Source organism: Paenibacillus cisolokensis (assembly GCF_050481165.1).
Taxonomy (GTDB): domain Bacteria; phylum Bacillota; class Bacilli; order Paenibacillales; family Paenibacillaceae; genus Paenibacillus_AH; species Paenibacillus_AH cisolokensis.
In genome coordinates this window covers 1-57,671 of record NZ_JBCNFP010000058.1, presented here as the reverse complement: position 1 = coordinate 57,671, position 57,671 = coordinate 1, and the positions used below count along the sequence as shown (strand labels likewise).

At 54.6% G+C, this 57,671-nt stretch carries 51 protein-coding genes, 4 pseudogenes and 1 riboswitch (1 of these 56 running past the window's edge); of the genes and pseudogenes, 10 read left to right on the top strand and 45 right to left on the bottom strand.

All coding sequences use genetic code 11. From position 1 onward, the window contains the following. From ABEV74_RS10305 to ABEV74_RS10295, 3 genes are all read right to left on the bottom strand, one after another. On the bottom strand, window positions 1–733 hold the 5' portion of the coding sequence (locus tag ABEV74_RS10305; RefSeq protein ID WP_430145766.1) for a sulfite exporter TauE/SafE family protein. 29 nt of this gene lie to the left of the window's left edge; the window shows 733 of its 762 coding nt (coding positions 1–733); its start codon is at window positions 731–733; the stop codon falls past the left edge of the window. Between the two features lie 62 nt (window positions 734–795). Next, window positions 796–948 carry a hypothetical protein gene (locus ABEV74_RS10300; protein ID WP_430145763.1) on the bottom strand — a complete coding sequence of 51 codons (153 nt, stop codon included), beginning with the start codon at window positions 946–948 and terminating at the stop codon, window positions 796–798. A gap of 30 nt (window positions 949–978) precedes the next feature. After that, the gene (locus ABEV74_RS10295; RefSeq protein ID WP_430145760.1) at window positions 979–1,098 is read right to left on the bottom strand and encodes a MarR family transcriptional regulator; all 120 of its coding nucleotides are present in this window, start codon (window positions 1,096–1,098) and stop codon (window positions 979–981) included. A 177-nt stretch (window positions 1,099–1,275) separates the two neighbouring features. Between ABEV74_RS10295 and ABEV74_RS10290 the strand changes: the two genes are divergently transcribed. Then, window positions 1,276–1,422 (top strand): hypothetical protein, encoded by a 147-nt coding sequence (locus ABEV74_RS10290; RefSeq protein ID WP_430145757.1) that lies wholly within the window; start codon window positions 1,276–1,278, stop codon window positions 1,420–1,422. A gap of 15 nt (window positions 1,423–1,437) precedes the next feature. Here the strand turns inward: ABEV74_RS10290 and ABEV74_RS10285 are convergent, their stop codons facing one another. From ABEV74_RS10285 to ltrA, 10 genes are all read right to left on the bottom strand, one after another. Further along, window positions 1,438–2,739 (bottom strand): pyrimidine-nucleoside phosphorylase, encoded by a 1,302-nt coding sequence (locus tag ABEV74_RS10285; protein WP_430145754.1) that lies wholly within the window; start codon window positions 2,737–2,739, stop codon window positions 1,438–1,440. Between the two features lie 16 nt (window positions 2,740–2,755). Then, complete coding sequence (gene deoD / locus ABEV74_RS10280) at window positions 2,756–3,463, bottom strand: purine-nucleoside phosphorylase (RefSeq protein ID WP_062490691.1); 708 nt, start codon at window positions 3,461–3,463, stop codon at window positions 2,756–2,758. 25 nt (window positions 3,464–3,488) lie between these two features. Further along, window positions 3,489–4,697 carry a phosphopentomutase gene (deoB, locus tag ABEV74_RS10275; RefSeq protein WP_430145751.1) on the bottom strand — a complete coding sequence of 403 codons (1,209 nt, stop codon included), beginning with the start codon at window positions 4,695–4,697 and terminating at the stop codon, window positions 3,489–3,491. 148 nt (window positions 4,698–4,845) lie between these two features. Then, the gene (locus ABEV74_RS10270) at window positions 4,846–5,238 is read right to left on the bottom strand and encodes a cytidine deaminase (RefSeq protein WP_213527531.1); all 393 of its coding nucleotides are present in this window, start codon (window positions 5,236–5,238) and stop codon (window positions 4,846–4,848) included. Window positions 5,239–5,382: 144 nt separating this feature from the next. Continuing rightward, window positions 5,383–6,357 (bottom strand): glycoside hydrolase family 113, encoded by a 975-nt coding sequence (locus ABEV74_RS10265; RefSeq protein ID WP_430145748.1) that lies wholly within the window; start codon window positions 6,355–6,357, stop codon window positions 5,383–5,385. Between the two features lie 91 nt (window positions 6,358–6,448). After that, window positions 6,449–7,447: a carbohydrate ABC transporter permease gene (locus tag ABEV74_RS10260; RefSeq protein WP_430145746.1), complete on the bottom strand. Its 999-nt coding sequence runs from the start codon at window positions 7,445–7,447 to the stop codon at window positions 6,449–6,451. Window positions 7,448–7,479: 32 nt separating this feature from the next. Further along, window positions 7,480–8,379 (bottom strand): carbohydrate ABC transporter permease, encoded by a 900-nt coding sequence (locus ABEV74_RS10255; RefSeq protein WP_430145802.1) that lies wholly within the window; start codon window positions 8,377–8,379, stop codon window positions 7,480–7,482. Further along, the gene (locus ABEV74_RS10250; RefSeq protein ID WP_430145743.1) at window positions 8,379–9,608 is read right to left on the bottom strand and encodes a DUF5696 domain-containing protein; all 1,230 of its coding nucleotides are present in this window, start codon (window positions 9,606–9,608) and stop codon (window positions 8,379–8,381) included. Before ABEV74_RS10250 ends, ABEV74_RS10255 begins: the two co-directional genes overlap by 1 nt. Before the next feature lie 15 nt (window positions 9,609–9,623). Then, on the bottom strand, window positions 9,624–10,127 hold the full coding sequence (locus ABEV74_RS10245; protein ID WP_430145742.1) for a group II intron maturase-specific domain-containing protein: 504 nt from the start codon (window positions 10,125–10,127) through the stop codon (window positions 9,624–9,626). A 26-nt stretch (window positions 10,128–10,153) separates the two neighbouring features. Further along, window positions 10,154–10,909, bottom strand: coding sequence for a group II intron reverse transcriptase/maturase (gene ltrA / locus ABEV74_RS10240; RefSeq protein WP_430145799.1), 756 nt, complete (start codon window positions 10,907–10,909; stop codon window positions 10,154–10,156). A 668-nt stretch (window positions 10,910–11,577) separates the two neighbouring features. On the opposite strand from ltrA, the gene ABEV74_RS10235 reads away from it, so the two are divergent. Together ABEV74_RS10235 and abrB are read left to right on the top strand one after the other, a co-directional pair. Beyond that, a complete protein-coding gene (locus ABEV74_RS10235) occupies window positions 11,578–12,372 on the top strand; it encodes a stalk domain-containing protein (protein WP_430145740.1) in 795 nt (264 codons plus the stop codon). A gap of 16 nt (window positions 12,373–12,388) precedes the next feature. Beyond that, a pseudogene (gene abrB / locus ABEV74_RS10230) lies at window positions 12,389–12,499 on the top strand (transition state genes transcriptional regulator AbrB); the annotation flags it as partial. A 47-nt stretch (window positions 12,500–12,546) separates the two neighbouring features. Here abrB and ABEV74_RS10225 read toward each other — a convergent pair. Further along, window positions 12,547–13,488 (bottom strand): annotated as a pseudogene (locus tag ABEV74_RS10225) (LacI family DNA-binding transcriptional regulator); the annotation flags it as partial. Between the two features lie 1,039 nt (window positions 13,489–14,527). Then, window positions 14,528–14,611: riboswitch (cyclic di-GMP riboswitch) on the top strand. Window positions 14,612–14,670: 59 nt separating this feature from the next. On the opposite strand from ABEV74_RS10225, the gene ABEV74_RS10220 reads away from it, so the two are divergent. Further along, window positions 14,671–14,856, top strand: a complete 186-nt coding sequence (locus ABEV74_RS10220) for a hypothetical protein (RefSeq protein WP_430145737.1) — start codon at window positions 14,671–14,673, stop codon at window positions 14,854–14,856. 13 nt (window positions 14,857–14,869) lie between these two features. Here the strand turns inward: ABEV74_RS10220 and ABEV74_RS10215 are convergent, their stop codons facing one another. After that, entirely contained in the window at window positions 14,870–15,721 is an 852-nt protein-coding gene (locus ABEV74_RS10215) for a VOC family protein (RefSeq protein ID WP_430145735.1), read from the bottom strand. A 207-nt stretch (window positions 15,722–15,928) separates the two neighbouring features. On the opposite strand from ABEV74_RS10215, the gene ABEV74_RS10210 reads away from it, so the two are divergent. Further along, on the top strand, window positions 15,929–16,975 hold the full coding sequence (locus ABEV74_RS10210; RefSeq protein WP_430145733.1) for a hypothetical protein: 1,047 nt from the start codon (window positions 15,929–15,931) through the stop codon (window positions 16,973–16,975). A gap of 34 nt (window positions 16,976–17,009) precedes the next feature. Here the strand turns inward: ABEV74_RS10210 and ABEV74_RS10205 are convergent, their stop codons facing one another. After that, on the bottom strand, window positions 17,010–17,837 hold the full coding sequence (locus tag ABEV74_RS10205; protein WP_430145730.1) for an AraC family ligand binding domain-containing protein: 828 nt from the start codon (window positions 17,835–17,837) through the stop codon (window positions 17,010–17,012). 114 nt (window positions 17,838–17,951) lie between these two features. Between ABEV74_RS10205 and ABEV74_RS10200 the strand changes: the two genes are divergently transcribed. Next, entirely contained in the window at window positions 17,952–19,976 is a 2,025-nt protein-coding gene (locus ABEV74_RS10200; RefSeq protein ID WP_430145728.1) for a beta-galactosidase, read from the top strand. On the opposite strand, the gene ABEV74_RS10195 is transcribed toward ABEV74_RS10200, so the two are convergent. Beyond that, window positions 19,973–20,125, bottom strand: a complete 153-nt coding sequence (locus ABEV74_RS10195; RefSeq protein ID WP_430145725.1) for a hypothetical protein — start codon at window positions 20,123–20,125, stop codon at window positions 19,973–19,975. The two genes, ABEV74_RS10200 and ABEV74_RS10195, sit on opposite strands and share 4 nt — an antisense overlap. A 95-nt stretch (window positions 20,126–20,220) precedes the next feature. Between ABEV74_RS10195 and ABEV74_RS10190 the strand changes: the two genes are divergently transcribed. After that, window positions 20,221–20,472 (top strand): helix-turn-helix domain-containing protein, encoded by a 252-nt coding sequence (locus tag ABEV74_RS10190; protein ID WP_430145722.1) that lies wholly within the window; start codon window positions 20,221–20,223, stop codon window positions 20,470–20,472. Here ABEV74_RS10190 and ABEV74_RS10185 read toward each other — a convergent pair. The 20 genes and pseudogenes from ABEV74_RS10185 to ABEV74_RS10090 form a co-directional block, all read right to left on the bottom strand. Beyond that, window positions 20,469–21,338, bottom strand: coding sequence for a protein phosphatase 2C domain-containing protein (locus ABEV74_RS10185; RefSeq protein ID WP_062490643.1), 870 nt, complete (start codon window positions 21,336–21,338; stop codon window positions 20,469–20,471). The genes ABEV74_RS10190 and ABEV74_RS10185 overlap by 4 nt on opposite strands. A 207-nt stretch (window positions 21,339–21,545) precedes the next feature. Then, a pseudogene (locus ABEV74_RS10180) lies at window positions 21,546–23,132 on the bottom strand (response regulator). A gap of 88 nt (window positions 23,133–23,220) precedes the next feature. Further along, the gene (locus ABEV74_RS10175; RefSeq protein ID WP_430145719.1) at window positions 23,221–24,663 is read right to left on the bottom strand and encodes a glycoside hydrolase family 32 protein; all 1,443 of its coding nucleotides are present in this window, start codon (window positions 24,661–24,663) and stop codon (window positions 23,221–23,223) included. 7 nt (window positions 24,664–24,670) lie between these two features. Beyond that, window positions 24,671–25,501, bottom strand: a complete 831-nt coding sequence (locus ABEV74_RS10170) for a carbohydrate ABC transporter permease (RefSeq protein ID WP_062490637.1) — start codon at window positions 25,499–25,501, stop codon at window positions 24,671–24,673. A gap of 18 nt (window positions 25,502–25,519) precedes the next feature. Then, complete coding sequence (locus tag ABEV74_RS10165; RefSeq protein WP_244863222.1) at window positions 25,520–26,455, bottom strand: carbohydrate ABC transporter permease; 936 nt, start codon at window positions 26,453–26,455, stop codon at window positions 25,520–25,522. A gap of 79 nt (window positions 26,456–26,534) precedes the next feature. Next, window positions 26,535–27,854: an ABC transporter substrate-binding protein gene (locus tag ABEV74_RS10160; RefSeq protein ID WP_430145716.1), complete on the bottom strand. Its 1,320-nt coding sequence runs from the start codon at window positions 27,852–27,854 to the stop codon at window positions 26,535–26,537. A 110-nt stretch (window positions 27,855–27,964) separates the two neighbouring features. Beyond that, window positions 27,965–29,782: a cache domain-containing sensor histidine kinase gene (locus ABEV74_RS10155; protein ID WP_430145713.1), complete on the bottom strand. Its 1,818-nt coding sequence runs from the start codon at window positions 29,780–29,782 to the stop codon at window positions 27,965–27,967. A 295-nt stretch (window positions 29,783–30,077) separates the two neighbouring features. Further along, a complete protein-coding gene (locus ABEV74_RS10150; RefSeq protein WP_430145710.1) occupies window positions 30,078–30,608 on the bottom strand; it encodes a hypothetical protein in 531 nt (176 codons plus the stop codon). A gap of 505 nt (window positions 30,609–31,113) precedes the next feature. Continuing rightward, window positions 31,114–31,983, bottom strand: coding sequence for a putative RNA methyltransferase (locus tag ABEV74_RS10145; RefSeq protein ID WP_430145707.1), 870 nt, complete (start codon window positions 31,981–31,983; stop codon window positions 31,114–31,116). Between the two features lie 444 nt (window positions 31,984–32,427). Next, window positions 32,428–33,603, bottom strand: a complete 1,176-nt coding sequence (locus ABEV74_RS10140) for a sugar ABC transporter permease (protein ID WP_430145705.1) — start codon at window positions 33,601–33,603, stop codon at window positions 32,428–32,430. A 10-nt stretch (window positions 33,604–33,613) separates the two neighbouring features. Continuing rightward, entirely contained in the window at window positions 33,614–35,137 is a 1,524-nt protein-coding gene (locus ABEV74_RS10135) for an ATP-binding cassette domain-containing protein (protein ID WP_430145702.1), read from the bottom strand. A gap of 85 nt (window positions 35,138–35,222) precedes the next feature. Then, the gene (locus ABEV74_RS10130; protein WP_430145700.1) at window positions 35,223–36,329 is read right to left on the bottom strand and encodes a sugar ABC transporter substrate-binding protein; all 1,107 of its coding nucleotides are present in this window, start codon (window positions 36,327–36,329) and stop codon (window positions 35,223–35,225) included. Between the two features lie 115 nt (window positions 36,330–36,444). Further along, window positions 36,445–38,505, bottom strand: a complete 2,061-nt coding sequence (locus tag ABEV74_RS10125; protein ID WP_430145697.1) for a methyl-accepting chemotaxis protein — start codon at window positions 38,503–38,505, stop codon at window positions 36,445–36,447. A 206-nt stretch (window positions 38,506–38,711) separates the two neighbouring features. Further along, the gene (xylF, locus tag ABEV74_RS10120) at window positions 38,712–39,812 is read right to left on the bottom strand and encodes a D-xylose ABC transporter substrate-binding protein (protein WP_430145694.1); all 1,101 of its coding nucleotides are present in this window, start codon (window positions 39,810–39,812) and stop codon (window positions 38,712–38,714) included. Between the two features lie 31 nt (window positions 39,813–39,843). After that, complete coding sequence (locus ABEV74_RS10115) at window positions 39,844–41,388, bottom strand: response regulator (protein ID WP_430145691.1); 1,545 nt, start codon at window positions 41,386–41,388, stop codon at window positions 39,844–39,846. Beyond that, complete coding sequence (locus ABEV74_RS10110) at window positions 41,363–42,829, bottom strand: sensor histidine kinase (protein ID WP_430145688.1); 1,467 nt, start codon at window positions 42,827–42,829, stop codon at window positions 41,363–41,365. Before ABEV74_RS10110 ends, ABEV74_RS10115 begins: the two co-directional genes overlap by 26 nt. Further along, on the bottom strand, window positions 42,826–43,803 hold the full coding sequence (locus ABEV74_RS10105; protein ID WP_430145685.1) for a sugar ABC transporter substrate-binding protein: 978 nt from the start codon (window positions 43,801–43,803) through the stop codon (window positions 42,826–42,828). Before ABEV74_RS10105 ends, ABEV74_RS10110 begins: the two co-directional genes overlap by 4 nt. 218 nt (window positions 43,804–44,021) lie before the next feature. Then, a complete protein-coding gene (locus ABEV74_RS10100; RefSeq protein WP_062496494.1) occupies window positions 44,022–45,611 on the bottom strand; it encodes an extracellular solute-binding protein in 1,590 nt (529 codons plus the stop codon). Window positions 45,612–45,688: 77 nt separating this feature from the next. Continuing rightward, on the bottom strand, window positions 45,689–46,564 hold the full coding sequence (locus ABEV74_RS10095; RefSeq protein WP_062496493.1) for a carbohydrate ABC transporter permease: 876 nt from the start codon (window positions 46,562–46,564) through the stop codon (window positions 45,689–45,691). Window positions 46,565–46,601: 37 nt separating this feature from the next. Beyond that, window positions 46,602–47,465, bottom strand: coding sequence for an ABC transporter permease (locus tag ABEV74_RS10090; protein ID WP_430145682.1), 864 nt, complete (start codon window positions 47,463–47,465; stop codon window positions 46,602–46,604). 393 nt (window positions 47,466–47,858) lie between these two features. Here ABEV74_RS10090 and ABEV74_RS10085 point away from each other — a divergent pair, with 393 nt between their 5' ends. Next, the gene (locus ABEV74_RS10085) at window positions 47,859–49,607 is read left to right on the top strand and encodes a sensor histidine kinase (protein WP_430145680.1); all 1,749 of its coding nucleotides are present in this window, start codon (window positions 47,859–47,861) and stop codon (window positions 49,605–49,607) included. After that, entirely contained in the window at window positions 49,604–51,202 is a 1,599-nt protein-coding gene (locus ABEV74_RS10080; RefSeq protein ID WP_430145678.1) for a response regulator transcription factor, read from the top strand. Before ABEV74_RS10085 ends, ABEV74_RS10080 begins: the two co-directional genes overlap by 4 nt. Window positions 51,203–51,288: 86 nt before the next feature. On the opposite strand, the gene ABEV74_RS10075 is transcribed toward ABEV74_RS10080, so the two are convergent. Beyond that, complete coding sequence (locus ABEV74_RS10075; protein ID WP_062496491.1) at window positions 51,289–51,693, bottom strand: ClpX C4-type zinc finger protein; 405 nt, start codon at window positions 51,691–51,693, stop codon at window positions 51,289–51,291. Window positions 51,694–51,736: 43 nt separating this feature from the next. Then, a pseudogene (locus tag ABEV74_RS10070) lies at window positions 51,737–51,892 on the bottom strand (DUF3626 domain-containing protein); the annotation flags it as partial. Window positions 51,893–51,904: 12 nt separating this feature from the next. Between ABEV74_RS10070 and ABEV74_RS10065 the strand changes: the two are divergent. Then, window positions 51,905–52,153, top strand: coding sequence for a hypothetical protein (locus ABEV74_RS10065; RefSeq protein ID WP_430145805.1), 249 nt, complete (start codon window positions 51,905–51,907; stop codon window positions 52,151–52,153). On the opposite strand, the gene ABEV74_RS10060 is transcribed toward ABEV74_RS10065, so the two are convergent. The 6 genes from ABEV74_RS10060 to ABEV74_RS10035 form a co-directional block, all read right to left on the bottom strand. Beyond that, window positions 52,150–52,527, bottom strand: coding sequence for a winged helix-turn-helix transcriptional regulator (locus ABEV74_RS10060; protein WP_062490607.1), 378 nt, complete (start codon window positions 52,525–52,527; stop codon window positions 52,150–52,152). The genes ABEV74_RS10065 and ABEV74_RS10060 overlap by 4 nt on opposite strands. A gap of 137 nt (window positions 52,528–52,664) precedes the next feature. Further along, on the bottom strand, window positions 52,665–53,594 hold the full coding sequence (gene gnd, locus ABEV74_RS10055) for a phosphogluconate dehydrogenase (NAD(+)-dependent, decarboxylating) (protein WP_430145675.1): 930 nt from the start codon (window positions 53,592–53,594) through the stop codon (window positions 52,665–52,667). After that, window positions 53,591–55,099: a glucose-6-phosphate dehydrogenase gene (zwf, locus tag ABEV74_RS10050; protein WP_430145674.1), complete on the bottom strand. Its 1,509-nt coding sequence runs from the start codon at window positions 55,097–55,099 to the stop codon at window positions 53,591–53,593. The genes gnd and zwf overlap by 4 nt, the downstream gene beginning before the upstream one ends. A gap of 85 nt (window positions 55,100–55,184) precedes the next feature. Further along, complete coding sequence (gene hxlB, locus ABEV74_RS10045) at window positions 55,185–55,742, bottom strand: 6-phospho-3-hexuloisomerase (RefSeq protein WP_062490603.1); 558 nt, start codon at window positions 55,740–55,742, stop codon at window positions 55,185–55,187. Window positions 55,743–55,749: 7 nt separating this feature from the next. Next, on the bottom strand, window positions 55,750–56,382 hold the full coding sequence (gene hxlA / locus ABEV74_RS10040) for a 3-hexulose-6-phosphate synthase (protein WP_062490602.1): 633 nt from the start codon (window positions 56,380–56,382) through the stop codon (window positions 55,750–55,752). 245 nt (window positions 56,383–56,627) lie between these two features. Next, window positions 56,628–57,590 carry an SDR family oxidoreductase gene (locus tag ABEV74_RS10035; protein ID WP_430145670.1) on the bottom strand — a complete coding sequence of 321 codons (963 nt, stop codon included), beginning with the start codon at window positions 57,588–57,590 and terminating at the stop codon, window positions 56,628–56,630. Window positions 57,591–57,671: the final 81 nt, after the last annotated feature.

Here is a 57,671-nt window from a genome sequence, read left to right as displayed (position 1 = left end):
CAAGCAGCGCCGTGACGGCGATAAACAGCGGCCTGACATAGGATGCGCCTCTGCGAATGGCGAACCGGGAGCCGACATAGGCGCCGGCGATCATGGCGAGCCCGAGCGGCAAGCCGTAGCCGATATGAACGGTGCCGAACAGGAGGAAGGTGGCCAGGCTGGCGATATTGCTCGCGAAGTTGAGCACCTTCGCATTGCCCGACGCCGCGACGAAATCGTAGCCGATCAGCAAAAACATAAACAGCAGAAAGGATCCGGTACCGGGGCCGAAGAAGCCGTCGTAAAACCCGATGACGAAAGCGCCGGCGCCGATTAGCGTCCGGCGCATCGGTGAAAGCGTGACGACGCGGCCGGCTCCGCTCCAGCTTTTCTTCAGCACCGTATAAATCAAAATGACCGCCAGCATCCCGACGACCAGCGGCCGCATAAATGCCGACGGGATCAGATGCACCGTATACGTGCCGAGCACCGAGCCGGCGAAGGACAGCGGGAACAGCGCGAGCACCGGCCTGATGTCGATTTTTCCGGACGCGAGAAAGGCCGCGGTGCTCGTGAACGAGCAGAGCGTCCCTGCGAATTTGTTCGTTCCGAGCGCCATGCTGGGCGGAAGTCCGGTCATCAGCAGCGCAGGCACCGTGAGGAGCCCTCCCCCGCCGACGACCGAATCGACGAAGGCGGCCGCAAATCCGACCGCGGCAAGCAGAAGCATGATTTCGAGCGAAGGAATTTCCATTCCCTTTTATCCTTTCCTGCTAAAATTCCGGCAAACGGCTCCGTCATGCCGCAAACCTTGTTCTATTCCGCCGTCCCTTCCCTCAATTTTTTCGCTTCCGCCTGAAAAACGCCCGTACATTTCACCAGAAAGTCCGCCAGCATGACCGTCTCCTCCGGACTATATTCGGAGAAAAGCTTGCCCGTCGCGGCCCGGAACGAAGCCATCAGCGGCACGATTTCCGCTTCGACCTTCTCCTTGTCGGCTTACAGAATCGTTTTGCGGCGGTCCTGCGGAATCGGCTCGCGGCGGACGAACCCGGATTTTTCCAGCCGATCGATGACGGTTGTCGCCGCTCCGGAAGACAGCCCCGCAAGCGCGGCCAATTTCCCCGGCGTATATCATATATTATGCTATGGCGTCGAAGCGGCAGAAGCAGAATCCGTATGTCCCATATATCTCGAAAATCTAAATATTTGGTTTCCAAAACAATTTCATTCCGAAGGAGGCTGTTCGATGCTCCCCTCGCTGACGACCGTACTGAATGCCTTCGTGGTGTTCGGGTGGGCCGAGACGCGGTGCTGCACACCTTGCCCATGAAAGGGCTGCATCTTCCGTCCGCTCGAAATGCCGCCATCTATTTGGTCAAAAACGTTACGTTCATCCCGATTTGCCTCGTTTGCGTGCTGCGGCTCATCCGCTGGGTTTGAGGGCGGCGGCCGCCCTCATTCCGTCACGATGCCGCGTATGAGCGCCGGCGCCTCGGCCTGACCGGCAATCCGGATGCTGGCGTACAGCTTGTCCTTCACCTCGTCCACCGCTTCCCGGTTCGCGTGAATCGTCACGAGCGATTCACCCGCACGGACCGGGTCGCCGACCTTCTTGTTCAGCACCAGCCCGACGGCCAGATCGATCTGCGACTCCTTCGTCGCCCGGCCGGCGCCGAGCAGCATCGCCGCATGGCCGATTTCGTCGGCGGCCATCGCGGCGACGACGCCGTCTTCCCGCGCCGGCACCTCGATCCGGTAAGCGGCCTGCGGCAGCCTGTCCGGATCGTCGGCGACGGCGGGATCGCCGCCCTGGTTGGCGACGAACGTCTTGAATTTCTCCAGCGCCTTGCCCGCGGCGAGCGCTTCCTTCAGCTTCGCCTCCGCCTCCTCCAGCGATGCCGCCTTGCCCGCCAGATAGACCATCTGGCTGCCGAGCGCCAGGCACAGCTCCACCAGATCTTTCGGCCCCCGCCCCTGCAGCGTCTCGATCGCCTCCCGCACTTCCAATGCATTGCCGATCGCAAAGCCGAGCGGCTGGCTCATATCGGAAATGACGGCCATCGTCTTGCGGCCGAGCTTGTTGCCGATGCCGACCATGGCGCGGGCGAGCGCTTCGGCCTCCGCGGCCGTCTTCATGAACGCGCCCGCGCCGGTCTTCACGTCAAGCACGATGGCGTCGGCGCCGGCGGCGATCTTCTTGCTCATGATCGAGCTGGCGATGAGCGGTATCGATTCGACGGTCGCCGTTACGTCGCGCAGGGCATACAGCATCTTGTCGGCCGGCGTCAAATTGCCGGTCTGGCCGATGACGGCGATGCGATGCCGATTGACCAGCCGGACGAACTCCTCCTTGCCGATATCCGTATGGAAGCCTGAGATCGATTCCAGCTTGTCGATCGTGCCGCCGGTATGGCCAAGCCCGCGGCCAGACATCTTCGCCACCGGAACGCCGAGCGAAGCGACGAGCGGAGCCAGCACCAGCGTCGTCGTATCGCCGACTCCCCCGGTGGAATGCTTGTCGACCTTGACCCCTTCGATCGCCGACAGATCGACCGTCTCCCCGGAATGAACCATCGCCATCGTCAAGTCGGCCCGCTCCCGCTCACTCATGTCCCGGAAAAAAATCGCCATCGCCATGGCGCTCATCTGATAATCGGGAATATCGCCTTTCGTATATCCCTCGATCATGAACCGGATTTCGTCCGTCGTCAGCTCCAATCCGTCCCGTTTCTTCGCGATCAAATCCACCATCCGCATCGCCGGATCTCTCCTTTTACAACGAAATCGCCGTTTCCAGCGCCACTTCCATCATGTCGTGAAACGTCGTCTGCCGCTCCTCTGCCGTCGTCTCTTCGCCGGTCAGCAAATGATCGCTGACGGTCAGAATCGTCAGCGCGCTGGCGCCATGCTTCGCGGCGATCGTGTACAGGGCGGTCGTTTCCATCTCGACGCCGAGCACGCCGTACGCCATCAGCTTCTGGACGGCGGTCTTGTCGTCCCGGTAGAACGTATCCGTCGTCAGCACATTCCCGACATGCGGGTTCAGCCCTTTCGCCCTGCAGCGCTCGTAAGCGGCCAGCAGCAGCGGAAAACTGGCGATCGGCGCATAATCGAAGCCTCCGAAAATATGGCGGTTCATACCCGAATCGGTGCAGGCCGCCTGGGCGAGTATAATGTCCCGCACCTTGACATGCTGCTGCATGGCGCCGCATGTGCCGACGCGGATCAGCTGCCGGACCCCGTATTCGGCAATAAGCTCGTGAACGTAGATGCCGATTGACGGAATGCCCATCCCCGTTCCCTGCACGGACACGCGCTTGCCCCGGAATGTCCCCGTATAGCCGTACATTCCGCGCACTTCGTTGTAGCATTGAACATTCTGCAAATACGTTTCGGCGATATGTCTGGCCCGCAGCGGATCTCCCGGCAGCAGAATCGTTTCGGCAATGTCGCCGGGCTTCGCGCCGATGTGTACGCTCATACCGTTCCCTCCCTCTTTCGAATCGTTACCGCAATTCCGCCAAAAAACTGGTCCCGTGCTTCGGCATCGCCACGCCGAAATTGTCGGCCACCGTCGCGCCGACATCGGCGAACGTCTCGCGAATCGGAAGCTGCCGACCGCCGTCCGCAAAACGCGGTGAATAGACGAGCAGCGGCACGCGTTCACGCGTATGGTCCGTTCCTTTGAACGTCGGATCGTTGCCGTGATCGGCCGTGATAATGAGCAGATCGTCAGCGGTCAGCTTGGCGAATACTTCCGGCAGCCGGGCGTCGAATTGCTCCAGCGCTTGCCCGTAGCCTTTCGGATCGCGCCGGTGCCCGTACAGCGCATCGAAGTCGACGAGATTGATGAAGCTGAGCCCGGTGAACGGTTCGTCCAGCGTCCGCACCAGCTTATCCATCCCGTCCATGTTGGATGCGGTGCGGACCGCCTTCGTAATGCCTTCGCCGTCGTAGATGTCGGAAATTTTGCCGAGGGCGATGACGTCGTATCCCGCATCCTTCAGCTCGTTCATCACCGTCCGCCCGAACGGCTTCAGCGCATAGTCGTGACGATTGGCCGTACGCACGAAGTTGCCCGGTTCGCCGACGAACGGGCGGGCGATAATGCGGCCGAGCATGTACGGCTCGTCGAGCGTAATGTCCCGGCAAAACCGGCATATCGCGTACAGCTCGTCAAGCGGCACGACCTCTTCGTGGGCGGCAATCTGCAGTACCGAATCGGCGGAGGTGTACACGATCAAGGCGCCGGTCTTCAGATGCTCCTCTCCGAGCTCGGCGATAATTTCGGTGCCGCTGGCCGGCTTGTTGCCGATCACTTTGCGGCCGGTTTTCTTCTCGATCCGCTTGATCAGCTCGTCCGGGAATCCGTCCGGGAAGACGCGGAACGGCTTGTCGATGTACAACCCCATAATTTCCCAATGGCCGGTCATCGTATCTTTGCCCCGCGACGCTTCATGCATCTCCGTATAATAAGCGAGCGGACGTTCCGCCTGCGGCACCCCCGGAATCGGCCGGATGTTGGAAAGTCCGAGCTTCGCCATATTCGGCATATGAAGCCCGCCTGTTTCACGGGCGATGTGGCCGAGCGTATCGGCGCCGACATCGTCGAATTCGGCCGCATCCGGCGCCTCCCCGATGCCGACCGAATCCATGACGATGAGATGTACCCGTTTGAACGTTGCTTGATCTGCTCTGTCTGTCTGATCTGCCATTTTCACGCTTCCTTTCCGTTTGCATTCTCACCCGCGCCTGACGCGCCTATCGCATCAGTCACGCCGCCGCGCCTGTCACGCCCGCCGCGCCTGTCACGCCCGTCGCGCCTGCCGCACCTGTCGCGCTCGCAGCCGGCCGGCTCTTTCGTCACCCACCCATATCCGCCGCGCGGAAAGCGCCAGGAAGCAGCCGTCCGATCGTCCATTCCTCCGCTTCTCCGCGAATATTCGCCAAATAAACGACCGTCTCGCTATCGCAAAATTCGGCCAGCACCTGCCGGCACGCGCCGCACGGCGAGACCGGACCTTCCGTGTCCGCCACGACAGCGACCGCCTCGATTCGGCGCGCCCCTTCGGACACCGCCTTGAAGACGGCCGTCCGTTCCGCGCAGTTGGTCAGTCCGTAAGAGGCATTCTCGACGTTGCAGCCCCGGTACACCTTGCCGTCCGCCATCACCGCCGCGCCGACCTGGAACCCGGAATAGGGGGCGTACGCCCGCTTGCGCGCTTCGATCGCTTCCTGAATGAGCCGTTCCTTCACCCGTCATGGGCCTCCTTCCGCAATCTTCCATATGTTCAACGCGTTGCGCCAATAACCGCTTGCGCTTCCCCATAACTCTCTCCTCGATTTTACCATAAAGGAAAAGACCGGATCATCTTTACGACCCGGTCCTGCATGATTCGCTTATTTGGTCGTATACCACTCCTTCAGCAGTTGTCCCGCTTTCTTGCCGTATACGTCGAACCCTTTGTTCTGCTTCGCCGCTTCGATGCCGTACAGCTTGACGCTCCAATCCCACCAGAAGAAGCCGCCGAACCACGGTTCATGCCAGAATACTTTCAAGGCGGAGCTGTAAAAGTTCGCTTGCTCCTCTTCGCTGACAGGCAGTTCCGTATGCCGGAAATCCCAGGGCATCGTGGCGCAGCCTGCGGCGCTTCTGCATCCGATCTCCATAAAGAGGACCGGCTTGCCGTATTTCCGATGCAGCCGTTCCAGCTTCTCGCGGACGGGAAGCCAGCGGGCGATCATATTCTCTTCGGTATCGCCCGGTACGGCGCCGACCGGGTAATAAGCGCTCGTGCCGATATAATCCACCTGGTCGAACCACTCGACCCCTTCTTCGGTGCCGTGATTCGCGTTGTATACGATCGGCCCCGCATACGTCCCGCGTACGCGGGCGATCGTCATCGTCCAGCGCGCCGTCTGCGATTCCGTCCTGACCATCTCGCAGCCGACACAGAACATCTCGCACCCGAGTTCCTCTGCAAGTTCCGCGTAATGGACAAGGAAGTTCGTATAGGATTCGAACCAGCGGTCCCAGTACGGATACTTCGGGCTCTCTTCCTCGGGAAACCCGATATGCGCCCGCCAAATGCCGTCGCGCGAGTTGACGACCGGCTTCAAGCACACCTTGAGCCCGAGCCGCTTCGCCTCCCGGATCGCAAATTCCAGATCGCGGTCCGTCACCGTATAGCCGTAATCGAAAGGAATACTGGTGGAATGCACGTGATCCTGCAACGTATCGAACGACAATGCTACCCACTCGCAGCCGTTCTCCTTCAATTTCGTTAACGAATCGACGGCTTGCGGCGTCCGGTAGTCGCCCCGCCGGGAGTTCCAGCCCCACGTCATGCCTTTCATCAATATGCGATCTGCCATTGCGGCCTCCCTTATGGTCTCGTTCCGTATATTCCGTATAATAGAAAGTTCCGGCGGTTCTCCCTTCCGTCGGGCGGTTCCGATCGGACGGTCAGCCTACGACGCCCGTGCGCTCCACGCTTTCGACAAAATAACGCTGCACGAACAAGTACATCGCGATGAGCGGCGCGATCGCCAGCAATATGCCCGTATCGACGATCATCGCCACGTGATTCGGGTCCGCCTTCACATCCGCGTTCGTGCCGATCCCAAGCAAGGCAGGCAGGTATTGGTTCGCGTCGGCCGGCAAAGAATTGACCGACATGAGCGCGCTTTCGCTCATGAAAAGAGAAGCGTAGAACGTATCGTTGTATTGCCATACGAAAGCGAACAACATCACGGTCATCAGCGCCGGAACCGCGTTCGGCAGCATGATCCGGAAAAACGCCGAATAGCCCCCCGCGCCGTCGATGACCGCCGCTTCCTCGATCTCCTTCGGAAGACCGCGGAAGAACTGGCGGAAAATATAGATGTACAAGCCGGATTTCAGCCCGTTGGCCGTCGCCGACGTAATCATGGAAGGCCAGTACGTATTCAGCAAATTGACGCCGTCGCGACCGGTAAACAGCTTGATCAGCCCCATAAAATCCAGATTGCGAAAATGCAGATACATCGGCACCATCAGCGTGCTCATCGGGATCAGAATCGTCAGCACGACGCATGTGAACAGAATGTTGCTGCCCGGAAACGAAAATCTGGCGAATCCGTAGCCGGCAAGCGCGCAGGAGGCGGCCTGCAGCAGCGTCATCACGGCGGCGAACATAAGCGTATTGCCGAGCATCGGCCAATAGTCCAGCACCTTCATCGTCAGCTTGACGTTATCCAGCGTAAAATGAATCGGCACAATATAAATCGTAGGGTTATAAATATCGACGGGATCTTTGAACGCCATCGAAATCCGGCTGAATAGCGGATAAAGAATGACGAATGAAATGCCGATGACGAGAACGTAGAGCGACAGCATCCACAGCCATTCGAGCGACTTGTTCTTCGTCCGCTGCAACCGATAAACCATCGCTTCGTTCCGCGCGATTTTCGCCGTATTTTCCATATGCCCATCCCTCCTCCCGCTCGGCCTCAGTCTCAGTTATAATAAAACACTTTCCGCGAAATCAGCACGCCGATGACGACGAGAATGACGGCGACGACGAGCGTGTACAGCCACGACATCGCCGCGCTGAGCCCGAAATTTTGCGACCGGAACGCCGTCTCGTAGATCTTTTGCGTGACCGGACTGTCCGCGAACGAGTCGATGATCGTATAGATGACATTGGTCAGGATGAGCGGACTCACCATCGGAAACGTAATTTTCCAAAACGCCTCGTAAGCGGTCGCGCCCTCCATCTTGGCCACTTCGTACATCGCCGGCGGAACCGACTGAAGCGCCGCCAGGAAGATCAGAATCTGCACGCCGGAGCTGCGAATGATTTCATAAATGCGCATAACGGCATCCACGAGATACTGGATGAACCATTCCGGCATGCCGGCGCTGTCCAGCAGCAAGATAAAAGAAAGCGTGTCGAATCCGCTTTGCGTCTCGCCGAGTTCCTTGGCCACTTCCGAGCTGCCGGTCAAGCTGATCAGACCGGATGTCTCCGCGGCCGAGATGGCGCCGGAAGCCAGAATGACCGGGAGGAAGAAGACGGCCCGGGCTAACGCCCTTCCCTTGAATTTCTGATTCAGCATCGCCGCCGAGAACAGGCTGAAGAACAGGATGAGCGGGACGTTCCAGGCCATATCCGTCACCGATTCGGTCAGAATCCGGTTAAAATTCGCGTCGACAAACAGCGCTTCTTTAAAGTTCCGAAAACCCGCAAACTGCAATTCGTATCCGCCGGGCGCGACTTTCAGTTCGTTGAAGCTGAAGCTGATCGACTGGATCAGCGGCACCGCGAACAAGAAGACGAATCCGATCAGCCACGGCAGGATAAAGGTAAAGCCGAGCATCGCCCTCTTTTGCGTTAACGTCCATCTTCTCAGCATCATGGGCTCCCACCTCCCACCTCGAAGTCTCGGGGACCGACTCGCGTTCCGCCGACGGTAACCGCTTTGTCCGTATAATTGACGATGACGGAAGCGCCGTTCTCGTATTTCGTCTCCACGACGCCTTCCGCGTGGCGGATATGCGCCGACATTTTTACGGTGCGCAAGCCGGACAGCGCTTCGTTCACTTCCCGGTACATCTCCACCGCCCGGTCGTACCAGGATGCGTACTGGATGGAGAACATCGTGTCGTATGGCGTAAATTTCAGTTTCGACGACGGCTCTTCCGACCACAGGAAATGCGGCGCCGCGCCAAGCTCGACGGCGCGGAGCAGGTGCGTGCGCACATCCTGCTCGTCATCGAGATTGACCGGCTGTCCGGCATAATCGGCGTAGCCGTGAACGACCATCTGATAGAACGGCACCGCTTCGTCCGTAATGTTGAACAGGCTGGTGGAAGTCGGCACGTTCACAAGCTGATCGGCGTAAGCAAGCGCGTACGCGTTGCCGCCGGCGATCAGAAGGTCCGGGTAATGGTCCCGGATCTTGCCCAGCTGTTCCGTGACGACGTTCTTTGCGGTTTCACGGAAGATGACGCGGTTCACGCGGTAATCGGAATGCAGAAGATCGCCGAGATCGCGGAGCGCGACGGCGTCGCTGCCGACCGTTGCATACTCCCGGAGAAAGCGGTCGACATAATAAGGCAGCTTCGCCGGTGACAGCAGGTAATAGGAACCCAGTTCGCGGTCCATGTAATTCAGCGACCGGTTGAACGGCGCGCGAAGCGCCTCTTCGCGGGTTACAAAACGCGCGGCGTCGGAAGCCGGCGTGAAACGGCCTTCATCCTGATACACGCGCTGGAACGCGACATCCGGGTACAGCTTGCCGCCCATCGCCGCCAGCTTGCCGGCCAGCGATTCGAGGTCCGCCTTGCCGCCCAATATGCTGTCGACCTTCACCTTGTCCGGCGTCTCGTGATTCAAGCCTTTATTGAACCAGCCGAGATAGCGCATCCGAATATTGGCGACGCCGTCCGCCCGCAGCCGGTCGGCGATGGCGCCGGCCGCATCGAACGAAGTCATCGCAATCATGCCCTTGTACGGGACGCCGAGGAACGTCTTCCGCTTGTCGACGGCTCCCAGCACTAGAGGAAGGGCTGGGGAATCCAGCCCCTCCTCATCAAACCGTACGTGAGGTTTTCCCTCATACGGCTTTCCGATGTTCGTCATTCATGCGCATTCGATTTACAAAAGCGTCTTTAACCCACACATTTGGCTTAGCCGTTGTACTTCATGCCAGGAACTGCGCCAGTATCTGCGCTGGCTCTTCTTCGCGTACCATTTCATCAATCGCATCCGGATGTACCAATCCAGCTTGGCCATCCATTTTGCGCTGTACGGTGTCGCGTAGTAGTTCCTCCACCCTCGAATCTTCGGATTGAGCCATTCCACGTGTTCCTTAAAGGAAACGTGCCGCATGTTTGGCGGCGCAAGTCTCTCCTTCACCACTTCCCGAATATGCCCCTCCGCTTTCTTGCAGAGCCATTGCTGGGTTGTGTAGTACACGCGGTTTTGACTCGTTGCTGCCTTCGTCTTCCGGTGGTGCATGCCGAGAAAGTCAAACCCTTCCTCTCCCGTCCATAGCCCCACTATCCGCGTCTTCGTCGGATGCAAGGCAAGTTCCAGCCGCTCCATGATCGCCTGAATCAGTTTGTAGGCATGAAGCGCGTCTTTTCTCGTCTTGCACACCACGACAAGATCGTCTGCATACCGCGTTAGTTCTCCGACTTCCTTTCCATGCCTTTTTCCCACAGCATGTCAAAGTAGTTCAGGTAGATGTTCGCCAAAAGCGGTGAGATTACCCCTCCCTGCGGCGTTCCGAGGTCGGAACGCCTTACCGTTCCTTCTTCCATTACACCTGCTTTAAGCCATCCACGGATCAGTTTGAGCATGCGTCTGTCACTGACGCGCATTTCCACCAGTTTCATCAATTTCTCTTGGTTGATGTTGTCGAAGTAGCCTTGGATGTCGACGTCGACCACCCAATTGCCTTTGCGATTGCAGGCTTTGCGGATTCGTTCCAGCGCTTGTTTCGCGCTTCGTTTCGGTCGGAATCCGAAGGAGCATTCCTGAAAATCGGCTTCAAAAATCGGTTCCAGTATGAGTTTTACGGCCATTTGCACGACGCGGTCTTTTACCGTTGGGATGCCGAGCGGACGCATCCGTCCATCTTTCTTGGGGATGTATTGGCGTCGTACAGGTTGGGGACGGTATTTGCCCTTGCGCAGTCGTTCTTGGCATTCTGCGACGAATCGTTCTTCCCCCATCTTCTCGATGTCCGCCAGCGTCTCGCCGTCAATGTCTGACGCCCCTTTGTTCGCCCGTACCCTCCGCCATGCTTCCCATAGGACTTCCTCCCGGTACACCTTGTCGTACAAGGCATGGAATCTTCTGCTCTTGCTTGTCTTGGCAGCATGACCTAGCTTTCCTTGGAGTTGTTGAACTTTTTCCATTGGTGTCGTTAGCCGCATGGCATTCACTCACTCGTACCTCCTCGAAAAGCTTGAACAAAGCAGGGCCCCTTCCCTCCCGCAGGTTGTGTTGTCCTGCGTTCTGCGGTACTATTGGCCCCTCGGACTCCCTTCCTGCAGATGGCTCACTTCACCTTTTGGGCTTATAGAGCATCTTGTTACGAAACGTCTGTTCCGTGCAGGGGACGCGGCAGGATTCACTTCATGTTACGGCCTGACATGTTGCTCGCCCTGTCTCTGACAGGTTCTTCCGTCGATGCGCTTCTGCGCACAGGTTTCTCCGTACACAGGCATCCCAGCTACACGGGGGCTTGGCCCCTCCCGCGACCGGACTTCCACCGGCTAGAAGATGCGTGCTTTCTGGGCACGCCGTTCATTAAAAGTTCTTCAACCTGACTTTGTGAGGAAGGAACACCAAGAAAGAGTCAAAAGGAAACAAGAGGATTACATTTATAAGTAATTGAATTCTGGTAATTGACCCCCCAATTATGAGATGCTTCACTACACAAAAAAAACACATTGACATTACCACAAAAATGAAGTGAGTGTTCCCACTTCATTTTTCTGTAATTTTGTTGCATCTCCATGAACGGAATCGAATTGTAGACAGTGGTGGTAAATATTAGGTATAATGAAGGAGGGCATTAGTCTCAATAGGGGAGGACGCTATGCGAAAATCGACAATTGTATCGTTAATCTTTTTTACAGTGATTTCTGTTTTCTTCGTCCCTAGTAAAATTTTTGCTGACTCATCAGAGTATGTCTATTTGGCAAAAGTATACGATAGCGATTATGAAGCAATAATTGTTCGCAAAAATGGAGACGCTTACTTAATCGAATATGGTGTTGGAGTCATATCTATTTGGAGGTATGAAGGAGAGTTTGTTGTTATTAACTCACCGAGTTTGTTTGCAGGAGTTGGGTCAACCATTGTCTTGCCCGACGAGGATGAAGAAGCTACTATATGGGACGCTGAGTTTTTAGGTAATATTTATGAAACATCAACTAGTGTAACTTTACCTGAACAACCCGTTAAACAAGAGCCTAAACAACCAACCAAGACAACTAAGGCAACTAAGGCAGTTGTTAACGGAAACACTAATCAAGAAGTGAAGGTCTTTTTTAATGACCAGCCTGTTACTTTTAACGGGACGCAGCCTGCTGTCATAAATAATAGAGTGATGGTTCCGTATCGAACAATTGTTCAGTTGATTCCTGGTGCAAGTGTGGTATGGGATAAGAAAAATAAGCTAATCTCAATTTACAATTTAAAGGATGTCGTGAGACTTAAACTTGGAAGCAAGGTTGCTTGGATTAACGGCAAAAAGACGATGCTAGATACCGCTCCTGTAGTTATAAACGGAAGCACTCTTGTTCCTATAAGGTTTCTTGCCGAATCGCTTGTTGCAGAAGTGTATTGGGAGCAAAAGACGAAAACCGTTAATATTTTTTATATGAGATAGGAGAAATGACGGAGGAATGGAGGCAACTGGAATTGTAAGGAAAATAGACGAGCTTGGACGAGTAGTCATTCCAATGGAATTGCGGCGTACCCTTAGGGGTCTGGCATACTCCGACCTCACGACAATATCGACATGGATCAATTTGCGTTCGAATGCGTAATCCCGGTTCATGATTCGCCACAACAATTGATCCACCGCCCGCATGCCGAGCCATTCCTTTTTGACATTGACGGTGGCGAAAATGGGATGCGTTTCGTTGGTGTTGTCGAATCCGGTCACAATGCAGTTTTGCGGCACGTCCAATCCCCGCTTGCGAAGCTCGTCAATCAAAAAAGCGGCGTTCGAATCGTTCGCGCAGACGAACACTTCAGGCAGCTCGTCAAACGTTTCCTTCTGGAACAGCTTGTAAATGTCGTCCGCGTCCGGACCGTTCAAACGGGAATCCTGGTTCAGCGCAATGCCGTACTCTTCGAGCACCGTCTTGAAGGCCAGCCAGCGCTCGTAGAAGCTTTGCGCATATCGAATGTTGCCGACAAACTGAAACTTCCGGTAGCCTTTGCTTACAAGCTTGAGCATCATTTCCCGCATGCCGTTGAAATTGTCCGCAAACACGGTATCGCAGCGGAAGGCCGGATCGACATGATCGACCATGACGACCGGGATGTTCAGGCGGCCGATATCAAGCAAAATTTGCGTCGAGATGGTGCCGATCGTAATAATTCCCCGGATCGCTTCCGGATTGAGCACGGAAAACATGGGATCGCCGGAGGGCTCGGTCAAGGTCAGAATATCCATTCCCTCCTGGTTCAAACGGCTCGTAATCCCTTCGAAAACCGGCCCCCAATAAACCGAATCCTTGTTCTGGTATCGAATATTGGGAAACAGCACGACGATCGTACCGGCCAGCTTGCTGTCTTTAGGCGCCGGAGGCGGGTCATCGGCACCCCGTCTCGATTCGTTATTTTTGAAATAACCGAGCTGCCCCGCCGCCTTTAAAATCAGTTCCCTCGTCTGGGCGCTGACGCCGGGCTTTGAGCTCAACGCGCGGGACACGGCGAATTTGGAGACACCTACAAGATCCGCGATCTCTTGTATTGTCACTTTTTTTCCTTTCATGTCAGCTCATCCATTCATCCTTAGGTTTAGTTTGTCGGTTCTTTCCGTTTCCGGCTGCGTCCTCCTTATACAGCAATATCATAACAAAACGTTTGGTTGTAGAAAACAAAAAATCAAACCCGGAACAAGGAAGGCCGATTCTGCGGAAGCGGCTGCGCAATGGCCGTTCGTTTTGTTATGAAAACACCAAACCAAAAGATAAATTCGACTAAATCCGGCAAGCAGAAGCGATTCCGTCGTACTTGTCTGAGGACGATGCTGTCTCGCGGTGAATGCTTAAACAGGATGGCGGCCGGGCCTTATTCGCTCGCGCCCCCCGCTGGGCCCTTATTGCGACCCGCCAACGTCCTATTCGCTTGCGCCATTCCGGCCGGACACCTGATGCGAAGCTCCAGGCCATTCGCTCACGCCTACCCCGCTGGGCACCCCGCTACAAACCTTCAGAGCCCTTTTCGCTCGCGCCCCCCCGCTGAGCCCTTATTGCGACCCGCCAACGTCCTATTCGCTTGCGCCAATGCCAGCAATCCCGCTGCGAACTGCCCACTAATCCCGAAAATGCTTGCTTACTCCGGTTCCCCGGCGGCTGGTATCCGAAAGATAGAAACCCAATACAAGAGCAAAGTTGCAAAAATACAATTTTTTCGGGCGTAAAATAACCAAAACGCAAAAATTCCTGCGATTATACAATTTTTTTGCCCCGTTCAAGCCAGACAAGCGAAAATCGCCAAAAATTACTGTATTTTTGCAGAATTTTACACCCTAGTCGTCTATTTGGGCTAAAAATCCTGCATTTTTGCAGGATTTTCGCCAAAGAATCTGCCGGGAGAAGGGGGGGGGGCGCTGAAAGGGGGGGCGCTGAAAGAGCGGGACACCGACGTCCAGGGACAATTTGACGAATGGCAGAGTTGGTCAGCTGACAGGAGATAATTAGACGGTAAGACAAGGCACACCGACGCTCCAGCAAATGTTGATCTCATTCGACAAAATCATACAATTTTACACCCTTTTTCCCGGTATTGGGAAGAGCTATAATTGACCTATACATATAGGGAGCTGAGAAGCCAGTACTTACTTTGGGCACTTTGGACTGGTGGAGCTAGTAGTGCAACCGGCCTTCTTTCATCGCGAGAGGGTTTTTTTTATTTTCAGCTGACATCTTGTGTACAGAGGAGGAGTTCTGAAGTGAGACGTTCTCTCGACATAACCGAAATGGTGGAGCAGCTCGGGATTCCAGCCGGCCGTTACCATCTCTGGCTCGCACGGAATCTGGATTCTCGCGCCGCTCCGCTCACGGAAAACTTGGCGGAAGAAGAGACGTGCGTCTCCGAAAATGAAACCGCATTCGTTAAAACGGCATCCGGCCGCTAGCCCATCGTTCTCCTTATGACCGTTTCTTCATCTGCGCCACGACGATGCGGTTGCCGTCCGGATCGAGCAGCGCGAATTCCGACAGATCGTGAAAATGCCGGGGCTCGTCCGCAAGCCGGAAACGTTGGCGGCGGACATACGCCAGCGCGGCATCGAAATCCTCCGTCTCCAAATAAAAAAGCTCGGTGAACGTCTCCCCGTTCAAATGGCGGTTCCGGTCAAGAAGCAGCGCCGCTCCCCGGGCAACCGGGACGGAATAGATCGGCTGCTCCGCCCGGTGTTCGTCGAAAGGTTGTCCGAGCAGCCCGGTATACCAGCGCGCGGCCGTCCGCATGTCCTTCACATCCACGAATACGCCGCCGATCCGGGGCAGGATGGGGCTTTGCGCCGGCAGTTCGGCCTCCTCCGCGCTCGTCCCGGCGGTCCAGCAAGCCATCAGCGCATTGCCCTCCGGGTCGCGGAAATTGAAGCAGGCCATCGTGCCGTGGCGCTCGGGCTCGAAGAACGGCTCCGTCCGTTCCTCCACATAACGGTAAGCTTCGTCGATGTCCCGGGCGGGAAACATAAACCGGGGCATCATCTCCTCCCGCCATTCCGGGTTCTGCCTGTTGGCAGTGTTGGAATCGAGAATAAGATGCGTCCCCGGAAGGTCGAACCAGTACACCGGTCCGCCGTTCAGGCGCTCCTCGAGTATGGGAAGCCCCATCAGGCGGCTGTACCACTCCGCGGCTCGGCGCAAATCCGTCACATGAACGAATACGCTGGCGATCCGGTTTTCCAGCGGAATCGGCCGGAAGGTGCCGGGTGATGACACTGATCCGGGATTTTCCTCCATTTTTCGTTCTCTCCTTTTTTGAAATGCCATACCGTCCTCTTCCTGACCTTGGCATGGAAATATCCGTCTATACCTTGCGGATATAGGATTCGCTTTCGATGTTGGAAATCCTTCCTTAAAAATCCAATATACTGTTGGCGCCGGCCATCTTTTCAAGTATGATCGGAGACATGTAAAGCCATTTTCGCGGCAAGCTGTTCCAGCTGTGCCATTCTGAAGCACGGGGAGATGATTTCGATGAAAGTCGGAGAAGCAAGAACGGCAGCGGCGGAGTGGGTCAGGCAGCATGCCGCGCGGGAGAATTGGTTCCGGGGCGCCTATTTCAGCGGTTCGACGGTTGGGCTTCCCGATGAAGCGGAGCTTCCGGCGGCGTCCGATATCGACATCGTCGTCGTCACGGCGGAAGCCGAGCCGCCGCTCAAGCCGGGGAAACTCATCTACGAGGGCGCATTGCTGGAGATCACCTATCTGTCCTGGAACCTGCTCGCCTCGGCGGAGCAGGTGCTGACAAACTACCATCTGGCGCCCAGCTTTCGCATCGATACGATCTTCGCCGACCCGGCGGGGCATCTGCGCCGGCTGCAAACCGAGGTGGCCCGCCGTTATGCCGGGCGGACCTGGGTGCGCCGCCGCTGCCTGAACGTCCGGCAGAAGATCGAGGACGGGCTGCGGTCGATCGACGCGGACGCCCCCTTGCACGACCGGGTAACCGCCTGGCTGTTCCCGACCGGCATTACGACGCATCTGCTGCTCGTCGCGGCGCTTCGCAACCCTACGGTGCGGCTCCGTTACCTGGCCGCGCGCCGCGTCCTGGTGGAATACGGCCATGACGGCGTCTACCCCGAGCTGCTGGAGCTGCTCGGATGCGCCGGCATGTCTCCGCAGCGCGTCGAACATCATCTCGCCGGGCTCGCCCGCACGTTCGACGCCGCAGCGGACGCCGCCCGAACGCCGTTCTTCTTTAGCAGCGACATTACCGCCGCCGCGCGGCCGATCGTGATTGACGGAAGCCGCGAGCTTATTCGGGCAGGCCATCATCGCGAAGCGGTATTCTGGATCGCCGCGACCTATGCCCGCTGCCACAAAATTTTGGCCGCAGACGCTCCGCCGGAGGTGCGGCAGGCGCATGCTCCCGCCTTCGAAGCGCTGCTCGCCGATCTCGGCATTCCGTCTTACGGCGATCTCCGCCGCCGCGCCGAGGCCGTCATCCGCTTCCTCCCCGCGCTCTGGGAGACGGCCGAGGCCATCATGTCGGCGAATCCGGACATTACGGAGGAGCGGTGAGGCCGCTCCGGCGCATCCGGCCTAGAATTCCGGCCTAAAAAAGCTTTCGGAACCTCTCCGGCGACATGCCGACGATCCTGCGGAAGGTAGCGATAAAGTGGCTGGCATCCCGGAAGCCCGTCAGCCCGGCGACGGATTTGACGGTCAGCTTCCGGTTTCCGGTCAGCAGTTCCTTCCCTTTCCGGATTCTAAGGTGCAACAAATAGTTGTAAGGCGTAATGCCATATGTTTCACGAAACAGCATGTTCAGCATTCGCACCGACACGCCGAGGCATTCCGCCATTTCCGCCAGCCCGATGCCAGGATTTCCGTAATGGCGTTCCAACCAATCGGTCAATGGGCTCAGCTTGCCAAGATTGCGGGAGATGCCCGACGATTTGTGCTGTCGTCCGTATTTGCGAAGCATGATCAGAAAATGATAGGCTTTGGCCGAAGCATTCAGACCGAACCGGTCTTCCTCCCGCTCCAATTGCGCAAGCGTGTCCGGAAGCATCTGCGCGAACTCCGTTCCCGCCTCCCAGTAGTAAATCGCCGAGTTTGTCAACTCGAGGGAATTTACGATTTCCGCAGCCGCTTCCCCGCCAAACGTCAAATACATCGTCTCCCACCGTTCGGCCGTTCGCGTATAAGCATGCTCCTCGTTCGGAAACAGCAGGATGCCGCTATTCTCCGGCAGGCTTTCCCGCCTGCCGCCGATGACAATGCGGCCTTCTCCCTTGACGGTCTGAAGCCAATGAAACAGCGGGTACCCTTGCGGCCGGCTGACGGTTTCCTGGTCATGATTGTAGCCGATCGTCTCCACCTTGATCGGCAAAGGCTGATCATAGCTTGAAGGATAAACCATTCTTCTGTGGCGTGTCATACCGCACAAACCTTTGCAATATTTTTATATGTCCAAACATTTTTATTATATATATCGGCCTGTCTGTTGCGCGTTAAACTGATTATATTCTTACATTACAGGAAGGTGTAAGGGATGATCAACGAAAAGCTTGCGAAAATTTGGTATGGCGGAGATTACAACCCGGAGCAATGGGATACGGAGACGGTCAAGGAAGATATGCGAATGTTCAAACTGGCCGGAATCGACGTCGCGACCGTCAATGTCTTTTCCTGGGCTCTGAATCAGCCGAACGAAGACACCTATAATCTGGAATGGCTCGACGAAACGATCGACAGACTGTACCGGAACGGCATTTATGTATGTCTGGCAACCGGCACGGCCGCTCATCCGGCCTGGATGGCCAAAAAATATCCGGATGTGCTGAGAGTGGATTATCAGGGCCGCAAGCGCGCTTTTGGCGGAAGACACAATTCCTGCCCGAACAGCCCGACCTACCGGAAGTATGCCGAAAAAATGGCCGGGGTGCTCGCCGAACGCTACAAGGATCATCCGGCCTTGCTGATCTGGCACGTCTCGAACGAATACAGCGGATACTGTTATTGCGAACGTTGCGCGGCCGGCTTTCGCGAATGGCTGAAGGCCCGCTACTCGACGCTCGATCATCTGAACCAGGCATGGAATACCCGTTTCTGGGGACACACCTTCTACGATTGGGACGAAATCGTTCCTCCGAACGAACTGAGCGAGGAGTGGGGCGGCAACCGCACGAACTTCCAGGGCATCTCGCTCGATTACCGCCGCTTTATGTCCGACAGTTTGCTTGACTGCTACAAGCTGGAATATCGGGCCATCAAGGAAAAGACGCCGAATATTCCGGTTACGACGAACCTGATGGGCTTCTATCCGGAGCTGAACTACTTCGAATGGGCCAAATCTATGGATGTCGTCTCCTGGGACAACTATCCGGCCATCGATACGCCTGTCAGCTTTACGGCGATGACGCATGATTTGATGCGCGGCCTGAAAGGCGGACAGCCGTTCATGCTGATGGAGCAGACGCCGAGCCAGCAAAACTGGCAGCCGTACAATTCGTTGAAGCGTCCGGGAGTTATGCGTCTGTGGAGCTACCAGGCCGTCGCCCGCGGCGCGGATACCGTCATGTTCTTCCAGCTTCGCCGTTCGATCGGAGCATGCGAGAAATTCCACGGTGCCGTTATCGAGCATGTCGGACATGAGCATACCCGCGTATTCCGCGAAACCGCGGAGCTCGGCCGCGAGCTGCAGCAGCTGGGAGACAAGCTTCTCGATTCCCGCCTCGATGCCAGAGTCGCGATTGTGTACGACTGGGAAAACCGGTGGGCGATCGAGCTGTCCAGCGGCCCTTCCATCGCGCTGAATTATGTCAACGAGGTTCACAAGTACTATGACTCCCTGTTCAGAATGAACATTCAGACCGACATGATCGGCGTCGAGGAAAACCTGGACCAATACGACATTGTCATCGCGCCGGTCCTTTATATGGTGAAGCCGGGCTTCGCGCAAAAGCTGGAACGATTCGTCGCAGCCGGAGGCACGTTTGTGACCACGTTTTTCAGCGGCATCGTTAACGAGAAGGATCTGGTAACGATCGGCGGATATCCGGGAGAACTGCGCCCCTTGCTCGGCATCTGGGCCGAAGAGATCGATGCGCTGCTGCCGGATCAAACCAACCGGATCGTCATGAAGCAGGAGATTGGCGCGCTGAAGGGCAGCTATTCGTGCGGCATTCTGTGCGACCTGATCCACGCGGAAGGCGCAGAAGTATTGGCCGAATACGGCGCCGACTTCTATAAGGGCATGCCGGCGCTCACCCGGAACCGTTTCGGCAAAGGACAGGCTTACTACATCGCCTTCAGCCCGGAAAGCGCGTTCGTGGACGCTCTGCTTGCCAACTTGTGCGAAGAAAAAGGCGTCGCGCCGCTGGCCGACGCTCCGGCAGGGGTTGAGGTCACCCGCCGCTCCAAGGACGGCTCATCGTTTCTGTTCCTGCTCAACCACAACGCCGAGGAAGCAACGGTCAAGGTCGGTCCGGAATATACGCAGGATCTGTTAACGGGACAGGCGGTGTCCGGTGTCATCACGCTCGCGGGCAGAGGCGTAAGCATCTTGTCGAATTAACGATAAAACGACTTGAGCGGCACCATCGATTCTTCCGGCACATAATACTTGAATTTGTTGTCGCTGATTTCGCCAAGCAGCTGGCGTCGGATCGGACTTGCGTCTTTCAGCAGCCGTTCCGACGCCCTGTGGTAATCGATCGGCCGCATCCAGATCGGACTGTAGCCCAGGAACAGCTGCCTTCTTTCGGCGCGCCGCGGATCTGTTAAAACGGCATGCGTACGGCCCGGTTAGCATGAAGTCTTTGGCCGATACGCTCGGCCTCAGTCCGGTCCAGTTCACCCGCCGCTTCAAACGCGCCCACAACATGCCGCCGACCGACTATCTGACCCGCCTCCGTTTGCAAAAAGCCTGCTCCCTGCTGGTGACGACCGCGATGACTCTGGATCAAATCGCGGAACGGTGCGGTTACGAAAACGGCTTTTATCTGAGCAGGGTCTTCTCCAAAAAAATAGAAATGAGCCCTACGCAGTATCGCAGGACTCATCGGGTTTAGTTTGGTATTTCGCTCGCTTGAAAATCGATCCATATTCCGGTCTTGTCATCGGACACTTTAAACCTGGGATAGCGCTGGCATTCCGCGTCGCCGGTCTCCAGACGGATCAACCAGTCCGCATATCCGCTCAATCTTTTCTCTCTGATCTGCTTCACCAACTCTCCCCAATCCATGTTCTGCGGCTCCATGCTCGAACGCGGGAGAAACAATCCGTCGGTTACAAGGAGAAGCGAGCGGAGGCCGATCCGATTGATGCGGCCGTACTCGATGAAATCCGCCGCTTCAGGTTGGCCGCTAAGTACGGAATAGCCGCTCAGCGTATTCATTCTTTCTTTATTTTTTAAAATGACCGGCTTCACGAGCTCCCAAAGCTCATCCTTGCGACGGATGCCCCGACGAATGCCGTCCATCCAAATTTTCCGCGATTCGTAATCGACATGGTCCACGTGGTCTCTTGAAACGTTCCGAACCGAGCCGTCCTCATACAAGGCGGCGATCATACAGTCTCCCGCTTGCGCAAAATCGACATATTTTTCATGAATCCGGACCAAAGCCAGCGCGCTTGTCCATAACGACGATTTGTCGGACAGATCGATCCCGGATTCCCGCATCGCCTCCCGCAAAAGCGTGTTGGCCCGTAATACCAGCTCATTCAAAGGGGTTTCGGAGGCTTCTTCCCGATTCAACGCCTGAAAATAATCCTGTATGAGATGGGAAGCCAGATACCCTCCGGTCTCTCCGTTCGGCCCCCGAAACGGATGCAGGGAAGTGGCGCCGTCCAAAACGCCGTAAAGCCCGGCCTGCCCGTTGACAACGAGAGCGTCCTCGTTCCATTCTCCGGTCCCTTTAATGGATATCGTCTCCACTTGCATATCTCCTCTCCCCTACTCGAATCCTTTGATTTCAACGGCCACGACCGATACGGCCCACAGCTTCGCGTCTCATGCGAAAGGAACGAGGAAGGCTTCCCCCCTCGATGCCTTGCATATATTTCTATCATACTCCAAAAAATTCGGAATCTTCTATAATAAAAATAGGCGGAGATGAACCTCTGCCTATCTGCCGGGCAGCGATTACATAATTCGGCGATACTCTTCCGGCGTATAGCCGAATTTCCTTTTAAAGACGCGGTAGAAATATTTCTCGTCCACGAAGCCGACTTTGGACGCCACCTCGTAGACTCAGGCGTCGCTCTGTTTCAGCAGTTCCACCGCTTTCCTGATGCGCAAATCGGATAAGTATTTGCCGAACGTCATACCCGTATACTGCTTGAACAGCGTATTCAGATAGTTCGGGCTGAAGTGAAACGCCGTGGCGATCGTCTCCAGATGAAGCGCGTCCATGTAATGTTCGTCGACATATCGGATGCAGCGTTCCATAATCCGTTCATGCTTGTGCGACCTTGTCGCACGAATATGGTCCGCTATACGCTCCATCCCTCTCCGCAAGGCGTCCTTCAGCGCCGCGAGCGTATCCGCCCGCGCATGCTCGCGCTCAAGCGCGTCCAGCGTCTCGCGGTACTCCGCTTCGCTCGCGAACGGCGCCATGACGCCGGCAACTTTGAGCGCATAATGGGCAATGCGCGAACGGAGCGCTTCCGGGACGACACAGCCCTTCTGCAGCAGCCGTTCGAACACGGCTTCGACGATCGCCCCGATCCGGTCGGACAAGCCCTGACGCAACGCCTCTTCCATCGCCTCTTCTTCCTTGGCGAGGTCGACGTGAACGCCGGGCAGCAGCGCAGGCGCCTCCACAAAGCGAACGATCCGCGAAGCGCCAATGTAGAACGTGTACGCCGCGGCGAGCATGGCCTCCTCGCCCGCTTCCTTTCCATGCTCGTGCAGGGACGACCGCCACCTGCTAAGACCGGCGGAAGCGTTCATCGCCAAAGTTTTGGCCGCCGCGACGTCCATCTCGCCGAGTACCGCATCGAGCCGCTCATCCTGGAAATGCGAATCCGCCCTCAGCAGCACATACAGGATATGGTCGCGTTCGGCGTCCTGGAAGCAACCGGCGAAGCCGTAAGGCGCCAGACACCGCTCCGCCAATCGCATGATCGCATCCGGATCAGGCTGCCGCGACGTACGGTCCCGGTCGGCGAGATTTGTCCACGAAAGCGCCAGCACATACCCATGCTGCGGCAGTCCGGCTTGCTGCCACAGTCCGGACGCTTCCTCGCGGGTCAGGCCGCCCTTGATCCATTTGTTCAACTGATGTTCCCGATAAACGGGAAGCGCATACTTTAGCTGATATGCCAAGTCTTCCTTCTCACGGCGCTGCGCCTCCTCTTCGCGGATCGCCCGGTACGCGTCGTCCAGCATCTTGACGACATGGTCTTCCCTGACCGGCTTGACGAGATAATCGAACGCGCCGAAGCGCAGCGCGCGCTGCGCATATTCGAACTGCCGGTAGCCGCTTAAGATCACGACTTTGAGCGCCGGGTAGTCCCGATGAATTTCTTCGATAAAGCTCAAGCCGTCCATCATCGGCATCTTGATATCGGTGACGACGACATCTACGGGATGACAACGCACGGCTTCCAGAGCCAGCTTGCCGTTTGCGGCCTCGTAAACGGCAAGCGTCTCCGGATGCTTGCGCGCAATGTTCGCCAACACTCTGCGCTGAAACGGTTCATCGTCTACGATGAGGACATGATGCATACAGGCCACCCCTTCCAAAATAATCTTGCAAAAGTGAAGAAGGCCTCCGCAACCGGAAACTTCAATGCCATGGCAATGATGCGCCGACTTAACCGATCGGCTTCATCTCCCATGCCTGGAACCGTACAATGTCAACCGCTTGCTGTGCGAACAAATACAGGCCGCGGCTGTCTTCTCGAATCGGATAAATCCGCGCGGCAAGGCAGGATTCGCCGTTTACGAACACCTCGACCGCGCTTTGGTCGATCAAAAGACGCAGCGATACCGTCGGTTCATCCGAACGGTAGGTCTGGACAACGTCGGAGGCGTCCGTCCTGCCGCTTGCGCTCGAACGCTCGCGCACGATGCGGACCCGCTTGTTCGCCGGGTCGACTTCCACTGCCGTCTCCTCCAGACCGTCCGGCGAACGGAGAAATTTGACGCCGAACGTGCCTCCGGCTGTCGGTCGGAACGCCACCTCCACGTCGAGCGCGGTTCCTTCGATGCCCGTGTCGACGGTTTCCCCGCCAATCGAGAAGCCCTGCTTCACGGCCGACCGTCCGCGCAGCGTCTCCAGTTCCTTTGCCGGTTCGATCTTGAGGCCCCGCTCCTCCGACCAGCCGATGACGCGCGGCACGCTCTGGATGCCCGACCAGTCGAACGGCACGTCCAGTTCGCCTCTTGCCGCATCGTTGATCCAGCCCCACAGCAGCACGCGGCCATCGCCGTCGATTGAAATATTGGTCGCGTAATAGCCGGAATTCGGCCCGTCGAGATAGCCCTGCCGCTCAACGATAAGCCGTTTGTCCGGGGAGAGCGGACCATAGCAAAATTTCACCGCTCTCTCTTCAATGACCGAATAGATGAGCAGATACTTGTCTCCAAACTTCACGACGTTCGGGCATTCCAGAATGACATGATCTTCCGCGTACAGTTTGCCGAGCAGCTGCCAGTCCGACAGATCCGCGGACCGGTACAGCCAGATGCAGCCTTCGTGCTTGTGCGTACCGGCGAGCACCATATGCCAGCCGTCCTGCTCTTTCCAAATGAACGGGTCGCGCCAGTCGTCGACGACATCGTGGCCGCCGTGAATGGCGGTGCTGAGCGCCGGATTGCCTTCGATCTTCGACCAGGTTAACAGATCGTCGCTGCCGACGGCCATCCACTGCTGCGCGCCCATCCGGACCGGCTCGGCGTCCGGGCTCCCGCCTGAGCGGACCATCGTCTTCGAGCCCTCGAACTCCCCTACGCTTGTATAATAGATAACCGGCCGCTCGCCATCGATGACGCAGCATCCCGAGAAACAATGCCGTTCGCCGAGTTCAGGCGAAGGCGCAAGCGCGATCGGCAGCTCCTCCCAATGCACCAGATCCCGGCTTTTGGCATGTCCCCAATGCATATCGTCCCAGTAGGCCGCATTCGGGTTGTATTGATAGAACAGATGATGCTCGCCCTTATAATAAATCGTGCCGTTCGGATCGTTCATCCAGTTTTTGCGCGGCAAAAAATGATAACGGGGCCTGAGGCGCACGTTCAAATTTCCGGTTTCCACTTGAACCTCATCCTTTCACGCCGGTATGCGTAATGCCTTCTATATAGTACCGTTGCAGAAACAAAAACAGAATGACAATCGGCAGCGTCGTAAAGGTAAGCGTTGCCATAATCTGCCCGTAATAGACCGGAGGCAGCGTGAAGAACGTCTGAATGCCGAGCTGCACGGTCCGCAGTTTTTCGCCTGTCGTCACCAGTATGGGCCAGAGGAAATCGCCCCAATGCGTGATGAACGTCAGAATGAAGACCGTCGTGAAGACCGGTCCGGACAGCGGCACGACGATTCGCACGAACGTCTTCATCGGTGACGAGCCGTCAATTGCCGACGCTTCCAATATCTCATTCGGCACGTCCATAAAAAATTGGCGGAACATGAAAATGCTGAAGCAGTTGCCGACGAACGGCACAATCAGCGCCAGCCACGTGTCAACCCAACCCAATGTATTGACGATAAAATAAAGCGGCATGATGATGCTCTCGAACGGCACGATCATGAGCGCGATGACGCCCGACAGCAGCATGTCGCGTCCCTTGAATTGCAGCTTGGCGAGCGCGTAGCCGCAGAGGGAGTTGACGACAAGCCCGCTGATGCAAATAACGGTAACATAGAACAGGCTGTTGAACAAATATTTCATCATCGGAATCCGGTGAAACGCCTTGATATAGTTATCAAGCGTGACGGATGAAGGCAACAGCGCCTTGATCGAGTTCAAATCCGCGAAAATGTGCGTTTCCGGCTTCAACGACGATACGACCATCCATAAGAGCGGCGTAATAAACAGCAACGTCATAACAGCGTTGGCCGCATAGAGAAATGCTGCATATTTGCGATCTGACATGTGCTACCTCCGTGTGGATTATCGGTCCCGAAGCAGCTTCCGCAGCAGAAACGACAGCAGCACGACGATGATGAAGAAGACGACCGAAATGGCCGAAGCGTAGCCGGCGTTCCGGAATTGGAAGCCTTGCTGGTAGATGAACAGCGCGAGCGTACGCGTCGTATTCTCGGGACCGCCATTGGTCATAATGTACGGCTGCGTAAAGAGCTTGACCGCCTGTATCGTCGTTATCGTCAGCACGAACACGATCACGTTGTACAAGCTCGGGATCGTAATGTACCGAAGCTGCTGAAAGCGGTTCGCCCCGTCCATAGACGCCGCTTCGTACAGTTCCTTCGGAATACCCTGAAGACCGGCGAGAAAGATCATCATTTGATAGCCCGCCGCCTGCCATACCGACATCAGAATGATCGAATTCATCGCCTGGTCGGGACTGCGCAGGAAAGGCTGCTTCGGAATGCCGAGCGCATGCAAAAAGGAGTTGATCAATCCGTCGTTCGGATTATATAAATAAATCCATAAAATCGCGATGACGGTCATCGACGTGATAACCGGGCTGAAATAGGCGATCCGAAACAGGTTGGTCAGCCGCAGCTTCTGGTTGACCAGCAAAGCGAGCATCAATGCCAGCCCGCACTGCACCGGCACGACAATCGCCGTGAAATACAACGTATTGTACAACGAGCGATAGAACAACGGATCGGTAAACAAAAACAGATAGTTTTCCAGTCCTCTGAATTCGATCTGATCGGGCCGTAACAGATTAAAGCGGGTAAATCCGAAAACGAACGCCAATCCGAACGGCAAAATGAGGAACAGAGTAATAAGCAAGCCGGCCGGCAATAAGAACGAATATCCCATAATGGCCTCTTGCCGCTTCCGCTTGCGCAGCGACAACATTTTATGCGACCTTGGAGCGCTCGCCATCGCTTCGCCCTGCATTGTTCCGTTCACTTCCTTTCTCCCGCGGGACATAACGGCTGCGGCATTAGGCGGTTAATGGCCTAATGCCGCAGCGCAAGCCGCTTATGAATTATTCCGCGAAGTTGCGGGCATATTCCTGATCGTAAACTTTGGCGACATTATCCAGCGACGATTTCACGTCAGCTCCGACCATAATGTCGATCAGCGCCTCGGCAAACTTTTGCGTCAGCACCGGATAAGCGGGCGTGACAGGCCGCGCATGGGATACGGTTGTCACCTGTTCCTTGATGACGCGCATCGGCAATTCGTTGTACTCCGGTATGCTCTCGAAGGCCGATTTGCGGCTGGCCGGCACGTTGGTCGCCTTGGCCAATCGGGCGGAATTTTCCTTATTCGTCAACCATTTCACCACTTCGACCGCTTCCGCCACATGCTTGCTGTTCGAGCTGATGCCGACAGCCCAACTGCCGGAAGGAGACGTGACTTGGCCTTTCGGACTTCTCGGGAAATAGGTAATGCCCCATTCGAGATCCGGATAAGCTTCGAAGCCGGTAATGTTCCAGGTGCCGCCCAGTTTCGTCGCAGCCTTGCCTTCCTCAAATTCCGTCGGCGTCGGGTCGATGTTGAACAGCTTCTCGTCCGCCAGCTTCTTCAGGAAATTGGCCGCTTCGATACCTTGCTCGCTGTTGACGTAGCCTTCGGCCTTGGTACCGTCCTCGCTGACGATGTCGGTGCCGTTTGAAATCCAGAACTGCTCGAACGCATATGTCATCCATTCGCCTTTGTCATTGATCATGTTCGTTCCGAAAATTCCCCGGTCCGGATCGGCAGTCCGCTTCATTACATCGTACCACTCGTCCCACGTCCAGGCCTTGTCGATCTCCGTCGGCGGCACGATGCCGTGCTCGTCCATTATTTTCTTGTTATAGAACAGGACGACCGACGACTCATTCAGGCCTACCGCGTAAAACTTTCCATTGTACGTGCCTTGTTGAATAATCGAGGGTACGAAATCGTCCAGCTCCTCCTGCGTGAAATACTCGTCAAGCGGAATGATGATACCGGACGCGGCATAGTTGGCCACGTTCGGGCCGTCCAACGCTACGACGTCCGGCAGCGTGTTGGACGCCACCGCCGCATAGATCTTGTCTTCATAGGCGAACGAATTGCCCCTTGTAACCGTCTCCATTTTCAGCACGATCTTGCCTTCGTGCGCTTCGTTGAACGCTTTAACCGCTTCCTGGTAAAATTGATCTTCCGCTTCGTCGGCTTGCGGACGCCAGAATGTGATCTCTACCGGCTCCGCCGATCCGCCGGTCCCGCCCGACGCTTCCTGATTTTCGCTCGATCCGCTGCCGTTCGACGAACAACCGATAATGGTCACAGCCATAATGGCGGCAAGCAGGATCTTCATCCAACGCATGTTCATAGACACCCTCCCGGAAGTTATTTTTGTCTGCGTTTTCATTGTAGAAGGGATCCCGGCGGCGCGACTACTCGAAATACATGTCAAATGGTGGACTTTCTCACAGACTTCGTTCACGCCGGCAGCGTAATGGTCACCTTCGTGCCCGCACCCGGCTCCGAATGAATGACGACACCGTACGTTTCGCCGTACAGCAGCTTGATCCGCTTGTCCACGTTGTCGATGCCGATCGAGTCCTTCCGCTCCTTCTCATGCTGACCGTTCATCAGCCGGCCGATCGCCTCCCGGCTCATCCCGACGCCGTTGTCCTCGATGACGAATTGCCGGACGCCGTTCCGGATAAAGCCGGTTATCCGGATCTCCCCGCCCTCTTCGATGTCCTCGAAACCATGAATCAGCGCATTCTCGACGAACGGTTGAAGGAAAAACTTCGGCACCGAGTAACGGTACAACGCCTCGTCCAGTTCTGTATGCACCGTAAATTTGTCCACGAACCGTTTTTTCATAATGCCGATATAATTTTCAAGATAGTTCAAATCCTCGCCGAACGGCACCTCGTCGTGCTGATATTTCGCCGTATAGGCCAGCATTTCCGACAGCTCGACCAGCATCTCGCTAATCTCGTCCTGCTTGTTTTCGATCGCCATATAATTAATAATGTTCAGCGTATTGTACAGAAAATGCGGGTTGAACTGAAAGTTGAGCGCCCGCAGATCCGCCTCCATCTTCTTGAGGCGGATGCTGTAGTTTTCATCGATCAACTGTTTGATCCGGCCGTTCATATCGTTGAACTTGTGAATCAAATAGGGAATTTCGCCTTTGCCCGTTACCTCGATTTGATGCCCGAAGTTGCCCTCCCCGAGCTTGCGCATGCCGGCCAGCAGCCGTTTGAGCGGATAGGTGATGCGGCTTGCGATCATCGAAGCAATAATGATGGAGATTAAGCTGACGACCACCGTGATCAGCATCGTGTAAGAGAAAATATCCGGCACCGTCTTGACCAGTTCCGGGTAAGGCACGAATACGGCGGACAACCATCCATTCGCACGAATCGTGTCGTAGACAAGCAGCGTCTTCACCCCATCGATCTCCACATAGGTCGTACCGCTTTCATCCGGCAGATGGCTGCGAATCCATTCCTTCGCCCCCTCCGGAAGCCGCCGCTCCTTGTCCGAGGTCGAGATCGTCTGTCCGTCCCGCGTCAACACGTAATAATAGGATCCTGCCGTCTGTAAACTTTCCGTGAACGCCTGCTTCAGCATCTCCTCCTGAAAGTTCACGACAAGCACCGGCCGCTCGGCTTCCGGCGGCAAATGGTTCAGCATATTGTTGCGGATGAGCGACACATTGATCGAACGGGTCGCTGTGAAGACATACTGGGACTTGCGCTTGACCGCCTGCTCAGACAAATAAAACATCTCCAGCAGATTGTAGGTCGGAATCCAGCGGACGCCTTCCGTCGCTTTCAGCCCTTCCCGATAGACCTGCGTATCGGCAAAGTCCGTCTTCGGCAGCCAGAAATTCGGATTGCCGCCAAACATGTAGTTGTTCGCGAGCAAATTGACGGAGTACATATCCGACGAGGTCGGAAAATATTTCTGCAGAATGCGCGTAATGCGCCGGTCGTCCTCATGGGTGAAATTGCCGTCCTTCTGCGGCGCAATCGTATTGAAAAACTCGAACAACTCCTCGTCCAGATGCATGTTCACGGCGCTTTGCTCGATCCCGGAGAAGCGCGCGTCGAGCGCCTGGTTGGTCTGCTTCACCAGGCCGAGTATCGAATCCGCCGCATTGCCCAAAATGACCTCCGACGTTTTGTAATAGTAACCGTACCCCAGTAAAGTCATGGACATGACGATCAATAGAATAAACGATAAGGAAAGCTTCGAACGCAGTGTAAGGTTGTTGTATCGTTGCAGGATAATATTCAACGGCGATTCCCCCCGGACCAATATCGCAACAGTCAAAATCGATTTCTACAACTTTGGTTATCGATTCGATGCATCTGCACATTGGCAGAGCTCCGATTCAAGTGCTCTAGCGATCTTCTTCTGAAAGTAGAGTCGCGTCACTCTAGTAGAAATCATACCGTAGCTTTCTTGTCAAGAAGTCCGCGGACCGATGGCCTTTCTAACACTGCTCGCTTGAGAAAAAAGAATGCGCCGTCCATCCACTGGCAGCGCAGAATGAAAAAAGACAGCCTCGAACACGAGGCTGCCTTCCCGTTTATACGGATAAATAGCGAATCAAGCCAAGTACGGCATAGACGAACAATACCGTGCCTGCTCCGATGCCCACAATCGCGCTGTTGGCTACTTGCAGTTTCGGAGCAATCCATAATGAAAGAATTGAGATGGCAACGAGCAGCGCCGCCAGAAGATAGAGGCCGGGATCGTCAAAAACGTTTGTCAGGCCGATAAAATGGATACCGACGATAAAGGCGATCCAAGGGGCGACAACATTTTGGCGTTTTAATTTATACAGCACAAAAGCGCCTATGCCAGCCAAAATAAATTCGATATAGACCGTAATCAAATATTGGCGGAAAGCCGTTCCTTCCGACAAAGCGGAAGGCGCATCCCAATTTTTCACGCTCAGATAGACGCCAGCCAGACATACTAGCAGAGCCGCGGCGGACGCCAAACCGATACAGATTCGCCAGCTTGCTCTCGGTTTTTCTTGCGCCCAGCCGAACCAGACAAAACTGAACATGCCGAAAATGGCAGCGTACATCGTGTAATCCCGGACATACTCCATGAAACTCCTCCTTTAATGAGGGGCGGCTGCATTTCTTTCCCATTGTAACACGTTTTTGGATTTCCGATCACTTCATTAATCCGGTTAAAGTTCAATCACCTATTTAATTCGATGACCATTGTGTTAGTAACGTCAAAAGCCATCCCGAAGGATGGCTTTTTCTCTGGTAAAACTGTATACATCTCCAATGCCGCAAGGGCTCTGTTGCTTCTAAACATAATGGAAAATAACTCTTTTGTCAATGATCTTATTAATTATTTAATCATTTCTCTCTGGCGGTAGCCGCTTCGGATAAATTTGCCACCAACTCATGGATAACCTTAGATTTACTAAAGAACATTTGGAATAACTTCTTATCGATTTCATCCATTTGTTGGTTGGAAAGCTTAACTCGTAAGCGAACATATGTTCCCCCGCACGAAAGAGACCTGCCGTTAATTCAGCAGGTCTTCGTTATTAGGGAATATTCGTTATCTTGCGATCTTCACACGCGTTGGCTTTCCTATTACATATTTAATCCGATTAAAATCTCCACATCCACGGTGATCTCTGCAGTCTCTTGATTGATATACGCATCAATGCGCGCTTGATCCGCGGTCCAGGCAAGGGGCGTCATGCGAACCAAATGTTCGAGCTCCGCGTTATGCAGTTTTTGAGTGTAAGTTAGACGGAAAGAGTCGAGCGGACGGAAATGGTTTTTAAATCGCGACACCGTTTCCTCGTTTCGATAGACCTTTTTATCGTCTTCGAAGAGCATATCCCGCAGTTCCTTCAGATAAAGGGGACGAGGAACAACTTTAATGACCAGACCGCCTTGAACCAACACCCGCTTGAATTCCTTGTAATTGGAAGGAGACAGCATATTCAGAATCACATGAACCGACCGGTCCGCCAACGGCGTTTTGGCCAGGTCCGCTACGAGCCAAATCGGGCTTTCGTATCTTCCGGCGGCCATCATAATGCCTTCCTTCGCAATATCGAGACCGATCCCGGTCGCGGTCCGGCTCCTGCATCCGTCCAAAATCTTTTGCAATTGGGAGCCTTCCCCGCAACCCAGATCCGCAATGATAAAAGGATTTATCGAAACATCCGCATGCGCCCGTATCGCCTTCGTGATCGTCTCATGCACGGCCGCGTACAAGTCGCTTTCCGTAATGATTTTGTGCCTGGCCTCGAACAATTTCTTCTTGTAATGACTGTTAGTGGGATAGGGCATCAAGTTGAGATACCCCTGCTTGGCGAAATCGAACGTATGGTTATGCGAACAGATCAGACTTTTAAGATCGACAACCTTCACCGGGCTTTCGCAAATCGGACATTTCAATACCGACTCCAGTTTCCGCACGCGTTGGGCGCTTCTTATTTTTTTGGTCATGTATTTCTTCCTTTCAAAATAAAAATCACAGGCTGCCTGCCTGCGATCAGAGTAAACGGAAGAAGACCCATCCTTATTCGGTTAGAGATTAAGCCAAACAAAAAAAGGCAGAACGATCCGCCTTTCTTCTTCTGCATGTGCTGTCTATTCAAAGGAAGATGAGGATGAAAAATGGGCAGACTGATCCCGTTTACTCTGTTTATCCGAACAGAGCCGTTGAACGTATTCAATTTTTCCGTTCAAATCGGGAAACGCAGTCTGATGTAATGCATTTTTATACCTCTCATTCATGACAATGGATAAGCAAATTTCATTATAGAGATTCTGTTTGAATAAGTCAAAAAAGTTCGGCGGCATCCATTCGTACTGACGGCTTCAGCGCAAAAACCCCCGGCCGGACGGCCGGAGGCTGATTGAGGCTGATTGTTAATACCGCGTATGCCGTTATTTCCACTTCTTGCGCGTCATCACGTCGAAGATTACCGCCAGCGCGAGCACGCCGCCGCGGATCATGTACTGATAGGAAATGCCGACGCCGAGCAGGTTCATGCCGCTCGACAGCGACGCCATGACGATGGCGCCGATGATCGCGCCCGTTACCTTGCCCACTCCGCCTGCGGAGGATACCCCGCCGACATAAGCGGCCGCGATAGCGTCAAGCTCGAACAGCGTGCCCGCCGTAGTCGTCGCCGACTGCAGCCGAGAGGTGAACAGAATGCCCGACAGCGCCGACAAAAAGCCCATCGAGCAGAACACGATGTAGGTGATCTTCTTGACGTTGATCCCGGAAAGATGCGCCGCGTCCGGATTGCTGCCGACCGCATAAATATGCCGCCCCAGCACCGTCTTGGTCGTCAGGAAGTGATAGCCGGCGACGACGGCCAGCATAATGATAACGGTCCACGAAAAGCCGTTGTAGCCGGCCAGAATCCAGGTAATATACGCAATAATGGCGGAGATGAACACCAGCTTGAGCGCGAATACCCCTTTGGACACCACTTCGAAGTTGTATTTGATTTTGTTGCGGCGCGCGGAGATTTCGCTATACATGTACAGCACAATGCACAGCAGCCCGATGATCAGGGAAAGCAGCTGCAGCCCGTTCACTTCCATGATCGAGGGAATATAGCCGTTGCCAATGGCGTTGAAATACTTGTCCTTGATGATGATCGTGCCGGTCTTCTCCGTCACTTGCAGCAGCGCGCCGCGGAAAATCAGCATCCCGGCCAGCGAAGCGACGAAGGAGGGAATGCCGATGGACGCCACAAGCGCGCCGTTGAACAGGCCGATGACAACCCCGAGCGCGAGGATGATCGGAATGGTGAAATAGACCGGCACGCCGAACTGCGTCAGCAATATGGCGGCGATCGCCCCCAGGAAACCGGCCGCAAAACCGACGGACAGGTCGATATGCCGGATGACGATGACAAGGGTCATACCGACGGCCAGCACCGCAATATAGCCGGTGGCGTCCAGCAGGTTGCTGATATTGCGCGAAGACATGAACAGGCCGTCCGTCAGGATCGTAAACGTCAGCATAATGACAAACAGCGCGATATACATGCCATAGTCGCGGATATTTTCTTTGACTAGCGTTCTTACTTCCGTCACGAAATTCATGATGAACCTCCTATTGTGTCGCCAGTTCCATTATTTTTTCCTGGCTGGCCTCGCTGATGGGCAGCTCGCCCTTGATCTCGCCTTCCGCCATGACATACACGCGGTCGCTCATTCCGAGCACTTCGCCGAGTTCCGACGAAATCATGATGATGCTCATGCCGCTGGCGATCAACTTGTTCATGATGGTGTAAATTTCGAATTTGGCCCCTACGTCGATGCCGCGTGTCGGCTCGTCCAGAATGAGCAGCTTCGGACCGACGAACAGCCATTTGCCGAGCGACACCTTTTGCTGGTTGCCCCCGCTCAGGTTGCCGACGATCTGTTCGACCGAAGGCGCCTTGATGTACAGCGATTCCTTGTAGTCATTGGCGATCTTGATTTCTTCGTTGCCGTTGATGACGCCTTTGGCCGACACGCCCTTCAGATTGGCGGCCGTGACATTCTGCTTGATGTCCTGGGCCAGAAACAGCCCGTCGCCCTTGCGGTCCTCCGTCACATAGGCCAAGCCTGCGCGGATGGCCTCGCTCGTATGCTTGAACGACCGCGGCTTACCGTCAAAGATAAGCTCCCCTTGCACTTTGTAGTTCTTCGCGTTGCCGAACAGGCTTAGAGCCAGTTCCGTTCTTCCCGAACCCATCAGCCCCGCGATGCCGACAATCTCGCCTTTGCGGACGTGGAGATTGACGTTTTTGAGCACTTGCCGCCCCAGCTGCGCGTCGTATGCCGACCAGTTGCGCAGCTCCAGCACGTTGGCGCCGAACGTCTGGTTTGCCCGCTTCGGATAAATATCGTCGATTTCGCGGCCGACCATATGCTTGATAATGACGCTCTCGGATATTTCGCCTTTGGCGGCGTCCAGCGTGCAGATCGTGCGCCCGTCGCGGATGACGGTCGCCTTGTCGGCGATGGAGATGACTTCCTTCAGCTTGTGCGAAATCATGATGCAGGTGATGCCCTGCTTCTTCAATTCCCGCAGCAGGTTCAGCAGATTTTCGCTGTCGTTCTCGTTCAGCGCGGCCGTCGGCTCGTCCAGAATAAGCAGCTTGACATTTTTGCTGAGCGCTTTGGCGATTTCGACCAGTTGCTGCTTGCCGACGCCCAGATCTTTGATCAGCGTATCCGGATTCACATTCAGCCCGACTTTGTCCAGCATCTGCTTGGCCTGGGTGATCGTCCGGTTCCAGTCAATTATGCTGCCGCGTCTGACCTCGTTGCCGACGAAAATGTTTTCGTACACCGTCAAATCGGGGAACAGCGCCAATTCCTGATAAATAATGACAATCCCCGCCTTGACGCTGTCGCTGATTTTGTGAAACTGCTGGACCTGCCCTTCAAACACGATATCGCCGCTGTATGTGCCGTACGGATAAACACCGCTGAGCACTTTCATCAAGGTCGATTTGCCTGCGCCGTTCTCGCCGATCAGACAATGGATCTCGCCTCGCCCCACCTTGAAGTTTACGTTCTCGAGCGCCTTGACCCCTGTAAATTCCTTGGAGATATTGCGCATCTCCAGCATGCAGTCGTTCACCATGCTGCCTCCTTTGCCCCAAACGACTAATTGCGGAACTGCGGTCCGATCGGATCGGCCGCAATTCCGCGTCCATGATGCCGGCTGGTTATTCCAGACCGGTAAATTCGCCGGCTTCGTAGTAGCCCGAGTCGATCAGCTCCGCCTTCACGTTGTTTTTGTCTACGACGATGACATCCGTTTGTTTGGCTTTCACGTCAATCTTGCCGTTGTTGTAGGAGCCGGTCGTCTCCGGCGTCTTGCCGTCGAGAATCTCCACGGCCATGCCCATCGCGTCTTTCACGAGCGTGCGGACATCCTTGAACACCGTCATCGACTGTTTGCCGTCAATGATGTATTGAATGGAGGCCTTCTCCGCGTCTTGGCCGGTAATGACATAGTTCGTAATGGCGCTGTCGGCGGCGAAGACGTCCGCGATCGAGCGGGCGGTGCCGTCGTTCGGCGCAAGAATGGCAACATCGCCTTTCAAGTTTGCGCTTGCGGCAGTCAGATGCGTTTGCGCCTTGTTTTTCGCTTCGTTCGCGTCCCAGTTCGTCGTCACTTGGCCGATGATCTTGCTCATTTCGTCGCGGGTAAGCTTCGCTTTGTCCTTCAACGCCTCCGCTTCGCTGGAGTTGGCGATGACGAACGTGCCGTCGGCGATTTTCGGCTGCAGCACGCTCCATGCGCCCTCGAAGAACAGGAACGCGTTGTTGTCGGAAGCGGCGCCCGCATACAGGTACAACGGAACGCCGGAGCCGCCTGCGTTGTCGATCAGGTACTGGCCTTGAGCCGCGCCTACCGCAAAGCTGTCAAACGTTACGAAGTAGTCAACCGCGTCCGTGTTGGTGATGAGCCGGTCGTAGGCAATGACCGTAATGCCTTCTTTCTTGGCCGCTTCCGCTGCGGCTGCCGCTGCATCACCGTCATGCGGCGTAATGATCAGTACGTCGATGCCTTTGTTGATCAGCGTCTCGACATTTTCCTTTTCTTTGGCCGAGGAGCCCTGGCTGAACAAAATTTCCGTCGTGTATTTCGTTCCTTCCAGCGCCTCTTTGAAACGCTGCTCGTCCTGCACCCACCTCGGCTCGTCCTTGGTCGGCAGCACAATCCCGACGCTCACTTCTCCTCCTCCTCCGCCGCTGCAAGCGGACAAAACGGCCGTAAAGAGCGTCAGCACAAGTCCGAGCGATAGCCATTTCGATCTCTTTTTCATTTTGTTACCCCTTTCATATCGCTGCTTGTTTGTCTTTTACAATCTCACTATACTGCAGGCTGGAGCCGCCGAAAGCGCTTCATAGCTGGACTCTTTTAATTTTTGCTATACTTTTTTACAGTCCGGCAGAATCACCGTCCACTCTGAACCGCGATACCGCCTGCCGCAGTTCGGCAACGGCCGCTTCCAGCCGGCCCGCCTGCTCGGAAGCCGCCCGAACCGCGCCGATCTGCGCTTCCGTCGATGAGGCGATCGCCTCCGTCCTGGCTGTGGTCTGCTCGCACACCGCCAAAATATTTTGCGTGGACGCCACCACCGCGTCCCTCAGCCCCTCAACGCCGGCAATCGCTGCGACTTCCTGCTCGATCATGCGCAGCATCCTCTCCAGCGCCTCATGCATGCTGCGCATGGCCTGACTGACTTGCGCGACGGCTTGTTTCTGCGTTTGGTTCACAGCGTTGGTCTCCTGGACGACCGCGACCATCTGACCGGTCTGCGCCAAAATCTCCATGATCGTCTGATGAATGTTTTGCGACGAGCGCTTGGCCTGCTCGGCAAGTCTCCTGACTTCGCTGGCCACAGCGGCAAAGCCTCTGCCATGTTCTCCGGCCCGCGCCGCTTCGATCGATGCGTTGATGGAAAGCAGATTGGTCTGCTCGGATATGTCGGCAATGATTTTCGTCACCGAAGAGATGGAACGCGATTTCTCGCTCAGATCGGCGGCGATCGCCGTCACTTGTCCCAGTGCCTGATCCAGCGAAGTGTAGACCTCCTCGAGCTGCCCGGCCTGGCGCCGGCCGTTCTCGATGTGGGAGCCGGTTGCCGCAATAGCCGCCTCCACTTCGCGGGATTGCCCGATCAGGACGCCGATCGCCCCGCTCAGCCTGTCGACGGCAGCGGAGCTTCTCTCCGCTTCCTCCGCAGTGTGAGCGGCCCCGGCGGCGATTTCCGCGGTCGAACCGGCCGTCTCCCGCCCGGCAGCCTCGTTCGCTTCCGCAGTGGCCTTCACTTCTTTGGCCGTATCTTCAACCTCCCGAACGCTCCCGCGCACTTTCGTGATGAGCCCCCGGACGCTGGCCAGCATGGCGTTGTAACTGCCCGCCAGCTCGCCCATTTCATCGTTGCCGTTATAGCGGATTTCCGCCGTCAGATCGCCGGCTGCCGTCCGCGAAATGGCGGAGCGAATCTCCCCGATCGTCTTCAGCAAACGGGAAGCGATCCGGTACGCCGCGCATGCGCCGATGCAAAGTCCGACGAAAGCGGCGATGAAACTGATGGCCAGAAACGTCCGCCACTGGCTGTGCAGCGCCTGCTTGTCAACAAAGGACACGCTCGTCCAATCGAGAGCGTACACGAACGAGACTTCACCGTTATAATCGACGCCTTCCCAGCTAAAGCCAATGCCCCGCCGCTTGCCCTCCGCAATCTCTTTCACCCATGCGAACGTCTCCGCCATCTGCTCCCGGTCGGGCAGCGCGTCCTCCATCTGCCCGCTTGCCGCCGGATCGAGGTTCCGGCCATCGAGTCCGTCCATGAACGATGAAATGATGACCCCTCTGCTGTCGTAAATGACCAGTTTGTTGCCCCCGAACCGTTCATTGGACTTGCGCAGCGAGCCGATGGCCTGCAAATCGATGTCGAAACCGGCAATCCCGTACAGTTCGCCGCCGACCAGCACCGGCGCGGCAACGGACATAACCATCCGGCCGTGCCGTTCATGCCGGCGGACATCGGTCCAGACGGCGCCGCCGCCCGCAGCGGCAAGCCGATAAACCTCCTCCGTCCGGGCATCGCCCGCTTCGGCGAAACCGGAAGAAGCTTGCATGCGTCCCGTTGCGGCAGAGATAAAATACACACTCGCAAGCAGCGCGTCATCTTCCTGCGCCGCTTGCAGCAACTGACCGATCGCCGCGCCGGGATCGGCGGCTTGCACGCTTGCAAACTCAATTGACCGGGCAAGCTGCCGCACCGCTTGCTCGTATTTTCCGGTCCACGCCCTGATCTCTCTGGCAGCGCTTTCAACCTGGACGGCATTGCCCTCGGAAAACGTGGCTTCCAGCGATGCCCTGGCCGTGTAAAACAGCATCAGTGTCGAGCCCAGGACCGACACCAATACCGCCCCCGAAATGAGAGCCATCCATTTGATGCGAAGCGAAATTCGTCTTCCTCTGTTCATGCATGCCCCCTCCAGCATCAGTCGATGATCTTATTTACCACTATAAGGTGACGTGCTGTTGCCGTTGCGGGGGAAAAAGAGGAGCGATTTGTATTGAATGGTAATATTTTGTTTTTTTACATGCAAAAATGCCCCCTTTCGCAGTCTGTTTGCTGCGCAAGGGGGCTGTCCGACGCCAGGGCAAACCGGCTTAAGCCGCCGCAACATTACGGGCGTCGGTCCTGCCGAAACACGTCATCCCAGCTATGAAAACCGTCCGCAATAATGGTCTCTTCGATATTGCTCCGGTCCACGGCAATCGGCGACAACAGAACGGAAGGCACTTCAATCTTGCCGTTGTTTAACATGAGGTCCGCCTCCACCTGCTCGCCTCTCGCCATAGCGACCGCAAGGCCGGCCGCCGTTTCGGCCAGCGTCCGGATCGGCTTGTACACGGTCATCGTCTGGGTCCCCTCGGCGATCCGCCGCGCGGCGGGCAAGTCCGCGTCCTGGCCGGCGACCGGAATCCGGCCCGCCAAACCATGCGCGGCAAGCGCCGCGACGGCGCCGCCCGCGGTCGCGTCATTGGCGGCGATCACCGCGTCAATCCGGTTGCGATTGGCCTTGAGCGCCGACTCCATGTTGGTCTGCGCGTTCGTCGGTACCCAGTCCGCTGTCCACTGGTCATACACAACCGTAATGTCGCCGCTGTCAATGAGCGGCTGCAGCACCTTGAACACCCCTTTTTTGATCAAATGGGCGTTATAGTCCGTTTCTGCCCCGCCGATATAGACATATCTTCCTTTTGGGACCAACGCGGTAATCGCTTTCGCTTGCAATTCGCCGACCTTCTCATTGTCGAACGACACATAAAAGTCGATCTCGGCGTTTTTCACCAGACGATCGTACGCCATCACCTTGATGCCGGCCGCATGGGCTTTCTTGACGATCGCGGCGGTCGCTTCGGCATCGTGCGGTACGATGACGAGCAGATCGACACCCTCGCTGATCATCGTCTCGGCTTGCTTGATTTGCAGCGCGTCGTCGCCGCTTGCCACCGTAATCTCCACTTCCGCGCCGAGCGACTCGACCGCTTGCCGGAATAACTCCCGGTCTCGCGGCCATCGCTCCTCGATCAGCGTATCCATCGCAAAGCCGATCTTGACCGGCCCCGTAACGGATCTCCCTTCTTCCGTCTTTTCGTCTGGCGTCCGCGCCTCGTTCCGCCTCTCCTGCGAATCGTTGCCGCCGGACCGGCACGAGGCAGCCAGCGCAAGCGCAACCAATATCAGCCCGGCCAGCGTTCCGCAGATAAGCTTTCGTCTCATCCTCCCCCTCCTTTTCGCAGCCTGGCGGAACCTACGCTTTTTTGCCAAAAAGCATCCGGCGGTATTCCGTCGGCGATACGTCGCACATTTTTTTGAACACCTTGCTGAAATAATTCGGATCGTGATACCCGACTTCATAGGCGATTTCTTTCAAGCTGATGTCCGGGTCGGCAAGCATCATCTTCTTCGCTTTCTCAATGCGGCATTCCGTCAAAAAATCGATATAGTTGACGCCAAGCTGGTCTTTGAACATCTTGCTGATATAGAACGGGCTGAGATCGACCATTTTGCCGATCATTTCGAGCGAGATGTTCTCATGGGAATGATCCATAATATATTGCCTGATGCGCTGGATCGTATCCGGCGCCATCCGTTCTTGCCGCTCGGCATACGTCTGGCGCAAACGGTCGATGAGCAGACCGGTCTCGGCGCGCAATTGGCGGTAATCCTGCGCCTGAAAGGAGAACAACGGCGTCCGCGTCTCCATCCCCATCTCGCTGAGCACCCGCGATACGATCCACAGCTTCTCGAGCGCCCGCTGCTGCGCTTGCAGCAGACTGGCGCCTTCATTCTCGCAATGCCGGATGACATCCATAACGATCCGGCGGACCTCCTCCCACTCGCCGAGCCGCACATGGTCGAGAAACTGCCGCTCCTGCTGTCTGGCATGCTCTCCGTCCTGCACCTCCTGTACGGCCGGCACATCCGCATAAAAGCGGTATTTGACCGGCAGCGTCAGGTCCGCCGAGGCGATCAGCGCCTCCTGGTACGATTGGCGAATCTGTTCCAGCGAATCGTACGCATTGCCGATGCCGACAAACCAGCCGCTGCGGTCGCCGGTTCCGGCCACGGCCAAGATGCTGCGCGCCAGCGTCACCGCCTGCGAACGGTACGATTTTTCCGGATCCCGGAATACGATAATCGGCAGCTGACGGCCGTACAGCGCACCCACCCACATCGCGCCCAAACGGCGGACCGCTGTCTTGATCGCGCCGTACAGCGGTTCGGAATCGGGCGGCAGCATGACCAGCATGACGAAGGTTTCGTTCGATGGCTGGATGTCCAGCAGTCCGACCAGCTCGTCCAGATGGACTTCATGCACATGGTCGAACAGCAGCTGGGTGACCACGTCGGTTTCCGCCAGCGGGAGCGCCTTGAGCAGCTTGTCCTGCTGCTGCCTTCGCTCTTCCTCGAGCAGGCGCTCCGCTTCGATCTGATTCAGCACTCTGCCGACCGTATCGATAATTTCGCTGGCTTTGCTCGGCTTGAGCAGGTAGTCTTTCACGCCAAGCGTAATCGCTTGCCGCGCGAATTCGAAGGTGTCGTAGGCCGTCACCATGACAAACTTGGTCTCCGGATAGTCGGCGCTGATGCGCTCGACGGCTTCCAGACCGTTCATGCCCGGCATCTTGATGTCCATCAAGACCAGGTCAGGCCGGAATTCCTCCATCATCTCGACCGCGATCCGACCGTTCTGGGCCTGCCTGATGACCAGCTCCGGGTAACCTTTGTGCAGTATGGCCTGCAGCCCGTCTCGTTCAATCTGTTCGTCATCGACGATCAAGACTTTGATCATGACTTTCGGCACTCCTTGCTTTCGGAATTTTGAGTATCACTTTGGTGCCGCCGCTCCCTGGACTCTGAATATCGATCACATCCTCCAGGCCGTAAAACAGCCGCAACCGCTTGACGACGTTGCCGAAGCCGATTCCCGTCGAATGTCCTTCGGAAGGGACGGTCTTTTCCTCCAGAATCTGCTTGATCTTCTCCTCCGTCATCCCCGGCCCGTCGTCTTCGATCTCGATTACGATCCGCTCTGTGCCGTCCCGGACCCGGAACCGGATCGTTCCGCCTTCCTCCATCGGCTCAATGGCGTGAATGACCGCGTTCTCGACGATCGGCTGCAGCGTAAGCCCCGGAATTTGCACATACAGGCACCGCTCGTCAATCTCCGTATGGAAGCGCAGCCGGTCGGTAAATCGGGTGCGCTGAATCTGCACATATTGCCGCAGCACGTTCACCTCGTCATACAGCGTAACGCTCCGGTCCAGCCGCTTCAGGTTGTAGCGCAGCAGTCCCGCCACGTTCACCAGCAGGTCGCTCGTCTCTTCGGCGCCTTCCAGATACGCCTTCTTGGATAGCGTGTCCAGGGTGTTGAACAGAAAGTGCGGATTGATCTGGCTCTGCAGACTAAGCAGCCGGCTTTCCTGCAGCAGCAGCCGGTTCTGCTGCAGTTCTTTTTCGAGCTGCGCTTTTTCCTGGATTTCCTGAATCAAATTATTGATGTTGATGCGCATGCGGTCGAACATCTGGGCGAGATAGGCGATTTCATCCTTGGAATCGACCTCGATTTTCAGGTCGAACCGCCCTTTGGACAGACGGTTGGCCGCTTGCGTCAATTTTTTCACCGGCCTCGTAATGCCGGACGAGAACCAGTACGTAAAGAGCAGCAGCAGACACGTAATCAGGAGCAACGCCCAAATACCCAGCCGGTTAAACGCTTCCGACTGTGCGATGATGTCGCGGTAAAAACGTTCGTACGTTTTCAGCTCGGTATCGAGCAGCGTCAGGCTCATCTCCGAGATATAGTTGGAGATGCTGGTGGCCTCGGTAAACACCTGTGCGGCGGCCACGGTATCCTGCTCCTCATGCAGCAGCAGCGAACGATCGGTGGTCTCGACGAGGCTGTCAATCAGGTTCACATAGTTGGTCAAGGTAAAATCGTTCTGCGCATTGCGCAGCTCCATGACGCCGTTCCTGGCCTCCAGTATGCCGGCTTTGCTCCGATCCAGGCTGGCCTTGTTGGCTTCCGTCGACGCAAGCAGGTAGTTGTTCATGTCGACAATGATCTTCTGGCTCGCGCTTGCCGCTTCGTGAAGCTGCAAATAGCGCTGCAGAATTTCATTATATTGATGCTGGGTGCGCTGGTTGTAATAAGTAAGCGCTGTCCAGATTGCGGCCATAAAAAACATCACGACAGCGACAAGCAGCCAGATTTTCTGCTGAATGCTGTTCATGGCGCCTCGACCGCTTTCACCATTTCGATTCCGGTAAAATAGCCTTCCGCATCCAGCGGCACCGTTTTGCCGCTCAGCCAGCCGATCATCCGTTCGACGCTCACTTTCCCCATCTCCTCCGGCGACTGCCGGATCATGCCGTCCAGCTTGCCGGACGCCAGCAGCGTCTGCGAATGGGGACTGTCGTCAAACGAATAAATATGATACGGCTCGATGCGCGATCGCCTGCCGATCTCCTGCAGCATCGCTTCCGCGATATTCGCGTTGATCGCGATGAAGGCGTTTGCATCCGGCACCTGATTCATTAATTCCTGCGTCGTGGCCACAACCCGCTCCCACGATTCCGGCGTCTCCGCGTATACGGTCTGAACGTCGGGCACATCCGCGAGCACATCCTGGATGCCGCTAAGCCGCTGCTGCTGGTAATGTTCCCGATAATTGTCGCTCATCAGGATGACCTTTGCCCTGGAGCCAAGGTCTGACAGCAGCTGCTCCGCGATCATTTTGCCGGCTTTGTACTGGTCCGAACCGACATAAGTTTTGCGAAGGCTCTTCTCCATCGGCACGTCATGGGCCACGGTAATGACCGGGATTCCGTAAAAAGCCGCTTTGACTTTAGTCAGATTTTCGAATTCTTCCGTATCCAGCCCCTGCACGATTATGCCGTCCACTTTGGAGTAGATCGCGACCTCAAATAAACGGAGAAATTCGGCCTGATTGTTGCCGTAGCTGCCCCACACCTCAAGACTCGCCCCTTCCTTGCGGGCTTGTTCGAGCGCGCCGGCGGCCACCCTGTCCCAAAACGGCGTTTCCAGTTCATGCGTGATCAGGACAAGACGGTATTGCGCCGCTTCCGTCCCGGAAGACGAAGGCGGCTGCCAGTCGGAGCGAAACGCTTTCTTCGCGGATACGAAGGTGAAATAAGAAAGAATGGCGCATATGCAGATGAGCGCGACCAGGACTTTTTTCCGCAAAAAGAGCATCTCCTTACCCATAAACTATCTCCATCATATTCGATTCGACAACCCATGTTCAATATGGGGGTGCTGCCATGACCGCGTGCGGCATGTCATGATGGGCAGCCGGCACCGGAAAATTTTACTCAACCATACGGTTTTACGAGGGGGTCGGCGTAAAAAGTGAAATAACCAGCCCTAGCCGGGCTGGTTATTCCACTTTTCCCAGGGAATACCTATTTTACATTCATGTAACGATCATACGCATCCTCATAGATCTTGATCAATTGCTGAAGACCCATATCGTTCAGTTTGTTCACGTACGCGTCCCAATTTTCGTCAATGCCGCCTTTCGTTACCCATTGGGCACGGGTGCTGGCAATGTAGTTGTTAATATCCACAGTCAGGGTGGGGAATTGCTGGTATTCTTCTTCCGTATACATCACTTCCGGGAACGGCTGCGTCACATATTCCGCGCCAAGCTTGTCGAGCTCCAATTTCAGTCCGTCTCCGGTCGTCGGATCGAGCTTGATGTTTTTCTCAAAGCTCGGACTTACATATTTGGGGCCGAAATCCCGAAGCGATTTTTCCCAATACCATGCGTCCGCGCTCGTGCCCTCAGGCGGAGCCATCAGCGAGTAAGTGCCGTCGTCGTTCTTCTCGATGGAGGTGCCGATGGCGCCCCAGAAATTCTGAATGCTGGCTTCGCCGGTATAGAACTGATCGATCCAGCGGGCCGTCACTTCCGGATATTTGTTGAAGGTGGTAATCAGCACCTCGTTGCGCCGGAAGCTTAAGCCGTCCGGGTCGCCCTCCTGATAGCGCTCTCCGTCCGGACCGGCAATGGGCGCAATCGTTTCATATTGATCGCTCCATTTGCCGAAGACGGCGTCGGGCGTCCATTGATAAGAGAATCCGATGAGCGGCGCATCCGGATTTTGCCGCTTCGCGCTCAGCATCGTGCCGTCCTGCGTGAAGGACTCCGGATCGATCAAGCCCTCCGCATACAATTTATGCACCCACTTCAGCCCTTCCTTATACTCCTCGGAAGTCGGGAAGTAGACAGGCTTGCCGTCCTTGATCATCATATTGTTGACCCGCAGGTTGGTGATGCCGAAGGAGCTGAGGAGCCCCATCTCGATATCTCCCGTATTGCTGATCGGAATTTCGTCCGGCTTTCCGTTTCCGTTCGGGTCCTGTTCTTTGAATGCTTTAAGCACAGTATAGAGTTCCTCGATGTTCGTCGGAGCTTTCAGCCCCAATTTGTCCAGCCACACTTTATTGATGACGGGTTGATGCGCCGATTTCGGACGCGACGGCAGCCTCGCGGGCAAAGAATAGATCTTGCCGTCCGGGAACGTGCTGATTTTCCTCATCACCGGCGTTTCTTCCATCGCGGCTTTCAGATTGGGCATATATTCTTCGATGTATTCATCCAGCGGGCGGAAGTAACTTAAATTGTTGATAATATCCGCATCCCCGAACGCCAAATTGCCGATAATGACATCCGGAAGTTTGCCGCTTGCCAGCATGACGGATTTCTGTTCTCCCCAGTCGTTGGAGGACATGACCTGCCAGTTGATTTTGACATTGGTCTTTTTCTCCAGCTCCTGCAGCCAGGTGTTTTCCTTGAAGCTATCCCCCATGTTTCCCCAGCGAACCGTCAATACGTCCAGCGTAATCGGTTCGTTCACGAGCGGCAAGCCCTCTTTATTGAATGCGCTGCCTGCATTGGAATCGGCGGATTCCTTGGCCGGGCTTTTGCAACCCGCAAGGACGAAGGCCAGCGTAGAAATAAGGAGAAGGCTGATCAGCGCTTTTTTCATGACGATTTTGGAATGTTCCCCCACGGCAATATCCCCCTAAAATAATTTTTTCCCATTTCATTTACATGGTCGTTGCTTTATTGCTTCACGGCGCCGATCATCACCCCCTGATTGAAATACTTTTGTACGAACGGATAAACGCACATGATGGGGATCGTCGAAATAATGATGACCGAATAGCGCAGCAAATTGGCCAGTCGCATGGCGATTTCCGCAGCTTCGCCGGTTCCCATATTCGACTGCATCTGATTGGTGATCAAAATATTGCGCAAAACGAGCTGCAGCGGATACAGGTCCTTATCGTTCAAATAGATCAGCGCGTTAAAATAAGAATTCCAATGGCCGACTGCGATCCATAGCGCCAGCACGGAAATGATCGCTTTCGACAGCGGCAGAACGATCAGCAGATAATACCGAAGGTTTCCGCAGCCGTCGATTTGCGCAGCCTCCCATAAATCGGCAGGGATACTGTTCTGAAAAAAGGTCCGTGCCACGATAATGTCGAAGACGCCGACGGCAAACGGCAAAACCATCACTAAAAACGTGTCGTACAGACCGAAGTCGCGAATCGTTAGAAACGTCGGAATGAGACCGCCGTTAAAAAACATGGTAAAGATAAAGAACAGCGTAATGGCTTTGCGGCCGAACAGGTCTTTTCTCGATAACGCGTACGCCGCCGAAAGATTGACAGCCAATCCGATTGCCGTGCCGACGGCCGTATACAGGATGGTGTTCTTGTAGCCGATCCATATATTGGCGTGATTCAGCAATTCCTTATAGCCGTCGAGCGTAAAGCCTTTGGGAAAAAACCAAACCTGCCCGTTCCCGACTGCGGAAGGATCGCTGAAAGAGGCGATGATGATAAAGTAAAGCGGGTATATGGTTATGATGAGCACGATTGCCGCCCAAATATAAAGCAGCACTTCCAGGATGGAATCGGAAGACCGTTTCATCGTGATTGCCGTTCTCGACACATTCCCCCTCCTCCTGTTACCAAAGACTTTGTTCGCTGTACTTTCTGGATATCCGATTGACCATGATCAGCAAGATGAAATTAATGACGGTGTTGAACAGGTTGACGGCCGAAGAGAAGCTGTACTGGGCGCTCAACAGACCGACTTTGTACACATAGGTCGAAATAACCTCGCTGCCCGTAATGTTCAGGTTGTTCTGCATCAGATACGCTTTTTCAAATCCGACGCCCAGCAGCCCCCCGACCCGCAGGATAAGAAGGGTAATGGCCGTCGGCATCAGCATCGGAAGGTCGATGTTCCAAATATTTTGCCATCGGCTCGCGCCGTCCACCTTGGCCGCCTCGTACAAACTCGGATCGACCGCCGACAGTGCCGCAAGAAAGATAATGCTGTTCCATCCCGTCTGCTGCCACACATCGGACCATACGTACACACTGCTGAACCAACCGGCTGAGCCCATCAGGTTAGGCGCTTCGGCCCCGAACAATCGAAATAGGTTTCCGATCAAACCATTGCCCGGGGAGAGCAGAATCAGCATCAGTCCGACGAGAACGACGGTGGAAATAAAATGCGGCATATAGGTTACGGTCTGAAAGAACCGTCTGAACCAGTTTTGCCGCATCTGATTCACGAGCAGCGCAAAGATGATCGGAATCGGAAACGTAGCAAAACTGTAAAGGCTGATGTACAGCGTATTTTTAATCGTTAATTCGAATTGATAAGAATTAAAAAACTTTTCAAAGTGCTTGAAGCCTGCCCATGGGCTCCCCGTTATCCCTAATACCGGGCTGTAGTCTTTAAATGCGATGATCACGCCGTACATAGGTATATAGGTAAAGAGAAGGAGCAGTACGACGGCCGGCAACAAAAGCAGATACAAGCCCCAGTTCCTTCCGATCCTTCTAAAGGCGCGTTGGATGTCGACGCCGGATTGACCGCTTCGCAACAAGAGTTCCCCTCCTTCAAATTCCGCGTTGCTATCTTTCTGCCGTGTCTTTGCACAATTTTTATTATAAATGCGCATCGCATTGCGATTTGGACCTTCTCCAAGCACTATTCGGACATTTGCCGTCCCGTTTTTCAGGGAAAACAGGCTTCGGCCCATGCCGGAGGCAGGCTGCATGATCGAATCCGGACCTTCCCTGGCCCTTTCCGGATCTTCCGGACGAGGCAAGCCCGAATCGTCTTGTTTTTCCCCGCATCGGCTTTATAATTAAGTAATTGAAACGACATGAAGCACCAGAAGCGCTAAAAAGGAGTCCTGCAAGGGCCAATGTCCAAAACTGTAAAAAACAAGATGTACTCCATCAAGCACTACGTAAAAATGCTGCTCCTCATTTCGTTCATCACTTTAATTCTGGATTTAATCATCAGTTTTGCTTCCATCGCCCTTGTCCAACAGCAATCCGCCCGGTATTTGCAGGATGCGGCCGATCTGTATATTAACCGGATCAACAACAACTTTTCCTATTTGAATCATTTTATGGGATGGACGCTTGCCAACGACGAAGATGTGGAGGTCATGACTTCAACGGTTGACTCCAATGATGCGGATTTTATAAAAGCGCAGCGCAACTTGTACAAACGCTTTTCCGAGCTTCAGAAAAGCTTCGGACGGGAGTACAACTTCTTCATTTATTTGCGAAATAAAAATTTTCTGTTAAACTCCGCTCCGATGAACTTGTCGTTTCCCGAATACCAGGCTTTGAAAAAACAGATTACCGATTATGCGGAAGAAAAAATCATTTATGAAAAATTTTATTCCCAATGGACGACGATCGACCTCCATAACCGTTACTATATCATTAATATCGTGCCTTACTATGACAGTTATATGATCAGCCTGATTTCGGCGGATGATCTCATTCGCCCCTTGCGTGAAATCAATCTGGGAGGAAACGGTTTCGTCTCCTTAATGAATGAAAAAGGAGAAAGGGTAACCAGACCGGTATCCAATAACGGCAAACTGCTGCTGGACGATCCGGACAAGTCGTCGCTTCTGGATCGCTTGCATATCGGAACGACCGTCAACAGGGCGTTTTCAAACGCGTCCTTCTACGTGAAGCTGGTCATTCAATTCGGAGCCTTCGAAAAAATTATGATTGCCCAGCTGCTGGTCGTTCTTCTGGCCGTCATTATCGCCTGCAACCTGTGCTTTATTATGCTGTATTTTCAGAAAAAGGTGCTGAAACCGATCAAGAACTTCTCCAACAACCTCGCCATCCTGACGAACGACGGCGAACCGATCGATTTCAAAAGCAGCAAAATGGTCGAACTCGAGAAAGCCAACCGGCAGTTTATCGATCTGGTCACGCAAATTAAACAAATCAAGATCGATCTTTACGAACGCGAGCTGGAGAAGCAGAAAATTCAGCTGGATTACATGAAATTACAGATCAAGCCTCACTTTTTTCTAAATTGCCTGACAACGATTTACAGTATGGCCCAAATGCAGATGCACGCGGAAATCCAGAACATGACGCTGTCGATTTCGAAATATTTCCGGTATATCTTTCAGAACGGTCAAGATTTCGTCAGACTGGAGGACGAAATCGAGCATGTGAGAACGTACCTCGAAATCCAGAAGCAGCGCTACCGCAATGCGTTCGATTATCGCATCGAGCAGGCGGAGCGAACGGCGGATGTGCGCATTCCCCCGCTCGTACTCCAGACGTTCATCGAAAATGCGATGAAATATGCGGTTTCGCGGGAATATGAGGTGCAGGTTGTGCTGACCGTAACCCGTCAGGTCGTAGAGGACGAAGAGATGACGGTCATTCGGATTTCCGATACCGGCCCCGGCTTTCCGCCGCCGGTACTGGACAGTCTGGTGAACGGGCAACCGCTGGATCAGACCGAAGGGACGCGCATCGGCATTATGAATACGATTCAAAGACTGGAACATCTTTATCACAATAAAGCCCAAGTCCGCTTCTCCAACAGGGAAGGCGGAGGAGCATGCGTCGTCTTGTACCTGCCGGATCACCCGGAAGATCGAACAGGATTGGAGGGCGGCATATGAATGCCTTGCTTGTCGATGACGATTACTTTGTCGTTACCGCATTGGAAAAGAAAATTGACTGGCAATCGCTGCATATCGAAGAGGTGTTTACGGCTAACAACGTCGCCCAGGCGCGGGAAATTATCCGGAATCACCCTGTGCACATTCTGATTTCCGATATCGATATGCCGCAAGGGAGCGGACTGGAGCTGCTGGCGTGGATTCGGGAGGAGAATTACAACATCCAGGCCATCTTCCTGACCAATTACGCCGATTTCAACTATGCGCAGAAAGCCATCGAACTGCAAAGCTTCGAATACTTTCTGAAACCGATCGAGTTCGACAAGCTGATGCTCATTATCCAAAAAGCGGTCGCAAGAGCCAAAGAACAGCAGAAAAACGAGAAAGCGATACAGGAAGGGTACTTCTGGCAAAAAAATCAAGCGAAAATACGCGAGCATTTCTGGAGAAAACTGGTCAACGGGAGCATCTCGTTCCCTATGAAGCTGGCCGACATCGCGCATTCCATCGAAGAACAAAATCTCCCCTATCGCATGACGGATACCTTTCAGCCTTTGCTCATCAATATTTTTCCGTATAACGGGAGCCTGGGCCAAGCGGATAAAGGCCTTTTCGATTTTGCGCTGCTCAATGTGCTGTACGAGTCGTTCCAGAACCCCGGTTTCTCCATCGAAACGATTCTGGAATACAAACCGTACAACTGGGTCGCCATCTTGAAATGGAGCTGTTCGCCGGAGTCCCAAACGCTCGGCGACCTTTGTTCGGCTTTTATCCCGAAAGCGAACCAGTACCTGAAAGCTGACGCCTGCTGCAATATCGCCTTACCCGGCAGACTGGAAAACATCAGTCCGATCGTCAAGCAGCTGCTGAATATGAATGAAGAAATCGTGAAGTGCCGCAATCAAACCTTTTACGTGGAAAGCTTCAACCGTCATCACAAAGCGGATTACGTGCCGCCGAACTTGTCGCGTCTGGAAGAGCTGCTGAACCAGAACAGGCCAGACGCTTTTCTGAACGAGACAACCCAATATTTGAAAGCCAATTTAAATCATCAAGCGCTCGACATATCGGTCCTCAGCTTGTTTCGATTGGATATCGTGCAGCTTGTGTATTCCTTCCTCAAGACGAAAGGGATACAGGCGCATAAATTGTATACCGGCAGAATGAACGATCAATTGCTGGCGCACTCTTTGAATTCCGTCGAGGATATGGAGGAGTATCTCAAATATTTGGTCAATACCGCAATGGAGTACCGGGACTTCGCCGAACAGCCGAAATCGATCGTCGAACAAATCAAGCAGTATATCCATACGCATTGCGGGGACGATTTGACCCGAAACCATCTGGCGGAAATCGTCTATCTGAATCCGGATTATTTGGCCAGGCTGTTCAAGAAAGAGACCGGGGTTTCGTTGGGGAGCTATATTATTCAGGTCCGCATCGCGGCTGCCAAGCATTTATTGGAGTCGACGCGGATGTCGATATATGAAGTGGCCAAAAAGGTGGGATACGCCAACTACTCCTATTTCTCAAAGCTTTTCAAACAAGAGGTCGGCCTTAGCCCCAACGAGTATAAACGAGGATCGAAGCTTTGACCGGGCTTTCGGGATGGAAGTTCCGAACAAGGAAGCCGCGGAATGAGTTCCGCCCAAGGGAATTCAAACCGCGGCTTCCGCTTTTGTCACCTTTTATGGGCGTTCGCCTTGATGACTTCTTCGCCGAATTTCAAGCATTCGCCGCAAATCGAAACGCCCGGTCCCAGGGCCAATTCTCCGACTTCATCTTTGCTTCTGCGGCAAAACGAACAAGTGTCCACGTGTTCGGTATGGACGGTATTCGTAAGGTTTTTCTCTACAGCATGGTACAGCTCGTCAATGACTTTGGGTTCAATATAATCAAATTCCCCTTTTAATTTCAATGCAACAGTCGTGTAAGCGATAGCCATCCCTTCATAGAAACGTTGTCTCTCCAACGATTGACTGTTTTTGGTTTTTTCTTCGCATAACTGACTCAGCTTCTCCAATTCCATAATGACATCTTCGATTTTGGCCCCTCGAAATAGTTTCTTCCGAAAATCTTGATCCACCGCCATCACCCCAAATTCTTTTTGTATACAATTGTATACATCACTAATTATATTCGATACCTGTATGGAATGTTCCTGCTTTTTGCGCAAACGGGCGGCCAAAACGAACTAAAATATGCCACATATACTTTAATTCCTGAAGCATTTCTTCGTAGTCCCCTCTGTCGCTCCACAGTTCCGGATTGCGGTTCAAATCAACGGGCCGATCGGGATGAAAATGCATGGCCGCTTGGGCTTCGGATTTTCGGTTCTGGCGTACTGCGCAACATGCTCAATGGCCAAAAGCTGCGAGCTTGCCAACTCTCTCTTGCATGTCATTTGCATCACCTTTCCTTATCCGAAACGCAAAAAAGGCGTTGAATTTCGAGCAAACGCGCCTACCGTGCTTATTGCCGGCTCAAAAGCAAAAGCAGCTTCCTTCAACGGAAGCTGCTTTTTTTTAACGATATTAAAGGATTAGCACATGAACTCTCGTTTTCCGTCCGTCCAAATGACGTTTTCCCCGTAATTTTTTCCCCATTCGTACATCGCCTTCAGCACCGGCATCAAGCTCTCGCCATATGGCGCCAAAGAATATTCCACCCGCGGCGGAACTTCAGGATACACCTTCCGGCGGATCAACTGATCCTCTTCCAATTCCCGGAGCTGGTTCGTCAACATTTTTTGGCTGATATGGGGAATCAGCTTTTTCAGCTCGCTGAACCGTTTCGTTCCTTCCATGCCCAGATGCCACAGTATAATTAATTTCCACTTTCCTCCGATGACGGCAAGCGTTAATTCTTTTTCGCAATTAATTTCCTTCAGATTGATGCGTTCCTTCACCTCGGTCGCCATGGCCTCGGCCCTCCTTCTGCATCCATTCCATTCAGTTTATTTTATACACTTGCTTTAAATAATAAACTAAATATAAATTAGATACAATCAGAAAAGTAAGGAAAGGTGGACGCAACGGGAACGATTTTCCCTTTTCTTTACTTGGCCGCGAGGGAAGGCAATTTATTCGATGACGACGCCTTTTCCACCGCATGTCCGCCGAATTCGCTGCGCAAGGCCGCGACGACTTTGCCGGTAAACGTGTCTTGCTCCAGGGACCGATAGCGCATCAACAAGGACATGGAAATGACCGGTGTCGCCGTTTGCAGCTCCATTGCTTCTTCGACCGTCCATTTGCCCTCGCCGGACGAATGCATGACGCCTTTAATGTCGTCCAGCTTCGCATCCTTGGAGAAAGCCCGTTCCGTCAGCTCCATCAGCCACGAACGAATGACCGATCCGTGATTCCAGACGCGGGCCACTTTCTCGTAGTCGAATTCGAATCCGCTTTTCTCCAGCACCTCGAATCCTTCGCCGATCGCGGCCATCATGCCGTATTCGATGCCGTTGTGAACCATTTTCAAATAATGGCCGCTGCCGGCTCTGCCCGCATAAAGATATCCGTTCTCCACAGCCGTATCGCGGAAAACAGGTTCCACCACACGCCAGGCTTCCGGATCTCCGCCCACCATATAGCAGGCTCCGTGCCGGGCGCCTTCCGTTCCGCCGGAGGTGCCGACATCCATAAAATGAATCCCGGCCTCCTTCAACTCGTTGTATCTGCGGATCGATTCTTTATAATGCGAATTTCCCGCTTCGATGACAATGTCGCCTTCGGACAAGAACGGCGTGATTTCCGCCAGCACGGAATCCACGACGGCATGGGGAACCATAATCCAAATGACTCTCGGCGTCTCCAGCGAGCGGACGAGCTGCTCCGGGCTGGCGGCACCTCGGGCGCCGTACGCTTCAAGCTTCCGGACCGCATCCGTATGGATATCGTACGCCGTCACTTCGTGCTTATGATCGATCATATTGAGTGCGAGATTAAATCCCATTTTGCCTAACCCGATAAGTCCGATGTTCATTTGACGGCAACCTCCTGTAATCGTTGATCCTGTGAAGCGTCATCGAACCACCAATGAAATCCGTGCTCCTCCAGCAAAGCGCCGGCCGCTGCCGGGCCATTCGAGCCCGCCCGGTAACGATGAAGCGGCAGACGATTTTCTTCGAACGCATCCAGCACCGGCTGAATCCATTCCCAGGCGAGCTCCACTTCTTCCCATTGGGCAAAAAAGGTGGCGTCGCCTTTCAGCGCATCGAACAGCAAGAGCTCGTAAGCTTCGGGCAATTGATCAGTCAGCATCGAGAAATCCATATGGACGGATTCAATACGGCCGTTTTTGAGCGGGTTCTTGCCGTTTAGCTGCAGCGTAATTTTTTCATCCGGATTGATTTGAATGATTAGCAGGTTCGGTACGGACTTCATGTCGGCGTTCCCGGACGATTCCCGCAGCGGGTCCTTAAACTGGACGACGATCCGCGTCGACTTTTCCTTCATTCTTTTGCCTGTGCGAATATAGAAGGGGACTCCCTCCCACGTCGGATCGTCAATCCACAGACGGGCCGCCATGAACGTATCGGTCGTTGAAGCCGGATCGACACCGGGTTCTTCCCGGTAACCCGCTACGGCCTGATTCCCGATCTTCCCAGCCTCGTACTGCCCCCGAATTACATCATTCGCCGCATTTTCTTTCGAGATCGGCCGGAGCGATTGCAGCAGCCGGTTCTTCTGGCGGCGGATATCGCCTGCCGTCTTCTGCGTTGTAGTATGCAGAGCCGTCATCAGCAGCAGCTGCAGCATATGGTTCTGAAACATATCGCGGACAGCTCCGGCACGATCGTAATAAGCGGCCCTTTCTTCCACTCCGACGGTTTCGCTCGCCGTTATCTGTACGTTCGCAATGAATTGATTGTTCCACAGCGCTTTAAGAAAAGGGTTGGCCGAAACGAGCGTCTCCAGGTTTTGCACCATCGGCTTGCCCAAGTAATGATCGATTCGGTAAATTTCATCCTCTGCAAAGGCGCGGCTGAGCTGCTCGTTCAGCGCTCTGGCCGATTGCAGGTCGTGTCCGAACGGTTTCTCCACGATAAGCCGCTTCCAGCCTTTGCCGCCGCCCAATCCGCTCTCTTTGATGTTCTCGGCAATGACGCCAAAAAACTCCGGAGCGACGGATAAATAGTACATCCGGTTTTGCTCTGTGATGCCGAGCTCCTGCTCCCGCTTCCGAACCAGCGTCAGCAGTTTGTTATATTCCGCTTTGTTCGTCACATCCAGAGCGATATAACGGAAGCTGCGCAGAAATGCTTCGAACTGCGGGCGGTCTTCCGGACTGCGCCTTGAAAAGGTGCGTATCGCCAGCTCGACATGCTTCCGGAATTCGCCCTCTGTCAACGGCTCCCGCCCCGATCCGATCAGCGAAAAACGATGCGGCAGCTTTTGCTCTACGAACAAATTGAACAGCGCGGGAAATATTTTGCGTTTGGCCAAATCGCCGGTGGCCCCGAACAATATTAAAGTCATGGAATCCATCTTGATTTCACATCCTTTCCTTCCATTTTCCCTTATATAAAACATAGTCCCCACGCATGAGGTGAGGACTACGTCATCGTTTTCTTTACTCCAGATTTGCGTGTCTTCCGAACATCGTGCCGGATTCGATCCCTTTTTTCTCCATCAGCTTCAAGATGACGGAGTCAAAGAACAACAAAAGGGTTTGTTCGAACAGCGAAGCCATCGGCTGTATCGTTTTGTACTCTCCGTCCGCCTTGTCTTTGGGCGAGCCGGGCATTTTCACCACAATATCGGACAATCTTCCGATCGTTGACTCCGGGAAGATCGTCACAACGGCAACCGCTGCGCCCAAGCTTTTCGCCTTCTCGGCCATGAAGCTCAAGCTTTTCGTCTCGCCCGAACCCGACCCGACGATGAGCAGGTCGTTTTTGTCCAGGTTGGGGGTGACCGTTTCGCCTACGACGTAAGCGTCGAATCCCATTTGCATCAGCCGCATGGCGAAGGCCCGGATCATCAAACCGGATCGGCCCGCACCGGCCACAAAGATTTTCTCGGACTCCAGAATCGCATGGACCAGCTTTTCAGCTTCGTCCTCTGCGATGAAGTCCGCACTCCGGTGCAGTTCTTCAATCACCTCGGCTAAAAATTGAACCGTCCGCATAACTGCATTACCCTTGTTTGATCAACCGGTGCATTTCGGCTGCTACCGCTTTTTTGTCCTCTTGACCGGTAATGCCGCCGCCCACAATGACGAGGTCCGGTTGTGCTTTGATGACTTCAGGCAGCGTCTCCAGTTTGATGCCGCCGGCGACAGCCGTTTTGGCATGTTTCACGACCCGCTTGATGGTTGCCAAATCTTCGAAGGAATTTTTGCCGACAGCTTGCAGATCATAACCGGTATGAACGCAAATGTAATCGACGCCAAGCGCATCGAGTTCCTTCGCTCGTCCTTCGATATCTTTCACCGCGATCATGTCGACGAGAATTTTCTTTTGCTGCTTTCTTGCTTCTTCCACAGCGCCCTTGATCGTCATGTCCTCGGCTACACCGAGAATGGTGACGATATCCGCGCCGGCTTCCGAAGCTTTCATCACCTCATAGCCAGCCGCGTCCATCACTTTCAGGTCTGCCAGCACTTTCAAATGCGGAAATGCTTCTTTGATTTCCTTTACGGCTCGAAGACCTTCGTTGATAATGACCGGCGTACCGATTTCTACGATATCCACATACTCCTCGACTTCTTTGACCAGTTCTTTCGCTTCCGGTATATTTACAAGATCCAACGCCAATTGCAGTTCCATGAATGCATTCCTCCTCAATGGTTACGGATTGTTTTTACGACGGCCTTGCGGCCTTTCGATCTTGGGGCTTGCTGTGACATCGTTTATTGTAGGTCCACTCTTTCGAAAAAGGAAGTACGCACTTTCAAGTGATGTAGTTACCCGTAAGAAACTTTTGCGACGGATAAGGAGTTTGGCATACAAAAACATCTGCTTTTCTCAAGACGAGAAGAAGCAGATGTTTCTCGAGCGGTATTGGTCTTATTTCAATGGCCAAGCGGCTTCCAATTGTATGCTGGTATTATGTTTTCTTGAAGATTAACGGTACCCGAAAGCGTCGCCGGTTTCCCTGCTTCCGCCACTTCTGCGAGATACCGCCAGCAGTCCGGCTGCGAGCCGTCAAGATCATAAAAACCGTACACTTGTGCGAGTTCACCGCTTGATACAGACTGCCCGTTCCATCGCGCGACCTTCGGATCACCGGCTAAAGCGGCAACGGCGCGCCCGACATAACGCGGCGTTTCCGAGATGACGAAGTGAGGTTCCTTCACAGCGGCATCGCGCCAGTTTTCTTCCGTGACGCCATAGTGATCCAGCATAATTTCAGAACGCATCCATCCCGGAGTCACGGCTACGGCGGTACATTGATAAGGTGAAAGCTCGTGAGCCAAAGACTTCGCCATACGAATGACAGACGTCTTGGCCAGATCGTAAAACAGCGACAAACGGTAATTTTTATCGTTGTATTCGGCCGTGCCGTCCGTCACTTCAATGACCAGTCCGTTCTTGTTTCGGATTAACAGCGGCAATGCAAAGTGGCTTGTAATGATATGCGTATCAATCGCAAGCCGAAGCATGCGAAATCCCTTTTCAAGGGAGTGCTCCCATACCGGCACGTTCCACTGTGCCAAATATTCCGCTCCCCATATGTCGTTGACAAGGATGTCCAGTCGCCCCTGTTCGTTCTCGATACGTGCAATAAGAGCTTGAACCTGATCGGGATCGAGATGATCCACTTGAACCGCTATCCCTCTGCCGCCCGCATCATTTACAAGTTCGGCGGTTTCTTCAATGGTTTCCGGACGACCGTACTCGGAACGCTGCGCTCGTGTCGTCCGTCCGGTCACATAAACGGTCGCTCCCGCCGCGCCTAATTCGATCGCTATTCCTCGACCGGCGCCGCGTGTCGCCCCCGCTACCAAAGCCACTTTTCCATCTAAAGGCTGCATGCTCTGTCACTCCTTTTGTTCATTATCCTCCATTATAGAGTATGAATATGACAAGGAATGACATATTAGACTCCCATGCCG

What these genes read in the sequence shown, in the direction of transcription:
- hxlA (WP_062490602.1), bottom strand. Translation starts at nt 56,382, where the DNA reads ATGGAACTGCAATTGGCGTTGGATCTTGTAAATATACCGGAAGCGAAA.
- ABEV74_RS10100 (WP_062496494.1), bottom strand. Translation starts at nt 45,611, where the DNA reads ATGAAAAAAGCGCTGATCAGCCTTCTCCTTATTTCTACGCTGGCCTTC.
- ltrA (WP_430145799.1), bottom strand. Translation starts at nt 10,909, where the DNA reads ATGCGGCTAACGACACCAATGGAAAAAGTTCAACAACTCCAAGGAAAG.
- ABEV74_RS10130 (WP_430145700.1), bottom strand. Translation starts at nt 36,329, where the DNA reads ATGAAAAAGAGATCGAAATGGCTATCGCTCGGACTTGTGCTGACGCTC.
- ABEV74_RS10195 (WP_430145725.1), bottom strand. Translation starts at nt 20,125, where the DNA reads ATGCGGCCGATCGATTACCACAGGGCGTCGGAACGGCTGCTGAAAGAC.
- ABEV74_RS10060 (WP_062490607.1), bottom strand. Translation starts at nt 52,527, where the DNA reads ATGGCGACCGAGGTGAAGGAACGCATCAATCTGAAGGAAATTAATTGC.
- ABEV74_RS10035 (WP_430145670.1), bottom strand. Translation starts at nt 57,590, where the DNA reads ATGCAGCCTTTAGATGGAAAAGTGGCTTTGGTAGCGGGGGCGACACGC.
- ABEV74_RS10160 (WP_430145716.1), bottom strand. Translation starts at nt 27,854, where the DNA reads ATGAACATGCGTTGGATGAAGATCCTGCTTGCCGCCATTATGGCTGTG.
- ABEV74_RS10145 (WP_430145707.1), bottom strand. Translation starts at nt 31,983, where the DNA reads ATGACCAAAAAAATAAGAAGCGCCCAACGCGTGCGGAAACTGGAGTCG.
- ABEV74_RS10125 (WP_430145697.1), bottom strand. Translation starts at nt 38,505, where the DNA reads ATGAACAGAGGAAGACGAATTTCGCTTCGCATCAAATGGATGGCTCTC.
- hxlB (WP_062490603.1), bottom strand. Translation starts at nt 55,742, where the DNA reads ATGCGGACGGTTCAATTTTTAGCCGAGGTGATTGAAGAACTGCACCGG.
- ABEV74_RS10150 (WP_430145710.1), bottom strand. Translation starts at nt 30,608, where the DNA reads ATGGAGTATGTCCGGGATTACACGATGTACGCTGCCATTTTCGGCATG.
- ABEV74_RS10080 (WP_430145678.1), top strand. Translation starts at nt 49,604, where the DNA reads ATGAATGCCTTGCTTGTCGATGACGATTACTTTGTCGTTACCGCATTG.
- ABEV74_RS10065 (WP_430145805.1), top strand. Translation starts at nt 51,905, where the DNA reads ATGAAAATGCATGGCCGCTTGGGCTTCGGATTTTCGGTTCTGGCGTAC.
- ABEV74_RS10140 (WP_430145705.1), bottom strand. Translation starts at nt 33,603, where the DNA reads ATGAATTTCGTGACGGAAGTAAGAACGCTAGTCAAAGAAAATATCCGC.
- ABEV74_RS10210 (WP_430145733.1), top strand. Translation starts at nt 15,929, where the DNA reads ATGAAAGTCGGAGAAGCAAGAACGGCAGCGGCGGAGTGGGTCAGGCAG.
- xylF (WP_430145694.1), bottom strand. Translation starts at nt 39,812, where the DNA reads ATGAGACGAAAGCTTATCTGCGGAACGCTGGCCGGGCTGATATTGGTT.
- ABEV74_RS10115 (WP_430145691.1), bottom strand. Translation starts at nt 41,388, where the DNA reads ATGATCAAAGTCTTGATCGTCGATGACGAACAGATTGAACGAGACGGG.
- zwf (WP_430145674.1), bottom strand. Translation starts at nt 55,099, where the DNA reads ATGGATTCCATGACTTTAATATTGTTCGGGGCCACCGGCGATTTGGCC.
- ABEV74_RS10170 (WP_062490637.1), bottom strand. Translation starts at nt 25,501, where the DNA reads ATGTCAGATCGCAAATATGCAGCATTTCTCTATGCGGCCAACGCTGTT.
- ABEV74_RS10085 (WP_430145680.1), top strand. Translation starts at nt 47,859, where the DNA reads ATGTCCAAAACTGTAAAAAACAAGATGTACTCCATCAAGCACTACGTA.
- gnd (WP_430145675.1), bottom strand. Translation starts at nt 53,594, where the DNA reads ATGAACATCGGACTTATCGGGTTAGGCAAAATGGGATTTAATCTCGCA.
- deoD (WP_062490691.1), bottom strand. Translation starts at nt 3,463, where the DNA reads ATGAGCGTACACATCGGCGCGAAGCCCGGCGACATTGCCGAAACGATT.
- ABEV74_RS10255 (WP_430145802.1), bottom strand. Translation starts at nt 8,379, where the DNA reads ATGCTGAGAAGATGGACGTTAACGCAAAAGAGGGCGATGCTCGGCTTT.
- deoB (WP_430145751.1), bottom strand. Translation starts at nt 4,697, where the DNA reads ATGGCAGATCAGACAGACAGAGCAGATCAAGCAACGTTCAAACGGGTA.
- ABEV74_RS10260 (WP_430145746.1), bottom strand. Translation starts at nt 7,447, where the DNA reads ATGGAAAATACGGCGAAAATCGCGCGGAACGAAGCGATGGTTTATCGG.
- ABEV74_RS10235 (WP_430145740.1), top strand. Translation starts at nt 11,578, where the DNA reads ATGCGAAAATCGACAATTGTATCGTTAATCTTTTTTACAGTGATTTCT.
- ABEV74_RS10095 (WP_062496493.1), bottom strand. Translation starts at nt 46,564, where the DNA reads ATGAAACGGTCTTCCGATTCCATCCTGGAAGTGCTGCTTTATATTTGG.
- ABEV74_RS10205 (WP_430145730.1), bottom strand. Translation starts at nt 17,837, where the DNA reads ATGACACGCCACAGAAGAATGGTTTATCCTTCAAGCTATGATCAGCCT.
- ABEV74_RS10285 (WP_430145754.1), bottom strand. Translation starts at nt 2,739, where the DNA reads ATGCGGATGGTGGATTTGATCGCGAAGAAACGGGACGGATTGGAGCTG.
- ABEV74_RS10200 (WP_430145728.1), top strand. Translation starts at nt 17,952, where the DNA reads ATGATCAACGAAAAGCTTGCGAAAATTTGGTATGGCGGAGATTACAAC.
- ABEV74_RS10135 (WP_430145702.1), bottom strand. Translation starts at nt 35,137, where the DNA reads ATGGTGAACGACTGCATGCTGGAGATGCGCAATATCTCCAAGGAATTT.
- ABEV74_RS10110 (WP_430145688.1), bottom strand. Translation starts at nt 42,829, where the DNA reads ATGAACAGCATTCAGCAGAAAATCTGGCTGCTTGTCGCTGTCGTGATG.
- ABEV74_RS10250 (WP_430145743.1), bottom strand. Translation starts at nt 9,608, where the DNA reads ATGACGAACATCGGAAAGCCGTATGAGGGAAAACCTCACGTACGGTTT.
- ABEV74_RS10265 (WP_430145748.1), bottom strand. Translation starts at nt 6,357, where the DNA reads ATGGCAGATCGCATATTGATGAAAGGCATGACGTGGGGCTGGAACTCC.
- ABEV74_RS10215 (WP_430145735.1), bottom strand. Translation starts at nt 15,721, where the DNA reads ATGGCATTTCAAAAAAGGAGAGAACGAAAAATGGAGGAAAATCCCGGA.